This window comes from Paenibacillus xylanexedens, assembly GCF_007676705.1.
Classification (GTDB): Bacteria; Bacillota; Bacilli; order Paenibacillales; family Paenibacillaceae; genus Paenibacillus; species Paenibacillus xylanexedens_C.
Genome location: NZ_VEBF01000002.1, coordinates 1 through 57,671 on the forward strand (window position 1 = coordinate 1; position 57,671 = coordinate 57,671).

A 57,671-nucleotide genomic window follows, 5' to 3' on the forward strand; every position below is an offset into this window, starting at 1 on the left:
ACTCTAGGCGTGGAAATTGCCTAGACAATGCCTGTATCGAGTCTTTTTTCTCTCACTTAAAGACGGAGAAAATATACTTGAATAAAGCGGCAAATAAAGCAGAGGTTGAACTACAAGTGAGCGAATACATATTGTTTTACAACCAAAACCGATTTCAGAAAAAACTAAACGACCGTTCTCCGGTAGAATACCGGGAAACGGCCGCAGCTTAAATTTTGTCTTTTTTGTACTGTCTACTTGACAGGGTTATGACCATTTTAGCGGCTTTTTTAAGTTATCGGTACATGTTCTTGTCCCAATCTAAGGACAAAAAACATTGTGTCATTTCGGATTAGGTAATTATCTGATGGATGCGAATGCAAAAGGGTGCAGGTAATATTAGCTGGGCAACTGAACAATTAGTTAGCGAGCTGATTAAAAGAAAAGTAGGTAAGACGAAAGCTCCTGCATCAAAAGCTTGATCTTTGCAAAAATGAAGAGGCTGGCAATCACTGCTCCCTGTTTTGTAACCATTTAACCGTTCCAATGAGACCTAGGAGTCCGATTAAGAAAACCAGTAAATAACTAGTACCCAACAAGGGAAATAAAGATACTCCGCTTTCCTGCAAATGCAAAGCAGGTACAGACCAAGGCAGATAAGCTCCAATGGCGGTAGGACCGAACACCAATGCCAACATTAAAGTTGTAAATGCAAAGCTGATCGGTACCAGATAACCACGCGATATACAGGCCAATAGGGCAAGAGGAGCACTTAATAATAGGTGGAGAGCACCAATCATAAGGATTAAGAACAAATAATGTTGAACAATTGCAAACGAAAAGCCGGGAAGTCCGATTGAAAAACCAAGTATTAAGGCATAAGCAAAGCTGATCAACATCATTACAAAACACCAGTATATAATTGCGACATATTTGGCAATCGCGATTTTACCACGTGATACAGGCAAAACGAGCAAATCCTTGAGCGTTCGATCGGAATACTCTCGGCCAAATGTCCAACTTGTTACCAATCCAAACCCCAGCAGCCCAAACACAGATGCATACAAAAACGCAGCCCGTTCAAAAAAAGAAGACCAATTGGGCTGTCCTAAGAACAACGTGATGACAAACAATATAAACAGAAGCGTACCCCATAAAACAAAGGACCGACGCAATTTGTAAACTTCAACACTACAGGCTGTCAACAATGGTCTCAATCTGGTTTTTCCTCCTTAACTCCGATTACATTGAGAAAATAATGTTCCAAGTTCTCTTCTTCAATGTTAAGCATGGTGAGCAGTACTTCATGTTGAGCAAGCAATCTCGCAATATGTTCGGGATGCTTAACGGCATGATCATCCAGTAGCGCAAAGCCGTTATTCGAAGTCGAATGTACCGCATACCCGGAGTCTGAAAGAATAGCTTGAGCCTTCTGATCATCCTTCGTTCCGATCATCAACTGCTTTCGTCGGATAGTTTCAAAGTCTTTTGTTGTCAGTTCTTCAAGCAAAACGCCTTTGTGAATAATGCCGATTCGTGAAGCCATTTTGGACATTTCCTCAAGGATATGGCTCGATATAAATACGGTAACCCCTTGTTGAGAAGCTAGAGCTTTCAGCATCTCCCTTATCTCGACAATTCCGGCTGGATCAAGCGCATTGGTTGGCTCATCAAGAATCAGAACGTCTGGCTTATGAATTAACGCTTTGGCCAATCCAAGTTTCTGCGCGTTACCAAGTGACAAATCTCTTGCCTTACTATCCGCATATTGGGTCAAATTCAATTGCTCCATAATTTCGTCAACTGCCCTCGGAACCGGTAATCCTCGCAATCTGGCCATCAAACTCAAGTTTTCCCTAACCGTAAAGGTAGGGTAGGCATAGGGAACTTCCACCATATAACCTACTCGTCTTGACAAATCGGGATTCCCATTCGCCCAGCGCTGACCAAACAAATACACTTCTCCGGAAGAAGGCTTGCTCATTCCGAGAAGAGCTCGGATGGTTGTCGTTTTCCCCGCACCGTTCAACCCCAGGAATCCATAGATTTCTCCTCTCTTAACGGAAATCGAAACGCGATCTACAGTGACTTTATTCCCGTATTGCTTTGTCAAGTTAACGGTTCGAATAATATCTTCCATAGTAACAGTCCTTCCATAACCTAAATTAAACGAATATAAGAGCCGGCAGCCATATGAGATGTTGAAAAGAATTCCGCCGGCCTTGTCCAAATCACTTTGCGCGATAAATGGAATTCAAGTAATTCGAAATCGTTGCGGTATCATTAATGGAGGCCCGCAGTGCGATGTAACCGTCGGGACGAATCAATACGAATTCATTACTTGTTACATCGTAAATTCGATAGGCATTCCCTGCTGCGTCTATTATGCCTTCCACTCTTTCCACATGCGATGGAAGGATGCAATGCACATGAAGTTCGTCGTAGGTGAAGTTCTCCAAAGAAAGATGATCTGTGCGGTTTACAAAAGCCAAAAGAGTCCAGTGGGGACCACGCAACAGGTCAAATACACTTCCTGCAAAATCTGTACCTTGCAGACTCTCGGCATTAGGAGCACGATGCCCGGGCAATGAACGGGTAACATTCGTTCGAGCAGACGGGCGGGTAAGAGAACTTGACCGATAGGAAATGAGAAGCCCACTCGTCAGATCGTCGGATATGGTGCTCAAAGATTGGGACAACCCTCCGCCTTCAGTCGCCGTTCCTATGACCCCATCCATCTTCTTCGAGCTGTCCTCAAGCACGGCTTGAGCCACTGGGCGGCGCTCCTCATCGTACGTGTCGAGCAAGGCGGTGTCCGCTCCGCGTATGACAGTTGCCAGCTTCCAGCCGAGATTGTACGCGTCCTGCATCCCCGTATTCATGCCTTGACCGCCGGCCGGCGAATGAACATGAGCAGCATCGCCGGCAAGGAAGACCCGGCCATTGCGGTAGCATTCAACCATACGGACGTTGACCCGGTAGATGGAAAGCCAGGAAGCATCCGTGAGCCGAACAAGTCCTGCCCCGGCCCGGCGGTCAAACATGGCTTGATACGCCACTAGCGATGGCTGCTCTGGTTCTTCAATGTCTGCCGGAATTGTAGCCTGCAGCTGCCAAATATCGGATTTCGGTAGCGGTGTCACCCCGACCATCCCCTCCGAAGATGTCCAGATATGGATATGGTCACGATCTAACCCTTCCAATCGTACATCGCCAAGATACCATCGCTCATCATCATGTGTTTCTCCAACTAGCTGCAACTGAATAAACTTGCGGATATTGCTTTTGCCCCCGTCAGCGCCGACGACATAACGAGCGCGAATTTGCTCTTCTCCTTGCGGTGTATTCACGGTTACCGTCACACCATCCAAATCCTGTTCAAGCCCTACAGCTTCCACGCCCAACTCGACTTGACCGCCAAGCGCCGCATAGCGGTCGCGCAATGCTTTTTCCACATCATACTGAGCAATCCAGACCGGATCACGATAGGGTGTCTCCAGTTCGGCACTGGCTGCAACGGTAATAGCCGGCTTGTCCACATTCCTGCCATCTGCGGTATAGTAACGAACAGGCAAATCCACAACACCTGTGTCCATAATGTAACGAACGGCCTCCAAATCATCAACAACCTCAAGCGAGCGGGGCTGGATTGCTTTGGCGCGAGACGCTACGTTATATAAGGCGCTTCGTTCAATAATACGATGGTCGACGTTTCGACGGGCAAGGTCACAGGCAAGTGTAAGCCCTGTTGGTCCGGCCCCGACAATGAGAACATCAACAAAAGACTGCACGGTTTTCATGGATAAAATCCTCCTTAATCATTGATTGTGATATGTTGCATTGATTATACTACACCGTGCAGTGTAGTTTGTAAAGTGGAACTCATTTTTGATAGTATACCTATAGGGGGGAAACATAAGGATGGATAATACGGAAAACAAAAAAATCCGCAAAGGCTCTTCAGACAAACGAGCCAAAATTATTGCGGCAGCACGAGACCTGTTTCTTTCAGATGGGTTTGATCGTTCCAGCGTCGATGCAGTCGCAGCTAAAGCGGGAGTTTCCAAACGGACCGTTTATGATTATTATGGCGACAAACAGAACTTACTGCTTGCTGTTGTGGAAGAAACCAGTGAGGCGGTTCTGGACATGATCAAGAAAGGGATATCAGACTACCTCTGGGAATTCGAGGATCTGGAGCAGGCGCTCATCTTATTCTGCGAACAATTCGTAGCTTCTGCGAACGGTTCGTCCGATTACAGCGCTTTGATGCGTCTGGTTACAATGGAAGCCACCAACTTGCCAGGCTCATTTTTAGAAAAGCTGGATAACGCAACGGAAGAGGGGATTATCAGGAGGTTTACCGAGTTTGGACAAACCGGACTGCTCGACGTGCCAGATCCTGTAATGGCTACAAAGCACTTCGCTGCCTTAACGTTTTTGTTGGTATTTGATCAACCGATAAAAGCAGGCAATTTGGAGGAGGAACAAACCAAACGCATCATCTCAGAAGGCGTACGCGTCTTTCTTTGCGCTTATGGAAAACGCACTGTTTAAAACGAAAATCAGCCATCAAACTGATTGCGGTTTTGCTTAACGATAAAAGAATGGTATATATATATGTCGAGGGGCAAGAACATCGTCCCATTGAAGTCGCTATTTTAGCGGCTTTTTTATTTTATCGGTACAAGTTCTTGTCCCGAGCCAAGGACAAGAACTTGTACCGTTTGCCGACATGGACAAGAACATAGTCCGATTACCGATTAGATGATTATCTAAATAAAAAACGCTGTATAAGTAGCGTACTACAGGGCAGTTTTCACATTCTTATTGGAAACAAAGACTCGATAAGAGAAACACGGTCATTTTCGAGTTTGAAGTATAAATTTCCACCACGTTTAGAAAGCTGTCTTGCTGTTATCTCCTTTTTACCCAACCGTTTTGCCCAGTAGGGAATGAAGTTACAGTGCGCGGAACCGCATACTGGATCTTCATTTAACTTTGGAAAAAAGCTTCTAGATGCAAAATCGAATTTGTCGCTTTTCGCTGTAATGGAGACACCAAGATCGTCTGGTAACTCTTTCAGTTTAGAGAAATCAGGTGTAGCGGTTTGAACCGCTTCTGGCATCTTATATAAACAAAATCAACCGAGCCAAGCCCTCCTTTTACAAAGAGGGGCTTGGATTGTTTTGCATTCAGAGGTAAGTAACAAGAAAAAACCAACTGAGAGTGCAAACATTTTGGGGAGAAATGCACCCCTTTAGGGTGGACATTGGAAAAACCCCAGGTTTAACCTATGAAATTCTATGGCGATTAAAATTATTTTGACGAATTCAGGGGAGGGGCTCATTTTCATAGGCACGTCTTTCGGATTGATCCATAACGGCCAGAAGCTTAGAGGAAGCCCCATTTTGCAAACTCCTTCGGTGAAATTTGTAAACCATATAAAATGCAAAGTTCACTTGACACATAATGCAAAGTGAACTATGCTAAAAATGCAAAGTAAACATTGCAAGGACGTGATCACTTGAAGACAAGAATTGCAGAACTGCGGAAGCAGCATAAGCTGTCACAGGAAGAGCTGGGACGAATTGTTGGTGTTACCCGGCAAACCATTACCTCCCTTGAAAGGGAAAAGTATACGGCTTCCCTGATTCTTGCTTACAAAATTGCCAATTTTTTCGGACTCGCCATTGAAGATGTTTTTGATTTCAGCGAAGTGGAGGAAATGTAAATGGACAAGTACAAGATTAAAGTAAAAACTCGCAAAAACGTACTGTCATTGGTAGCTGCTGCTACGCTATTGATCTATGTAGGACTTATATTTTACCGAGGTGGACTACCCGATTTGCCTAGTTTTATAAAGGGATTTCACACAGGCGCTTTTATCGGGGTTGAAGTGGCCGTCGCTTTTTTCCTCGTCAGGTATATAAAAGCCAGCAATAATGAAGCCGAGCTGAAGAAGCAGTATATTGAGGAGAATGACGAGCGGAGTGTAATGATACTCCAGAGTGCCGGCACACTCAGCATTGCAATCATTCTCATTGGTCTGGGCATTGCCTCCGTGATCGCCGGTTTCTTTAATCCCTTGATATTCTACACCTTACTAGCTTGCTTATTATTTGTTTTAATCGTATTTTTTGCACTGTGGATGTATTATGCGAGAAAAATTTAAGGTTTAGATCAAAGCAGAGGAGAGAGGTGAATGTTTACCGGATATCAATATATTGGTTCATCTAGCGAAGATTCTTAATAAGACAGTTGATCGTTTCCTAACTCAAGAAGAGAATGATGCTCATACAATCAAAATGAATATACTTAATAACAAAGATGACATTTGGAATTAAGTTCTAGAAAGAATAAAAGATCAAACATCTCAGTCAAGTTTTGATAGATGGTTACAAGTACAGCAATTCAAATTGATAACGATCTCATAATTTCAGGTCAAGAACAGTTTACCAGTGAAAGTAGTGTCGGGGGACAAGAACATTGTGTCATTTCGGTTAGTAAATATCTAAATAGTATCATGATGGATCATGTTGCTAGGATTAGATTTTCTTTGAATATAGAAAAAGAGCCGCAAGCGCGGCTCAAATAAATTAAAAATTAAGATGTAATAAAGGTTTTATATGATCAGCAGCAACACTAAACTGATCTGAAAATCCCTTGGAACTCTGGTACTCTATCGGCAAGTCATTCAGGAATAATTTGACCTGTTTGGCCACTTTTAAACGTACTTCAGAATCTGCACGATTACCTTTTAATTGATCCTTTACAAGATAACCATATTCATCTCTAAATATTAAAAAGTCATTGATAAGAACATTTAGTTCAGAGAAATTTTTAGCATTTTCTTTTAGAAGAGTTAATCGGTCATTCACTAAAATAATGGAAGTATAAACATCAAACATTTGCTCAATTTCTCCATTAGACCCTACCTCACTGGTTTGAGAAAGTGTATCATCTAATTTCTGTACTCTCGAAACAAAACCAGTATAATAATTCGAATTAACCTCAACTTCTTTCGTGCTCATTGAGTTTTCAACTAAAATATATGTTGAAGCAATAAGCAACAAAACGACAACGACTATGGTGATTTTAGAATATTTTTTCGTCATCATTAATTCAACGTGTGGTTCACAAACGCATAATTTGACCACAACTTAATAGGGATTATGGTGTTGGTTGTATATAAACCGTACTGTACCCGAGCTTGAGGTGCAACGTTAATTTGATTTCCGTTTGCCACAGTGAAGTGAAACTCTGCAGCTGCCCCCGAATTTTTCTGGAACCAATAACTTGATTAGCATCTTTCCAACTAACATTGTTTGATAAACTAGCGTTATTAGGATTCAAAAAAGTTAAAGTACCATTTTTAGGGTTTGATAAATTTTGTTCTGTACCAGAAGTAAAGCCATTTGCATAGTTTTCAGCTAGCTTACCAACCAAACTCACGCCAGGAATTCTATAATCGATCAAATCGAATATAAATGAATCCACCGCATGTTTCTTGACGTTATTCCCCGGATTAGTTTGGATTAAATAAAAGTCTCTATCACTATTTGTTGTAGTTGTTTTCATCTTTGTCTCTATGGCAACAACTGTAGGGATATAATAGGGACTATATTGAGCATTTAGTGTATCAAGTCTTGCCCAGGCTTGTATCGATGTGTATTCAAGACTACCTTGACTAGCCATTCTTGATGAAGTAGCCATGACCACGGTACTCCAGCCATTTACTGCTTGATTTCCACTGTCGTATTAGCTGCTATAAGCGTTCCCTTTGTGGTAATATTCCCCCATATTTTGTGCATGTACAGGTACTGAAGAGATTCCAGTGAAAATCAGAATTGCTAGAACAAATACGATATTAAACTTGTTCTTAATTTTCATTAGAGAACGTCCTCCTCAATGTTGGCTTGCTCTCTGATAATGTCACGAATTTCTTGCGTCGCGAAATTATCATCGCCAAAAATAAGTACGACTGGACCCTCTTCAATGGTACCCATAGTTACGCTGTAGATCCCCTCACCAGTTTCAACAATACCTGTGAAACTAACCGTAGAAGGCACAGTAGTCTCATTATCTTGTTTGATTTCAGTTTCAAAACTACCAGTCAAAAGATGGTTACCATTTTTCAATTCATAATGAGAGACCAAAGAACTCAGAATGGATAAGTTATGTTTCTTTCCATCCATGCTAAGGTCTATACTCCCACCGTTACCAACAAGATAGTCTCCATCATTTCTAAGTTCTTGATTTACAGTTATTGAATCTTTACTGATAGCTGAACGTAGCTTCTTTCTTAAGGTAGAAGTTTCACTTTGTGCTGTTTTAACATTGATACCTAATTTTTTACCAGTCTCAACATTTTCTCTCTTATCAAAGCCTGGTGGAATTTTTTTAGCATTGTATTTTTCCTTTATATTAAAGGTAACCGGAGTTGAAGCATCAAATGATACTGGTTTTGAAACAGTCCCCACACCTGCAAATAAACTTAGGCTGGTGATGAGAACTAATAGTCCTCCCAATGAAATTAAAACTTTCTTTTTCTGCAATTAAGTAAACCCCTTAATGTTTTTTGCTATGTACACAACATTAGCGATGTTAGCACAAAAAAAGAGAATAGATCTATCTGTACAATTTTCCAATTGTAGAGAGTATGAAATACTAAATAGGATCAGTCCAGTATGGAGCATGGCATGTGTAATTGAAAACAACCCCAATCGTAATAAGTCGATTGGGGTTGTTTTTTCTACATGGATTATATACTTTCAGAAGCAATGGGATTTTTCATTGTCCGTTAATCTCGGATGAATATAAATATTTACCTCTTGCATAAAGAACGTGTGTTCGGCTTATAATATACAAACATACGTTCTTAAATGTACAGGAGTGATTTCAGTGTTGGCTAAGCAACGAACCATTATGCTCATCGATATGCAGTCGTTTTATGCTTCAGTCGAAAAGGTAAAAATGCCTCAATACAAAAATAGACCACTCGCCGTCGCGGGAGATCCAGCAAGGCGTTCTGGAATTATTCTTGCCGCTTGTCCATTAGCCAAAGCTAAAGGGGTATCTACCGCGGAACCACTCTGGCAGTCTCTTCAGAAGTGCCCTGAACTGATCATTGTGAGACCACACATGCAAGAATACATCGAAGTATCCACTCAAATCATGTCCATTATTGAGGAGTTCACCGATCTGGTCGAACCGTACAGCATAGACGAATTATTCGCTGATTTTACAGGGTCTATGCATCTATTCGGTAATGATCCAGTCGATTTGGCCAAGCAAATTCAAGACAAAATCTATAATGAAACAGGTGTTTACGCGAGAGCTGGTATTGGCGAAAACAAAATCATCAGTAAACTGTGCTGCGATATGATTGCTAAAAAAGCAGAGGGGGGCATTTTCCACTTAAAGAAAGAGGAACTACACCTTCACATTGGAGATAAGCCCATCCGCGATATGTGGGGGATTGGCTCAAGAATGGAAAAACATCTGTGGAAGATGGGCATCCGAACCATTAAAGACCTGGCAAATACGCCTCTTTCCAAATTAAGAAGTAAGTGGGGTGTTAATGGAGAAGTCATCTGGAGAGTCGCAAATGGACTCGACAATTCGCCAGTAACCGTCAACACGCACAGTACACAAAAGGATATCGGAAACGGAATGACCCTGCCTAGAGATTTCACAGAGGCATGGGAGATCGAAGTGGTTATCCTCGATATCTGCACAGAAGTGTGTAGAAGAGCCCGCAAAAAGGGGCTGATGGGTAGTGTTGTTTCCGTGAGTGTGTCTGGAGCGGATTTTGACCATCCAACGGGTTTTCACAGGCAGGTTAAACTGTCTGATCCTACAAACATAACTGTTGATGTGTGCAAGATAGCCAAGCGCATATTCCATCAACACTGGGATGGGCAACCTGTGCGCCGTGTAGGTGTATCCCTTTCTCAATTATCCAACGCGGATACATATCAACTATCTTTCTTTGATGATCAGGAGCAGAAACGGGCTATTGATCAGGTGATGGACGACATTAAGGATCGATTTGGCGACATTGCCATTCTACGAGCGAGCTCCATTACGGCTGCGGGTCAAGGGATCGATCGAGCATCTAAAATTGGGGGGCATTACAAATGAGCAAAAAACTGGAGGCCAATGGATTATGGGAATCGAGCCGCATGATGCTTCCACAACATAAAGAACGGATTATACAGCATCGTACTCAAATTCATTATCAAGCGAAACCGCTGATCCATGAAGATGAGTGGGAGATTATTGCTCAACATATAGATATGTCGCTCAATTATACGTTGCAAGCCACCTTTGAAGTGTTTCATGAGTGGGGCAATCGGTATATACATGGGATCGTCACTTCAGTCAGTACCTTTGGAAAGAAAATCAAAATTGAAATGGAGAATGGATTTGAATGGGTCGATTTTGATCAATTGGTCGCAGTAAAACTTGAAGAAGGAGGCGTGTAAAGTGCGACAGACTTCTGAGGAACTTTCACTCGTGAAGAGGGTGGTAGAACTCCCCTATCTTTTAGGTGCTCTGGAGGTAGATAAGCATAAAATATACGCTTCAAACTTCAAAATGAAATCTGTGTATGTTGACTACCTGGACGGGACCCAAAAGAAAATTGCTTTAGAGATGTACAAATCGAAACAAAGGCTAAAGGAACATCATATTAAAATCATCGATGAAAAGAGATCTGAGCTGAGTTTAACGGTAGATTATTCGGTAAGAGGGTACCTTCATAAAATGACACTATTGTGGAGCAAAGTAAAAGTGGATGTAACCTTAATGCTTACTGAACATATGAACGTTGATATTACTGAATTGCCAACATGAACATGGAGTTCAAGCAGAATAAGGTATATAACCACATCGGGTGGATATAATGCATTTAAAACCATTGTTTTCTTCTCCCAAATGGGTAAACCGACCTTTGAAGTTGAAGGGTCGGTATTTTTTGTTTAATTTGACATTCAATTATTATGGCAGAGTGTCATTTGAAAGCGGAAATATCATCATACCGTTGGCATATTAAACCATATGAAATGAAAGGAATTACGAGAATGGATCAATGAATATGAATCGCCTTGGTCTGTATTTGAAAAATTGGCTTTGGTAAACTAAACCTTACGGATCGGAACGAGATTTTACAAGTCTTTGGCAGTTTGCATAACAAACGTGGTTTCGAGGCAAGGAAGGGTTACGGTTACGAACACAGTGTTTTAAATATTACAAAAAACCATAAGACACAACATAGATACGATAATAATGGAAAAATAAGGTAAAAAATCATTAGGAGGAAATATGAATCAGAAAGAATTTGAATCAGTCATCAATCTCCCTGCAAATATTCGCTATGAATACTTCATCAAAAAAGTAGTAGATTCAGAAGAAGTGTGGGGCCTTTATGAGAATGGTTGGTCAGTTACTGAAGATGATAAAGGTAATAAATTACTTCCATTTTAGCCTAAGAAAGAATTCGCGGAATACTGTGCAACTGATGGTTGGGAAATTTACTCAAGTAAAAGTATGGATTTGTACGAGTTCATAGAAGAGTTTCTACCCAATTTAAAAAAAGAGGGTTTTAAACCTTCAATATTCTTAAATAATGCTGATTCTGCTGTATTAGAAGTCGATATACATTTAAAGACAGAATCGTTAATTCATTAAACTAACGGGCAGGTTAGTTGAATAAATTGAGGAGAGGGAAGGTCAACGTGTCGGATATACAAAAATGAGTTGAATAGTAACGAGCCCAAATATAAAACTTCTTTACATAATCATAAGTTCCGTCGGGAAAATATCCTTTTTTGCCTCCGCTCACTGCATTAGGACTTCTTAACTTAGAGATCATAGCATCATGAGGCAAGGTAATGGACCAATCAGCTTTCATTTTAGCAAGAGACTACAATCTGCCAATGCATGTGTTTAACTTCGATAAACCAGGCTCGATGAAAGAAATTTGTGAAGGTAAGAATAACGGTACGATAATTAGTGGCGAATCATTTTCAGAGTTGGAATGAAATATGTTAGAAATACCACTCTCCCTTGATTTAGCGGAACGATAGTTCCATAAAAGAAAAGTTATAAACACAAACCCACTCCACCAAAGGAGTGGGTTTGTGTTTATACTGATATGTATATCTTGTGGTCAAACTGTACTTTGTGCTTAGATACATCACGGTGAACCGTATCACAAGCAGTGGTAAGGCGAAGAATCGAGTTGAAGGTTGACGCTATAATGCTACGTTTGGAATTGGGTGCTTAAAATAAGCATTTAAACACTTATTGAAACGGCTGGCCATAGTTCGGTGAAAATACCGAACTATGGCCGTCTATGCTCGTATTTTATTTTTTAACTCCCCCTTGACATATCTACTCCAAAAATGGCCAAGTGTCCTATAGTGCCTAATGAATTAATTCGCAGTACCTCTGCCGCTTATACAGCAATCATCACCGTAAGAGAAAACACAAAAGCCCTGAACAGAACTAACCCTCGTTTATTCTTAACTTCTTGTTATAAGAACTATTTCTTGGTAATCTCTGCAAAGTAGAAAGAACTACTCCGCATACAATGAGGATGGAACCGCCAACTTGTGTGAAGGTGACTGGGGTACCGAGCATGAAATAACCAAGCAACATGGCCACAAATGGTTGGAGATTCAGAAATACCGATGCTTTGGCAGCGCCAACTTTACGAATTTGATTGTTCCAGATGATTGCACATAAGCCTTGAATGAGCAGAGCAAAACCGATTAAGAGTACCCACCATCCCAAGGAAAGGGTGCTCTGTTCATGAGGTTCGCGCCATGCTGCCACCGGAAATACGAGCATGCAGCCCAGCAATGTTGTATATGCAGTCGCTCCAAGTGCATCCATTTTTTCTGTGAGCTTTCTCATTAAAATGGTAGAACCAGAGAATGCGAGCATGCAAATAAACATGATTCCCATACCAGTTGTCAGTGATACATGTAATCCTCTACCTTGGCTGACTACAAAAAAGACACCGATAAGCGCAACCAGAGATCCTACCTTCATACGCAGAGTGAATGGTTCTTTTAAGAAGAGTCGCGCTAACAAAGCGGTAAATATAGGAGAGAGCGATAAAATAAGCGAAGCTGTCGTTGCATCTATCGTCTGCAAACCAGTAAAGAAAGATACCTGATGCAGCAACATCCCAATAAGAGCGAGCGGAATTAAGTAGATGATATCCCGTGAAGTCAATCGAATCATACGTCTGGACAAGATGAGATAGCCAATTAGGAACACGGAGGAGACGGCAAGGCGGTATGCGGAAAGATGCATTGCAGGAAACTCCTGCAGCAAGAGTGAGCCGAATATGAAATTGCTTCCATAAAGAGTCGCACAAAGTAAGAGAAGCTGGTAAGTTCGCAAGCCGATGAGCCTTCTTTCAAAATTTGACTAATCCAATAGCCTTATTGGTTAAGCTGTCGTTTGATGGCAACCAGTTCGATCTCGATTTCAGCGTTACGTGGTAGCTTAGCTACCTGTACGGTAGTTCTTGCGGGATGATGATTACCAAAATAGTGACTATAAACGTCATTCATTTGCCCGAAGTGATCTAGATTCGTCATAAAAACGGAGGTTTTCACAACGTCTTCTAGGGTGAAACCAGCTTCAGATAACACGTTCTGAAGGTTCATCAGGATCTGTTGGGTTTGTGCAATGATGCCTTCCTTTAATTGGCCTTCAGCATCTATCGGGAGCATTCCGGATGTATAAATAACATTTCCGGTAGCAATGGCTTGCGAATAAGGGCCTATTGCCGCCGGCGCTTGTGCGGATGTAATCATAGTATGATTCATGGTGATTTTCCTCCTTTAATGAATATAGAATGATTGTCGTTTTTGTTCGTTTAATAAAGAACCCGCAGTAATAAGCTGCGGGTTCGAGATTGTATTAAAATCCGCTAATCGCGTCGTTATTGACCCGCTGGTGTGTAATTCTCGTCTAGAAATGATTGAACAGCTTGGAACGCTTGAACTCTATTTTTTTCGAGCAGTACCATATGAGTACCTTCTCCGATTTCCACCCAACGGCGATAAGCAGCTCCAGTTAAGGAAGTAAAGAAGTTTTGTGCCAAATCTAATGGTACATCGATATCCCACTCCGCATGAATGAGGAGTACAGGTACGGTGATATCTTTAGGTTCATAGAAGGCTTTGCCAACCGTCCAATATTCACGTATGTCTAGAATCGGTCCGTTGGTAGCGCGAATATGCTCAGGGTGTACGGTCTTGTTATTAGGATCGGAGGCCAGCGTTGCTTCAACCCATTTTTCAAACCAACCCTCAGGGAGCAAGCTGTCACGTTTTCCTTCAGGAGCAGCACTTAACCAGCGTTCTTTAGTAGTACCTGCGGGCACAAGGCGATAAGAGCCAAGCGGGCCGCCTGTATCAATAGGGATTGGTTTGTTGCTCAGCCACTGAGGAGCGATAAGGGTTAACTTGTTCACTTTGTTATTATTACGGCTTGTATATGCCCCAGCCACCGTACCGCCCCAAGACATCCCAAGTACATTGACCTTCGATAGATTTCGATGCTTTAGGACGAAGTCTACGGCCGAGCCAAAGTCACGAACTCCGGTTTCTGTACGGACAAGCGGAGGATTCTGATCAGCAGGTTGCTCCATTTCTGGCGGTCTTGTGGATCCACCATAGCCACGAACATCTACTGCATAGACGTCATAACCGTGACTTGCGAGGTAATCAAGGAAGGTGAAACCGTCTAGCTCAACATCATATAGGCTGCCAATTGGATAAGTAGCACCGTGGACCATGACGATCGTTTTCTCATTAGAGAAGACATTCATAGATGCAGGACGTTTATTAAGGACCGATAGCTCAATACCAGGCGTATCGCTAGCTATGTTAAAGTTCTCAGATACGATGGAGATAGATTTGTTGAATGTGTTGTTAGACATTATATTTTTCGCCTCTCTTCAATGTATTAGATAAAGCGCCAGTTGAAGCCGTCTTCGCTTCGGGTGACGTATCCCGCTGAACTCTCTGGGAAGTGCGTACTGAAATAGATAATTGGACGGTCGGCAACATATTCCAAAGCCCAGCGGCGTGAAATTCGGGCCTGATCGCCAAATTCACAGTACATAGAATTCCAATCCGGTCGCATAACTTGGAATGGGTGATGCATGATATCGGCGCCGAACAAAGCTTCTTCACCACCCGATGAAAGACGAATAGACATTTGTCCGATACTGTGACCTGGAGTCGGAATGAATGTAAATATATCTAGAAACTTTCCGCCTTCTGGACCGATAGTTTCCGTCAAGCCTGCCTCAACGATCGGAAGTACACTCTCTTCATAAACATTGAAATTTGCTTCATTTTCTTTGTTATGGCTCGCTTCGCTGGAGTAATACTCTTGTTCTTTAATAGGGAATACGTACTTGGCATTGGGGAATGTAGGTACCCATTTGCCGTCAACTAGCCTCGTATTCCAACCGACATGATCCACATGCAAATGAGTTAGTAATACGTAATCGACTTCTTCAGGAGTAACGCCCGCCTCTTGAAGTCGCTCGAGATAAGGTAGCTGCAGATTGGCAAGATCCGGATTTAGTGGCAGGTTTTTATCGTTACCTGTAGCTGTATCAATAAGAATCATATGATGGGGTGTCTTCACGACCCAGGTGCCAATACTCACGATGAGTTGCGAATTTTCGTCAAGCAAGCCCTCAGGGAAGAATTGTTGATTCTCTTCTAATACAGAGGGATCCCACGTCCCTGGGAAATAAATTTCTGGTGGAACACCACTGATTACCATTTCGGTGACTCGGGTAACAGTAGTATCGCCTACGGTGTAAATCTTAGGTAGCTTAGTCATATAGCTCATCGCCTCCTTCAAAATTTCGCTGGAAATGAAATTCTATATTTAAAAAGAATTATGTGTACATGTCCCGGGAACGTATTTGCACATCAGTCTTGTTAAAATCTTAATCCAATAATGTTCTTAAATCAACGTTTTTACACCGAAATTGAACGACCGTAAGAAAGCTTGCTATTGCTAGATATTTTAATTATTATCAAATTATAAATTTCGCTGAGAGCGAAAAAAATCAAATGTGAAGGAGACATGAAAGATGAATTCTATAGGCGAGGTCATCAGAAATACCCGCAAAAAGCAGAAATTAACTCTTAAAGAAGTGGCAAAAGCAGGATCTATCTCAGTATCTTTTCTCAGCGAAATTGAACGGAACAAAGCGAATCCGTCGATAAGTGTCCTAAAAAGGATTGCCAATGCGTTAAACGTGAATTTTACTGATCTATTTGGAGAGAAAGAACAAAGCATCGTTGTGAGAAAAAACGAACGTAAACCGTTGGTACATTCTGAAGGCTCACGTATTACATGGTATTCCCTTAGCGAGGGAAGTAAAAATAAGATGGGACCAATCTGGGGGGTGCTTGAAGAAGGTGCGACTTCTGGTGATGTTGGCGTAGGACACAGCGAAGGAGAGGAGTTTCTGTATGTCCATTCTGGTTGCCTGGAGTTCATGCTTGGTAATGATAGATATACGTTAGAAGAGGGAGATAGTATATATTTCGATGCCAAGACACCGCATAGCTATAAGAATGTATATAAAGGTGAGACCTTGGTGATTGCCGTGTCGACGCCTCCAACTTTTTAAGTCCAAACCGAATTATACCTTCATATAAAGTGAGCTTATGTTTTGAAATAAGTAGTATTAAAAATGACTTGTTTCTTCTTTTCGCAACCCACTTTGACCTTAGCATTTAAAATATCAGTGCAACTAGATTACAGTTGACCACCAATTATTTACTTACGAGGAGGACTCAAAATGAAACTGCCATGAGCAGATGAAATCGAACAATGTCAAAATAGTAAGTCTGCTAAAAACACGTACATATTTTTACTTCAGCGTTGTTGGTTTTGTCATTAAATCAATTTATTCTCGCAAGGTAAAACGGGCTGGGAGGTTACTATTGTGTTGATAGGGAATGCACCTTTCTTTTGGTCAAGAGTCTTCTGCAAAAGGAAAATGAAATAAAAGAGTTGATCATTGCTAAGCTAACGGGAAACGATAGCATTGTAAAACAAAGTAAGCAACAGATCAACACGATGGGCTGCTTTTGTTCAACTAATGGGCAGGTTAACTAAATAATTGCAGAGGTGGAGGAGTTGTTATGAGTCTTGATTCGCTTCTATTTTAATACGATTCTTTACATAGTAAGCCAAACATCCGATAAATACTTATAGTTACGATTATATCCAAGAAGGATGGTACGATAATGATAAGTCTTAAACGTATGACCGCTTGCTTAGTTTTAGCCACATTACGTTGAAGCATCGGAAGTGCTTAGAGATTTCAAGAAATGTTATTTTCCTCTATCATTACAAAATCAGAAAAATTCTTATCGGAACTTTAAAAAATCTGTGAAGATCTTGTATTGTACAATAAAGAACTTGAAATTATAGCTCGAAGAAGAGACTGGGATGCGTACTTGTTGCTGAAGGTGGAGATTTCGGATTCCGAGAAGGCGCTGTTGCACAAGTCGGCCGAGAAGCTGAAAGGCCTTGTTCAATCGATAGAAGTCTAGTACGAAGAACAGCCAAGGAGGCATGCGCCTTCCTTGGCTGTTTTATTTCTTTCGAGACCCTTAGCGAGCCGTCCAAGAGCCGTCGACCGTGATCCTTGTCGCATAAAGTCGGGGTTACTTATGGGACAGCCTCTTGATGGAAAGCACCACAAATTAAGCTAATGGCTACGACTGAGCTCTTCGAATGCCAGACCTTATATGCTCAATCCTTGACTGAACGTCCGGTTAAAGGAACGTTAACAGGCCTAATCACTATTATGAACTGGTCATTCGTACGTGATGATATCTCACGGGAACAAGTTGCATATCAACTGGCCTATGGCTTAAGACAAGAGGTAGAAGCACTGGAGATTGCAGGAATGGGAGTGATCCATGTAAACGAGCACGCTGTCCGTGAAGGGTTGCTGCATATGATTTGCTTTATTTTTGGTTAAGCATCAGGAAAAGGCGTTTTCTAGAGAAGAATTACTCAGAGAAGTGTGGAAGTCGTCCCGCCAGCAAATTTATGATCAATGTACAGTCGATACACACAATTAAAAGATTACGTGAAAAACTGTTTTCCGATTATTCAAATGGGAACGAATTCACGGGTATTTTATAGTTTGGATTATTATTATGAACTTAGTGAATATAACGTTAATCTGAAAGATACGCAAATCTTATAAATATTATCGGCGCAAGTTGTTCAGGCTTGTTGTGACTTAGGCCTTCTCCAAACGCAGCGAGAGCATGTGATTGATACCAGATATGCGGGCCTGCCTGGGAGATAGGGACTTGCGTTTGTACTCCGTGAACCCCAGCTTCTCATACAATCGAATGGCCGGGACATTGGTATCGGCAACCTCTTCTATGAGATAGTTACGGTACGGCAAATGAACCAGCATATGTTTAATAACTGCCGAAGCCGCTCCTTGGCCGCGGAAGGATAAGGCAGTACCGATAAACTCGACCGATCCCGTTTCGGCCGGCGGGTCGACAAACGGCTTTTGGAACTCCCTCTTCAGAATGAGTGCCGCCATCGAACCCTTGAACCAACCCAGATGCCTACGGAGCGGTGCGCTCTGAAGTTCTAGGGAGAAGCTCTGACAGTCCGTGCATGCGCCGAAGGCCGCCACCCGATCGCCAGCGAGAGCCACATAAAATTGATCTAGCACGAACATATGGGCGAACGCCTTTGCGGTGACATCTCGGTCTTTAGAAAAATACGTGAGCCACTGCGAGAAGCCGTCGGCGAAAATCTCCGCCATCTGGTTTCTGACCTGTACACCCGCGTGGTCTGCGCGGACAACCTCAAATGCGCCCGAGTACTTCATAACGTTTCACCTTCCTTTTCGAATACTAAGGTCAAGAGCGATCTCGACGGCATCGTGAATTTTTCCTCCAGCATCACCTTCATCATCGCCAGCCCCTGAATGGAGGAAAAGAAATATTGTGCCATCTCAAAAGCGTTCCCTTCACGGAGCTGGCCCTGCCGCTGTCCTTGAACGATGAGCGTGGCAGTCGCTTGCAGTAGATCGGTATTAATCTGCTTGAGAGCCGCTTTCCGACCGTCCGTCTCCGTGGAGAAGAAGGATTGTGACATCAGCAATAAGAGGTGCCCCAAGTCATCGCCAGAAGACAGATCGAGATACACCTCGTTCGCGAATCGTGCCAGTTCCTCAGCAGGCTCATCACTGGTCTGAAATCTCGCGATCAGCGTCTCAAGTCCGGCCATGGCGAACTGCACCAGTTCCTCGAATAGCTGATCTTTTGTTTTGTAATGGCGGTACAGCAGACCGGTGCTAATGCCAGCCTGATCGGCAATATGCTGCACATTGGTGGAGCCGAATCCTTGACGAACGAACAGCCGCATCGCCGCTGTCTGAATTTTGGTGCGGGTTGCAAGGCGCATAGCCTCGTATTGCTCAGGTGTACGGGGCACTTTGGAAGCTCCTTTATTGAATGAATTTTAATTCATCATAAAATCATTGAAGCAAATTGTCAACGTGTAATGTGGAGTAAGAGCGATAGACGAGCCGGTAGACCCGCGAGCAAGTCGAAGGACTTCAGCCGCCTAAGGAACTCATTAAATAAAATGGGAACCTTAGTTAAATAGCCCCAGTCTAAAACATCTTATTTGAAGCAACTAGAATTAATTGCTCTTATAGGAGGTTTTATTATGAATTTAAGTGAACTTTGGAATCATTATGGGCAGATAAATGAGTTCAAAAAACATGGTCCCATTGAAAGTTCTTTTAAGTGCTGTTTTGTTATATCTGTATAATTATTGTCCGGATTGCCGATTCGATAAATGTCCAACTATATCTCACTGCTAATTCATTTAGTTATTTGGAAACGTAGTGAAATGCGCACCAATAACTTGTCTGATACATATGGATGAATGACCAATTTTCTAAAGAACACATGGGTAAAAGCTTATCATAATTTATGTATTAATGAGCGAAGAGAAGAATGCTATACTAACAAATGAATATGACAATGTGATGGATATTGCTAAATAGCGGTGAACGGAGAGTGAGCAGTGTTGAAAATAAAGGTCATTATTGCGGATGACAATCCCTTTATCCGGGAAGGCATGAGAATCATTCTGACCACTTTCGATGAGTTCGAAGTATTGGCGACGGTTCAGGATGGTCAAGAAGCGGTTGATTTCTGCCGGAAGAATGAAGTAGACGTAGCACTGCTCGATGTGCAGATGCCCAATATGAATGGTGTGGAAGCGACCAAGCTGATCTCCGAGCAGACAGGAACCAAAGCGCTAATCCTAACCACTTTCGATGACGAGGCGTTTATTATCGATGCGATCCGCAACGGGGCGAAGGGATATCTGCTCAAGAATAACGATCCGAAGCGGATTAGGGACGCCATCATATCTGTATACAACGGACATAATGTACTGCAGGATGCTGTGCTGGATAAGTTGAAATCTAGTTTGCTACCGGACAAGGATAAAGATAAGAAAGAAGATAGAGGGAGTAAGATCGACAGAAGCTTATTCACTGATAGAGAGCACGACATTATGTTCCTCATTGCGAAGGGGCTTTTCAATCGTGAAATTTCGAAGAAGCTGTTCATCTCAGAAGGCACCATAGCCAACCACATTACTTCTATTCTAGGCAAGAAGAGCTTTACACATCGTACACAAATCGCGATTTATTTTCTGACCGGGGAAGTGGATTAAATGACGGAGAGGGGAGCCCCTATAGAACTCTGGACAATGAGCATAAAAGCGATCCTCTTGAGCTATGTGGTTATTCAATCCTATGTATCTGTAGGTTCGATTTCACCATGGTATATGCTGTACATCCTCCTCTACCTGTGTTTGAATATTTCCATTCATATCACTAAAAAAGGTAGTGTCACGACGATCGTGCTTCTGCTGTCTATGCTGGTTACTGCACTGTCCTCGTCATACATCCAACCCTTATTGTTACTCCTGTTACCTCTGAACATATACGAACTATTTACTATATATCTGCGCAAACGCGGAATTATTCTATTTCTCATGATGGTTCCGCTCTTGTTACTGTCTCAAGAATTTCAAGCCATCTTGGTTACTTATGGTCTCGTTGCGATGCTAAGTTTCCTCTATTACCTCTTGCTTAACACCTACATAAACAAAAATGCAGACCTCAAAGAGGACATTGAAAAAAGAAACGAACATATCCAGCAGTTGACTCAAAGCCTAAATGAGAATAAAGAATATATCAGACAGTCCGATTATACGATTAAACTGGAGGAGCGTAACCGACTGTCCCAGGAAATTCATGATAAGATCGGACATTCTATGACGGGTGCATTGATCCAGATGGAAGCCTCGAAGCGTTTGTTCACCTCCGATCCGAACAAGTCGGCGGAACTGCTGCAAAATGCAATCCATATCTCCAAGGACGGAATCGAGAGTATTCGCCTTGTGCTTAAGAATATGAAGCCTCCGAAAGAGCAGCTCGGAATGAATCGGATGAAATTATTCGTTGATGAATTTTCAGCGAAGCATACGTTCAGGACCTCTCTCACTCATGAAGGTAATGTCGACATCATTACTCCGATCCAGTGGAAGGTCATTCAGGAGAACACCAAGGAAGCGTTGACCAATGCCATGAAATATTCAAACGCCACTTTCGTCTCCATCCATATCGAGGTACTGAGATCCTTGATCAAGGTCGATGTATCGGACAACGGCAAAGGAGAGCAGAAGGTGATAAAAGGCTTGGGATTAATCGGCATGGAAGAACGGGCAGCAAGCGTATCTGGTACGATTATCGTCGATGGCTCAAGAGGCTTCAGTGTCACTACATTAATTCCTCACGGATAAGATGAGATTTACGATGATTAGATAGGAATATTCTCAGGGGTAAAGGATGAACTTGTGCACTGTCACAGGAGCATCCTTTTTTATTACAATTACATTATCCTAAAGACGAAACGGGAGTGTTACGAATGAACGTCCTTGAAATTAAGCAGCTTACGAAGAAATTTGGAGATTTTATTGCCGTGGACAATATCACGATGTCTGTGAAGGAAGGCGAGATCTTCGGATTTCTGGGTGCGAATGGAGCAGGTAAGAGTACGGCTATTAACATGATTGCCTCTCTGCTCCGGGTAACCAAAGGTGAAATCGAAGTTCTTGGCAAGAGTATCGCTAAGCATGGTAAATTCGCGAAGATGAACATCGGGATCGTGCCGCAGGAAATGGCTATTTATGAGGATATGACTGCATACGAGAACGTTCATTTTTTCGCCGGATTATACGGACTCAGAGGAGCCGAGTTAAAGGAGCGGGTGATTGAAGCACTAGCATTCGTGGGACTTGGTGACAAGCACAAAAGCTATCCCAAAAATTTCTCAGGCGGTATGAAGCGAAGATTGAACATAGCCTGTGCAATCGCCCATCGGCCAAAGCTGCTCATCATGGATGAGCCAACGGTGGGGATTGATCCGCAATCTCGCAACTATATTCTTGGTTCCGTGAAGAAACTGAACGAATTGGGCAGCACGATCATCTACACCAGCCATTACATGGAAGAGGTCGAGGAGATCTGTACAAGAATCGCCATTATCGACCACGGCAAGATTATCGCGGAAGGAACGAAAGGTCAATTAAAGGCTATCATTACGAATCAGAAAAATATAGGTATCGAGGTCCGTTCAACCGAAAATCTGGATAAAAATAAGTTGGAGGGAATTGCTGGTGTAAACCGGGTTGAAGTGGAGGATCGAATTGTTAAGATCACCTCTGATTCCGAGGTCAATAACTTGAACCGGATCATCCAGCAGTTGATGGCGGATGATATTGAAATACGTTCATTGGAAGAGAATGAGCCTAGTTTGGAGACGGTGTTTCTGACATTGACAGGCAGAAGTCTGCGGGACTAATTAAGAAAGAAGTGAAAGGAGGCGAAGGGGAAATGAACGTTTTTAGAATAATGCTTAAAGAGTTAAAGGTTATCCGCGATCCCAAGATGCTTTTGTTCTTAGTGGTTTCGCCGCTATTAACCATGCTTATTTTGGGAACAGCGCTTACGAATGCTTTTGACGGCAGTTTAACGGTTGAAGAGATCAACGTACTTTATAGGAATAATAGCACATCGAGTGAGTTCTCTAAGTATTGGGACGACTTCACGGGGCAGATGCGTCAAGCTGGCATTAAACTCGAGAAGGCAGACGAAAAGTCGGATGGAAAAATGGAAGTGAAGAACAACCACTATGCGGGTTACGTCGAGATTTCGGACAGTGGGCTGAAGTTTTACAGCAGTAGTCAGAGCTTGATTGAAAGCGATATTGCTAAGAGTGTGCTTATAACTTTTGCAGATCGTTACCAATTGGCGGCAGAAGTAGCAGGTGCAGACTCGGAGCAAGCGGATGCTATCATGATCGGAGGCGGCACTGAAAGTTATGTGGTGGAGGAGTCGCTGAATGCGACAAGAAAGCCTGGTTCTATGGACTATTTCGCTATAGCGATTACGACAATGATTATTTTATATAGTGCCTTGACGGCCGCACAATTAATAGACGGTGAACGCAAAAGGAACACCGCTGTCCGATTGCTTGCTTCACCGGTAACGAAAATCGAAATTTTCGCAGGTAAATTAGCAGGGCTTGTCGTGCTGAATTTAATACTCACAATTGTCGTAGTACTCATCAGTAAATACATGTTTAATGCCTATTGGGGAGAAAATTTGAGTCTAGTGTTTCTAACGCTCTTTACTGAAATCATTTTCGCTGTGAGCATGGGCCTCGGGTTTAGTTATATCATCAAGGGTGATGCATCAGGCACTGTTGTTATGATTATTATCCAATTGGCTGCATTTCTCGGCGGTTCATACTTCCCGGTCGAGAAGGCTACAGGGATCATGGCAACCCTCTCTTCTCTTTCTCCGCTGCAATGGTCCAATGCTGCACTTCTCGAAATGATCTATGCAGACAGTCTTTCAGCAGCGGTTAGCGCCATGCTGTTAAATATCGGCTTCGCGGTCGTCTTGCTTGGTATCGCATTAACGATGATGCGCAGAAAGGAGGGCTTGTAAAAATGAGAGACACGTTATGGCTAATCCGGAAAACATTTATTTCTACCTTTAAAAATTATTTGAATCTATTTGTATACTTTGTCTTTCCTGTTATGGGAATTCTGCTCGCGACCCTAGTCCAAGGGGGCACGGGAGAAACCGAATTGAGAATAGGCATTGTTAATCATGATGGAGGTCAGACGATTACGAAGGGTGTTATAGATTCGGTGGGCAGACAGGATTCCATGATTGTAAGTGAGATTGAGGAGAATGAGATAAAAGAGCTGATTGCTGCTGGCGATCTTGATGCAGCGATTATCCTTCCCGCAGGTTTCGCACAGAGCTTGATTGTCGGCAAACCAGCAAAGATTAAGATCGTATCCATTAAGGGAGCGCAGGTTACCGGACATGTGAAAGCATCCTTGGATCAACAAATTAACAATATGGCTTCGATCGGCATGGTGGTTAAAGGCGATAAGGCTAAGTTTGAAACTCTTTATGAGGGATTTCAAACTACAGATTTCAGATTATCAGAAGAGAAAGTAGAGGATCAATCCGTAAATTACAACAAAACCAATCAATCAATAGGTTACTTGCTCGTCCTCATGCTGGTGTCCGCTTCGAATTTATCTGGAATTCTTATTAAGGAAAGAGAGAATAGAACCTATTATCGCCTTTTATCCTCACCAATCAATCCTAGAACCTATGTCTTATCTAATATCATCGTTAATTTGATTATGATGATGCTTCAGATTGCAATGACACTGTTGATCATGATAAATATTTTTCGTGTCGATCCGGGTATTTCTTATTGGAGCATGTTCCTAATTCTTGTGTTATTTGCTCTGGTGGCAATAGGTCTATCACTTGTAGTCGTGGCATTCTCAAGCAGCTCTTCAGCAGCCAGCGGCATGCAGAATATGATCCTTATACCTAGCAGCTTGCTGTCTGGGTGTATGTTCCCGCTTGAATTAATGCCGGCAACTATGCAGCAGCTCGCGCATTTTCTTCCCCAGTATTGGCTTCTGGATACCTTTAGCAACCTACAGCAAGGGGTATCCATGGGGCAACTATCCTTGAATCTGATCATTTTGATTGCTTTTTCCGTTGCCTTATCTTTAATAGCCGTCTATAAGTTTGGAAGGAACAATGATACTCGAAGCTATATTTAAGAAAATAAGCTAATCCCATATTCTAATCATCCACTTCCAATCTACTATATTGTAGGAGAGTAACGCAGTTTATAAGGGGGAGCCAATTCAGAGTTATTAAGACAATGTTGATTCTCCATATTGCCTTGCGGGAACGTATTGAAAAATTCAAAATATCGATCCAATCCGGACTCTGAAATTTCAGTCTTTAGTAGGAGGTGAACGATGATGAAGTCCGTATAATTAGGAATTGAAAGGAGAGTCATATCTTACTCAAACTGGGCATCTTTATAGACAAATTGGAGGTTGAAAAGATTGAATAGGGACGAAAAAAGCACCAATGCGCCAAGCCTGTTTCGCAATCGGTTCCTGCAGACGATTTTATTATCAAGCGTGCTCCTGCAGGTTGGCATCTGGGTACGTAATTTCGCTATTCTCCTGTACGTTGCGGATAGAACAAACAATGATCCATACGCCATTTCGCTAATCAGCGTAGCAGAATTCGCGCCAATTTTTGTTTTTTCGTTCATCGGAGGTACATTTGCCGACCGCTGGCGGCCGAAGCGAACGATGATCTGGTGCGATTTATTATCCGCGGTATCGGTATTCGTAGTACTTCTGACCATACATTACGGTTCTTGGCACTCCGTCTACCTTGTCGCATTTATCTCGGCTATTCTTTCGCAGTTCTCCCAACCTTCAAGCATGCGATTGTTTAAGTATCATGTGCCGGAAGAACAGCTGCAGCAAGGGATGGCTCTATTCCAATCGCTGATGGCCATCTTCATGGTGCTTGGTCCTATGCTCGGAACCATGGTTTACAGCACTTTTGGCCTTGAAATATCGATCGCTGTCATGGGCGTGGTTTTTCTGCTCTCCGCACTCGTTCTTATTCGTCTGCCAGAGGATAATATGCAAGCTCAAACCGTCGCTGTAAAAGGGCAGTTCCGTAAAGAATTCATTGAAGGCTTCCGCTATGTTTGGCAAAGCCAAGTACTGCGGATGCTCGGACTTGCGTTTATTCTCGCGGGACTCGCTGTTGGCGTAGCCCAAGCGCTCAACCTGTTTATCGTAACGGAGCGGCTGGGCAGGAGCGAGGAGTTCCTGCAATATCTGCTGATGGTAAATGGTGCAGCTATGCTGATTGGTGGCGGAATCGTAGCCGTCTTCGCCAAGCGGGTTCCGCCGCAGATTCTTCTAGCGATAGGTATGATCGCAGGCGCAGTCTGCACAGCCATTGTAGGGTATTCGACAAGCGTTCCGCTCACCCTGACCGTTCAATTTCTGAATGGACTTGTTTTCCCTTGCATTCATATTGGGATCAGCACAATGATTCTAAAATGGTCAGAGGCTTCGATTGTCGGCCGGGTGAATGGGGTTCTGAATCCGATGTTCGTTGGCATGATGGTCGTTTCCATGTCTTTCGCTGGCGCGTTAAAGGATGCCTTTTCACTGGGGACGATCTATGGCGGTGCAGGATTATTATTTCTTCTTGGCGCACTGGTCATGGTTCCGATCATGAACCAAAAAGCGCCGGATAACGCACATATTGCACAAGAGACATAATTTCGTGATACTTATAAAATTTTATGAAGAAGAGCCGACCATGAAGAAGTGATCGGTTCTTCTTCATTCCCTGGGGCAATCCTGGTTGCATCAACCATGTTGCGCAAGGAAGCGACCGTTTCTTCACTTCATGACGCAACGATTGCCGACCAAGCCAGCTTGTTGATCGAAACGAAATACTTCGAGTTTTTAGGAACGAGGAATTACAGACCGTAAAGCATAGCATTGGAGATAAGAAGAGGGAGCTTTTGGACTTAAATAGTTTTAATCACGGTTTGCTTCATCAAACATTGGATATTATACTCATCGAAAAAAATTGACAAAATCAAAATGTTTTTGTATAACTAAAACAGTTATAACCATAGTGGTTATAATTAGAAAACAAAAAATTGGAGGTTAACATGAAAATCTTAAATCATTTTATCCCCGTTTTTACCGAGCAACTTGAATCAACCGTTGCTTATTATGAATCTCTTGCTAACCGATCTATGGATCGGACGTGGGACATTCCTGAAGCTGGCTTATCTTTAGCCACAGTCTATCCTTACGTTATTGTATCTGGAAGTCCCGATGCCATGGAGCCTGCTAAATCACTCCGTGCCGTGGTGTATGTGGATTCCATGAACGAATTGAAGGAAGAATTAAAAAAACAAAATACCCTTATAATAAGGGATCAGTGTGGTCCTATTGGTCCAAGCATTTTTGTGCAGCATCCCGATGGCAGTTTTATTGAATATGTAGAGCCTGCGCAAGCTACTGTTTGATTGGTGAAAAATTAAAAAATGTAAAATAAAGCTACTCCATACACCGTAGGAGCAGCTTTATTTTACATTTGCCTCTGTTCGTATTTGCTCCACAATTTGAGCTAGGGTAACAGAAGCCAGTTCATGCTCCATGACCTTCTGCGCATTAGAGAGTTTCGGTAATAGTATCGATTCAATGTTCATACCTACAGAGCAATTGGGGTCAGTATTCTTGTGAAAATTGAAAAGCTGATTTCCTTCCACAGATTCGACCGCTTGAAAGATATGCAGCAGGGTTAATCTTTCGGGCGATACCAGAAGGGAGGCCCCTGCAACTCCTGGTTTTGTTTCAATATACCCTGCTTTTTTGAGCTGGGCCATAATCCTTCTAATTACAACAGGGTTACTATTGATGCTACGTGCAATTCGATCACCTGTACTATATATGGGATCCAACGTAATCATCGAGAGAATATGGACTGCCATCGAAAAGCGACTGCTTATTTGTTTCATCTACTCACCTTCTTTGCTACAAAGTATAGTTCCATTTATAGAACAGGTCAATCGACAGTTTTTCAGCAGGTAAACAAGAGGCTCAAAAGTCATTCCCAAGTACTTATGGTTCCATCAAATAAGAAGTTAGAACGAAGAATAAAGAACGCCAGACTTCATTAAGCTAACGGGAAACGATAACTCAATAAAACAATGAAAGCAGCTGACCCATGTGATCGGCTGCTTTTGTTCGTCTAACGAGCAGTTTAGTTCTGTTATAAAAGGTTTTTTTCTAAGTTTTATAGAAAAGTAAACTAAAGTAAATTAACAAGGAGGAATCAAAAAATGGTTAATAGTAAATCTAAGACACTTGGCCTGATTGGTTCAGTACTAATTGTAACAGTAGTTCTTGTTTGTTCTTATCAGATTTATCTCAATGTAGGATATGTTCATCATTATTTTTCGCCAAAATCAACATCTGTTATTGATACTGAAGATACCACAGACGAATGGAATCCTATAATATTTGATGGTAAAGACTCAATTGAATACGATACTGTTTTCTGGGACAAGGCCATCATTAATGATGCAAATAGTGACCGAAACGTGTTATTGAGAGTTAAAGATGCAAAAGGGGATATTGTTATTGAGGAATTCCAAGTATCTCCTGGGACCAGCAAGCATTTAGATGGCCTGATTAGAGATACAAAGTACTTCTTTGAAATTAAAGCTGAAGAAGGACAATTCATTCTTAATGCAACATAATAAGGACGTAATGATATACGAACCTTACCTTTTGATTATTCATTCAACTAACGGGAAATGATATCTCAATAAAACAAGGGGGCAGCCGATCTACATGATTTGTTGCCTTTGTTCATGTAATGGACAGTTTTGTTCAAAACCGTATTCAACTCCTCTTTTTGGGAAAAATAAAACATCCCAACTAAGAGGTGCTTGCATTTGAAAAAGTTAATTTTGACAATCGTTCTAGCGCTTGGGTTAACTTCGCTAATCAAAACTCCAGCTTCAGGCGAAGAAACCCTGTCATTAAAAAATACAATGAAATGCTCTTTAATCCAGCAGGCGCTGATAATTGAATTAAATCCTCAAATAATGAGTACTCTTCGTCAAAAGTACCACGACAACTTTTTGTACGCGAACGTCCGCGTGTTACCAATCCAAGGTATGGATAATCTGGAGGCTAATTTTATTTTGGAAATGACAGTGATGAAAGGAGAGCAGCCAGAAATAGTCCAAATGACGTTTCGACGAGATGGTCTTAATGGCTATAAGGTAGATGATATTAATGTGATTACTACTTAGAAACAAGATTAAGCTAACGGGAAATGATAGCTCAATAAAACAAAGGGGGCAGCCGGTCAACATGATCGGCTGTCTCTATTCAATTAGCGGGCAGGTTAGTTTAATGAATAACTTTCCAGTCATTGGGTAGACTACTCTCGCATTGGTGAGAAGTTATTTCTGCGAGTAGATTCTTCTCAAGGAGGATATTATGAGAGTTAAGACACTGTTTCTTCTAATGATAATAAGTTTGTTCTATTCACTGCTGTCGAGCACTGCTACAGCCCATAACATAGAACCATCCGAATTTGTGGCAGCCCCTACTGAGGGCGAAACTCGCCAGGGACCAGTAAATCGGTTTGCAAAAGCGATCCTTCGAAACGATCTTGATGAGGCACAAAAATATGTAGAAAAGGATTATGTCCAAATCCCCGAGATAAGGGGGAATTCCCAAATCAGCGGAGTACAGCTCGTTTCCTCACCAAAGTCAGATGTGAAATACCTACTAGCTCATTTTAATGATGAATTTTTAGAGGAAGAACGACTTGCTTTCATATGGGAACTAATCATAAAGGAAAATCGAATCACTAAAATTAGCATTCTGTTCGACGGAGCCAATCCGCTCGTCGATGAGGCCCGATTGATCAGGGAATACCAACTGAGGTTCAAAAGGGACGTACTGGTACCCTCTGAGTTTCCGTTCGAGATAACTCACTTCGACGGATACGTTGATGGTCATGAATCACTTGAACTAATCTATCGAAACAAAGCACTGAATGGCTTCTTCCGGGTCAAAGTATTCCCAGTCGTAGTAGAACTGGAGCGGTACAAAGGAAAGGACGATGTGTATTATCAACTAAAAGACGGAACGAAAGCAATATACCGGCCTAAATTCGAATTGGGATATGAACTTCGATTCCAGAAAAACGGGATGCAATATACGCTTGCGATTGGAAACAAGAAAATGTTGAAAGCGAAGTTTAAAGCAACAGACTTACTCAAACTTGCCAATTCTATGATATAGAGTAGCCATGAAGTCAATGTAGTTCAATGCATTAGATACTAGTAAAGTGTATTTCGTTATAACGATTGTTGCAAGGGAATCTCTGTATTTTGACATGGGCTATTTACCCGGAGCAGCAATGTGATTTACAAGACGATGAGAACGAATATATACTGAGTGGTTTCGGATATCTGGATACGAACAGGTTGATGGTCCTTAATTTGAAATGTATTATGGAATGCCATGGCACACATAGGGTGAGATCTGGATACCAGTAAGAAAAAGTAACGATTGTCCTAAGAACACGATAGTAGAATAAAGCGATAGGACCGTCCCACAAAGAATCCCTGAAGCATGGGCGTTGTACAGATATGTTTGGAACAAGAAAAGGAGATGTCTTGGACGTAAGAGAAGGAATTGTTTTTGTTTTTTTTGATGTTTTTTTATGATGGAGAGCTTGATTCTCCGCAATTTCTTAAACAAGGTAGCTCACCTTTTTCAAAAAAGTGTAATACATATTTTTGCATAAGTTGGCTTGAATTTATTATCCCAAGGTCATGAAATCGTTGAATAAGTATAGGTTTTTGTTGCTTGAATGAATTTCGAAGCGTGTCATGTTTACCTATAATAAGGTTAAAAGAGTTGATCAATCTGTGTAAGGAATAATTGATCTTGACTTTTTTAGAAAGCGATTACATCTACTAACACTATTCAAACCAAGGGGAGATATCAGATGAAGCAAGAAAAAAAGGTGGACGTAAGGCTTCTTATACTCATGCTGCTGGTGAGTCTACTTTTAAGTGCATGTAACAGTAATAATGGTAATGCCAATAATGAGTCATCAGGAGAAGCTAGTAACAAAACGGGTAAATCCGAAGAGGTCACGTTGAAGATGTTGCTAATCGGCAGCAAACCTGCGGATTATGACTTGGTGTTTAACGAGGTAAACCAACTACTTAAGGAAAAGATCAATACCACAATTGAAACAGAGTTCCTCGACTGGTCCGATTGGTCTTCTAAATATCCGCTGAAATTCGCCGCAAGAGACGACTTTGATTTGGTATTTACGGCAAATTGGGCCTTCTATCATAACCAGGCCATGAATGGCGGTTTTTATGAACTTACTGATGAAATGATACAGAGCCATGCACCGTTGACATGGGAAGCTATGCCGGAGGTTTCATGGGAACAAGCTAAGATCAAAGGTAAACAATACATGGTTCCGAACAATAACCAGGAAATTACGGATAAGGTTGTCATGATCCGTGAAGATTTACGTAAGAAACATAATCTTGAGCCGGTTACGAATGCCGAGACATTCGCTGCCTATACGAAGGGCATTGCTAAAAACGAGCCGGGCATGAGTGGTTTCGCAACAGCTGCCGGGGGTGGATACAAGTGGCATGAATTAGATAATATGCTGCTTGAGCAGCAGAACGAATGGAAGCTTGTGGACCCGAACATGCCTTTTGCTTTTAAGCTCGACGATCCGGCAGGAAAGGTCTTCAATGTCTACGATACACCTGAGTTTAAAGAGCTGCTTGTGTATTATAAAGATTTGGCGGATAGTCGAGTCTGGTCTAAGAACGTCGTTAACAGTAAAAATGAAGTGTGGCAGGATGTTAAAGCCGGAAAGGCAGCATCTCTTAAAGGAAATCTCGGATCACTGGGATTCCAGTTTGTTGAAGCGCAACGTGATCTGCCGGATGTGGAGATGTCGATCGTGGATCTTACGCCGGAACAGAAGAAGACGGCCTCCATCTCAACACAAAACGGTATGGCTGTCCATGCGACATCCGAGCATGTTGAACGTGCCCTGATGGTTATTGATTTATTGCAGAATGACAAACAAATCCATGACCTGACGATGTATGGTATCCCAGGTATCCACTACGAACCACTCGATGAAGACAAATACAAACCCGGCCCGGATAGAGACAAATACGCCGGCTTCTCGAACTGGGGATGGAATTCTCCTTTGAACCGCACAGAAGTTTCCTATCCTCAAGAAGCAATGGAAATAGAGAAGGCCTGGGAAGAAAAAATATTTAATTATCCGCTAGAAACATTTGTGTTCGATGATCAAAAAGTAAAGACTGAGCTGGCGAATATCGGAAATATCATGATACGTTATGGTGTACCATTAGAGTACGGCCTGGTTGCCGATCCACAGAAGGGGCAAGCCGAGTTGATAAGCCAACTCAATACTGCCGGGATTGACAGCGTGCAAGCAGAACTACAGCGCCAGATCGATGCCTTCCTAGAGAATAACTGATATTTATCTTCATTTCATTTGTTCTAAATGAAATCTTATGAGGACCGATCGAATTGAGATCGGTCTCTCCGTCGTCTAAGGAACGGTACAATATTGAACAAACTCTATTACCCTGGTACTGTCTGAGATATACTGCTTCATATACAGAATACACATCCGATGAAACGGGAGATATATATGATCCGAACAACACGAAAAGGCAAAATAATTCCTTATACCTATAAAATGATGATTACCTATTTGTTGCTTGTTCTAGTGACAGACGCCGTCATCGGTTATGTTTCCTTTATGATGCTCACCAATTCAAGGACAGAAATCGCCGAGACTAATATTCGGACGACAATGGCACAGACGAGTAATAATTTAAAATATCAACTGGATGAGATACAACGTATCTCGGATAATCTGTTTAGCAGCGCCCCCTTTCAGAGAGCATTACAGAAGAAAGGAGAGCCACACGACATCTATTTGACCATGATTGATGAGATCATACCCAAAATGCAATCTCCATTGCAGCTGTTCGGCAATCCTATACGAATTGTTCTATACGCCAATAATAACGACCTGAACATTGTAGAAGGGGATGACCTCACCAAGCCGCTGAAGGAGAGTGATTATTACATTCTGTCTTCCTCTGAAATTAAGGACAGCGGCTGGGCTCAGCATATCTTTGAGGGAAACGATAATCGGTGGATGCAGGTCCAGTCGGATCGTGACTTAAATCAAATATCTCATGTACGTCGCATGCTGTCCTTCAACGATTATCACAACAGCGGTATACTACGGATCACAGTAGGGTTTGCTGATCTGCTTGGAAACTATGTAACGTATCCAGAAAAAGATGGCATCTCCATGCGACTCGTTGACGGAATTACGGGGGCGGTTATGTACCAGCGTGGAGGCACAGATCCAGAAGCAGCCAATTCATCTTCATATTTGACACTCAAACAAGTTGTGCCGGGAACGGACTTTGTCATTGAAACCTGGGTGCCCCATGATTATTTACAAAAAGACGCTCAACGTCTCCAAAAAATCATCTTATCCGTATGTACAATTAGCTTTGTTGTCATGATGTTGATCGGATTCCTCGTGGCCAGACTCTCAGGGCGCAAAATGAGAAAAATCATTACGCTTGTCCGTGCTTTCGAGAATGGTAGTTTTGAGAAACGGCTTCGTTTCCGTGGCAATGATGAATTCAGTCAAATCGCCGATGCCTTTAACTCCATGGCCACCAATATTCAAGAGTTGATCAGTAACGTCTACGTTCAGGGTGTCCAACGTAAACAGGCCGAACTAGACGCATTACAGGCCCAGATTAATCCACACTTTCTATACAACACGCTCTCTACCATTAGCAGCCTTGCTAATTTGGGAGAAACGGCTCAAGTTACGGAGATGGTCAAAGGATTATCGAAATTCTACCGTCTAACATTGAACGAGGGGAATATCGTAATACCGCTTGTGAAAGAACTGGAGCAGGTTGAATCCTATATGAATATTCAACGAGTCAAGTATGTCGATGCATTTATTTTCAGTGTAGACGTGGATCCCAGCATATTAGACGTTCCGGTTATCAAGTTGATTCTTCAACCTATTGTTGAGAATGTTTTTAAACATGCGTGGTATGGTGACACAATCGCAATTCGTATTGAGGGCCGTAGGCTAGACAATCTGATTGAACTGAACGTAATCGACAACGGAGTCGGCATGAAGCCCGAAACGGCCCAGTCCATGCTTAATGTAACAGGTCAGGAAAGTGGTTACGGGTTAAAAAATGTGAATGAAAGAATCAAACTTCGGTACGGAGACAACTACGGTTTAGAAATCGGAAGTGTGTACGGCGGCGGAACGACCGTACGAATTCTACTGCCGGCAGAGCCAACTATCGATACAGACACATGGTAAGACGGAGGGGACAGAATGACTTTAAAGGTGATGCTCGTAGATGACGAGAGAATAGACTTGGAATGGCTCAGGCGCAGGGTAGTCGGCAGTGGTTTGCCACTCGAAGTCGTTGGAACAGCAAATAATGGATTTGTCGCACTCGAGTTATTGCAGAAGTTGGAGATCGATCTTCTCCTTTCAGATATTCGCATGCCGATTATGACAGGGATTGAATTCGCACGAAAGGCAAAAAAAATACATCCTCAACTGAAAATCATTTTTATTAGTGGGCATGAAGACTTCGACTATGCGAGGGAGGCATTGTCACTTCACGCTTCCGGTTATTTATTGAAGCCAGTTGATAATGACGAACTTCAAAATATTCTTGTTCAGCAATGTAGTGAGATCAGTCAGGAACAAGAGAGAATGAAAACCAATGATGAGGTCCTGTCTCTTGCCAGTCAAGCACTGCTTCTCCGCTGGCTAAGCTCTCGATCTGGCGAACAGATCGACAATCATATGCAGCAATTCATACAACCACTTGTCAGTAACGGGGCTGCTGTAGCAATCATTGAGATGGATGATGTGGAGTGGAAGATGCTTGATATGTCTGCAGATAATCGGCTGCGACTGTCCGGAGACATCATGAGTTATATTGAGACCTTAGCAACGGAGAGTGGATTAGGTACAATTATCGCAAGTCACTCGGATTATCAATTTATTATGTTGGCAAAAGGAACGGAAGAGGAAAATGTCATCCTGCTGGAAGAATTGATTCTGGCCGTAGCAACTGCATTTCCTCTGACCATTACTGTCGGATATGGCAAGTCTACCGATGATTGGCGAGGTCTGCCTGAATCTTACCAACAGGCGATAACAGCTCTAGATGCTAAATGGCTAATTGGCAAGAACCGACTCATCAGGGATGTAACCGAGCCTCCATCCAGTGTTAAGGCTTCTGAGAATCTGGAAGAGATGATCGAAATGATGATGAAGGCGATTCTATCATATGACCTGGTTGGCATTGATGACTGCCTGCTCCAAATTTTTGGACGTGACCGACCGTTGCACAAGATGAATGACGTCTATAATCTGATCATTCGGATCACATCCAAGCTACATGCAGATCTGCAACAATTGAACGAGAACCTATATGAATTGCTGCAATGGGAGTCTCATCAGCCACAAGTATTGTTCCACTTTGAGACGGTGAGTGATGTATTATCGTGGTTGCGGCGACGATTCTTTGAATTGTCCGAGAAGCTTTTTATGGAACGATCAAAGACTAATCGCAAGCTCATTAGGAACATCTTGAATTACGCCAAAGAAAGAATTGAATGTAAAGTAACACTGAAAGAGGTAGCGGCTCATTTCGCCTTTTCTCCAAACTATTTGGGTCATCTGTTCAAGGAAGAAACCGGAATGAATTTCAGTGATTTTCTGCTTGATCTTAGGATGAAACGCGTACGCGAGTTGCTTGGTGACCCTTCGCTCAAAATCTATGAGATTGCCGAAAGGGTTGGGTACAAAAACATTATTTATTTCAATCGTCAATTCAAACAGTCCACCGGGATGTCTCCAGGTGAATATCGGAAGAAACATAATATTTAGATCTCAACAAGCGCCGAGGCATTTATGCTCCGGCGTTTTCTTCATTAAATCGTGGATTGCATATTACTTTTAGTTGCTTAACTTAATGTTAGGTGATGATTCGAAAAGCCTATAATCAAAGTAACATAACGCTAACCGAAATACGGTTATAAAGAGAGGGTGACATCTATGAATCGAAACGGCTTTTGGGGGGATTTGGTGAAATACCGGACATTACTGCTGATGCTTCTTCCAGCTGTACTGTTTTTTATCGTGTTCGCTTATATTCCAATGGCTGGCATTGTTTTGGCCTTTAAACAGTTCACGTATGACGGTGGGATCTTTGGTAGCCCCTGGAATGGGCTGGATAACTTCCGCTTCTTTTTCGAGTCTGGACAGGCTTGGCAGGTAACTCGAAATACGGCATTGTACAACATTGCCTTCATTATCGTAAATAACCTGCTTCAGATTACAATGGCGATATTACTATTCGAAGTTGCGCATAAGTGGTCGCGCAAACTCTTCCAAACCATGTTGTTCCTACCTTATTTCATATCATGGGTCGTTGTCGGCGCAATCGCCTACAACTTGTTCAGCTATGACTTTGGTCTGATCAACGTTATTCTTAACACGTTCGGCATGGAACCGATCGATATTTACAACACAGCAGCTTATTGGCCATACATACTGGTTATCGTATCGGCATGGAAAGCCATTGGATACGGTTCAATTATGTATCTCGCTGCCATCACCAGCATCGACACTGAGATGTATGAAGCAGCAGAGATTGATGGAGCAAATGTGTTTCAACGCATATTCAGAATCACGATCCCTAACTTGTTCCCAACAGTAATTATTCTAGTGTTGTTATCTATCGGTAATATATTCCGCGGCGATTTCGGAATGTTCTACAATATGGTCGGCAACAATGGTCTGTTATTTGCTAACACGGATGTTATTGATACATTCGTATTCAGATCGTTGACTTCATCCAATGACATTGGAATGTCATCCGCTGCCGGATTCTATCAGTCGATCCTTGGTTTCGTCACCATCCTGATCGCTAACTATGTAGTACGTAGATACGACAAAGATCGCGCACTATTCTAAGATAAACCAATTCAAGAGCCAACAAAATTGAAAGGAGAGAAACCCTTTGAGTGCACAATTAACAACTAGCAAGACGCCTGGCCGGACAGGGCGGGATGAAAAGTTGCTACAGATCATCGGTTACCTCCTACTTACCGTAATCTCGCTCTTCTGTCTGGTTCCTTTTATACTTGTACTTTCGTCGTCACTGACAGAAGAGAGCAGCATCATTAAGGATGGATATCAACTCTTTCCTTCGGTGTTTTCATTGGGAGCATACAAGTTGCTCTTTGAATTCCCGGGACAATTAATCAGAGCTTATGCAGTAACCATCAGCGTTACGGTTGTCGGAACCGTTGTAGGTTTGTTCCTTACATCGATGACGGCATATGCATTGGCAAGAAAAGATTTTAAATGGCGGAACGGGTTCTCATTTTTCTTCTTCTTCACTACGTTGTTCAGTGGTGGTTTGGTTCCATGGTATCTCATGATCGTTAACTATCTGCAATTAAAAGATACGTTTCTGATCCTAGTGCTCCCTATGTTACTGAATGTATTTTATATTATTGTCATGAAATCGTTCATGAACAGCATTCCCGATGCAATTACGGAATCTGCCAAGATTGACGGGGCAGGAGATTTTCTAATTTATGTGAAACTCATTCTGCCTTTGACCAAACCTGCGCTGGCCACCATCGGTCTGTTCATCGCACTGGGCTACTGGAATGACTGGTATCACGCGATGCTGTTTATCACCAATGAAAATCTCATGCCGTTGCAATACTATCTGTATAAAATGTTGGGTAACATGGACGGGATGCGTAAAGCGATGGTCGCATCAGGCGCTGTTGTGAATCTGCAGATTCCAACGGAAAGTCTTAAAATGGCCATGACCATTGTCGCGATTGGACCGATCCTGCTCGTGTATCCGTTCATTCAGCGCTATTTTGTAAAAGGACTTACGATCGGTGCTGTCAAAGGATAATGTTAATGCATTCATATTTACTTAACAGGGGGATACAACGATGAAACACAAAAATAAAAAAGCTTTTTGGCTGCTTGCCCTAGTTCTTGTTCTATCCATGGCATTATCTGCTTGCTCCGGCAATGGAGGAAACCAGGATGCAGGAGGTTCAGACTCTGGTTCGGGTGGAACCACGGATGAAGTTACACTGAAGATGATTCTACTTGGCGGCAAACCAGTCGATTATGATCTGGTCTTCGGTGAGCTGAACAAAAAGCTGAAGGAGAAAATTAATACAACGCTTGAAGTCGAATTCCTGGACTGGTCCGATTGGAGTCAGAAGTATCCGTTGAAATTTGCGGCTAATGAAAATTTCGATCTCGTGTATACATCAAGCTGGGCGTATTATAACGATCAAGCTATTAAAGGTGGTTTCAAGGAAATCACAGAGGACATGTTACAGCAATATGCACCTCAGACGTGGGCCGAAATGCCAAAAGTATCGTGGGACCAGGCAAAAATTAACGACAAATTGTATATGGTGCCAAACAATAACCTGGAAGTGACGAACAAAGTCGTGCTATACCGCGAGGACCTTCGTCAGAAGCACAACCTTCCAGAGATCAACAGCTTGGAATCCTATGCAAACTATCTCAAGACTATTGCTGCAAATGAACAGGGCATCACACCATTTGGAGCTAAAGGCGCGGATGGTTGGAGATGGCATGAGCTTGATCAGATTGCTCTTGAGCAAAACAATGATTTCAAGGTTGTCGACTTGCGTATTCCATTAACGTACAAATTGGATGATGCTACAGGACAAGTGTTTAATGTCTATGAAACACCAGAGTTTAAGGAGTTGCTTGGTTTCTATAAAGATTTGTCTGATAACGGAGCATGGTCAAAAAATGTTGTAACCAACAAAAATGATATTTGGCAGGACATGAAAGCAGGTAAAGTTTCCTCCTATGCACATAATCTCGGAACAACAGGATTCAATCTGGCGGAAGCCCGTCGAGATACTCCTGATATGGAGTTCGCCATTGCTGATATAACACCAGAAAACAAAAAACTCGGAGCCATCTCGACCCAGAACGGAATTGCCATCCATTCCACTTCCAAGCATGCAGAACGGGCGTTGATGGTAATCGACCTTTTGCAGAATGATCAGGAGATTCATGATCTAAGCATGTATGGAATCACGGGCACACACTATAATCCTGAAGGGGAGGACAAGTTTACGCCTGCACCAAGCTCTGGTAATTACACTGGCTTCTCCAACTGGGGCTGGAACTCATATCTGAATCGACAGGACGCTTCTTATCCGAAAGAAGCCGACGACATTTTTAACAATTGGCAGGAAGATGTATATCATTACCCATTAGAAACATTTGTGTTTGATGACTCAAAGGTTAAAACGGAAGTAGCCAATATCAGCAACATTATGGTGCGTTATGGAATTCCGTTGGAGTATGGACTTGTACAGGATACAGAGAAAGGCTTGGCTGATTTGAATGCTCAGCTCAAGGCTGCGGGCATAGATAAAGTCCAGCAAGAAATGCAGTCGCAGATTGACGCCTTCCTTGCGAAGCAATAAAACGGAAGGTTTAACTTGAGGGGAGAATTTCCCCTCTTTCTTTTTGAAGGTTTTTCAAAACCGTACTTTTTGAATACGCATTTTATAGAATAAACAACAAAGGAGATACAATAAGATGGCAAATAAATTTCCTCCCATTAGCAGCAAGCTGCCAGCATTTATGCATGGCGCCGACTACAATCCAGATCAATGGTTACACGATCCCAAGGTATTTGAAGAAGATATCAGGCTTATGAAACTGGCCAATTGCAACGTCATGGCTATCGGGATCTTCGCATGGTCGGCTTTGGAACCGGAGGAAGGTCATTTTAATTTTGAATGGATGGATCATGTACTTGATACGTTCGCAGCGAATGGCATATACGCATGGTTGGCTACACCAAGTGGCGCCAGACCCGCATGGATGGCCCAGAAGTATCCTGAAGTCCTTCGGGTTGAGGCGAACCGAGTTCGCAATCTGTTTGGTGTGCGTCACAATCATTGCTATACGTCACCCGTATATCGTAAGAAAACAACGATTATGAATACAAAACTTGCTGAACGATACGGAAATCATCCTGCAATACTCGGTTGGCATATTTCCAACGAATTAGGAGGCGAATGCCACTGTGATTACTGTCAATCTGCGTTTCGAGACTGGCTGAAAGCCAAATACGGATCAATTGACAAGTTGAATCGCGCATGGTGGACAGCGTTTTGGAGTCATACCTATACGGATTGGTCCCAAGTAGAATCTCCAGCACCCCATGGAGAGAATGCGGTACACGGACAAAACCTGGATTGGCGGCGTTTTGTATCCGATCAAACGTTGGATTTCTATAAACATGAGGTAAATGCCTTAAAAGTTGCTAACCCGGAACTGCCATGTACAACGAATATGATGGATTGGTTCTACGGTTTGGATTATCGTACGTTCGCTGATGAACTCGACATAATCTCGTGGGATGCATATCCTAAATGGCACGAAGCTCCTTCTGATCGAAATGTAGCATCTTGGTTTGCCTTTAATCACGACCTGTTTCGTAGCTTAAAGAAAAAACCGTTTATGCTTATGGAAAGCACACCAAGTTTGACCAACTGGCAAGCAGTAAGTAAATTAAAGCGTCCAGGGATGCATCGCCTTTCTTCATTACAGGCTGTAGCTCACGGAGCAGATACAGTGCAATACTTCCAGTGGCGCAAGAGTCGTGGCTCCAGCGCGAAATTCCATGGCGCTGTTGTGGATCATGTTGGTCACGAGCATACACGCGTATTCCAGGATGTTGCTGACCTAGGAAGGACCCTTGCAGGACTGTCTGATGTAATTGGTACTCCTGTTCCGGCCGAAGCAGCCATTTTGTGTGATTGGGATAATCGCTGGGCCATTAATGATGCACAAGGTCCGCGTAATGGTGGATTGCATTATGAACAGACCGTGGCTCAGCATCACCGTGCATTATGGGAAATGGGCGTACCTGTCGATATTATCGGGTCAAATGATCACTTCTCCAACTACAAATTAATCGTATTACCAATGGCATACCTTCTCCGTCAAGAGACAGGGGAGAAGATTGAACAGTTCGTGCGAAATGGAGGTACCGTAGCTGTCACCTATTGGAGCGGAATCGTTGATGAGAATGATCTGTGTCATCTGGGAGGTTTCCCTGGTCCGTTGCGCACAACAGTCGGCATATGGTCTGAAGAGCTCGAAGGGCTACATGATAACGACCGTAATTCTATTGTGTTAAACATTGACAATGCACTGGGCCTGGAAGGTTCCTTTGAAGTGCATGAGCTGTGCGATCTGATTCACGCGGAGACAGCAGAAGTACTTGCTGTTTATGGTGACGACTTCTACGCAGGACGTCCGGCACTCACCGTGAATCGTCTAGGTGACGGAAAAGCATATTATCTTGCAGCGCGAGTTAGCGAGGATACGTTCTATCAGGCGTTCTACGGCAAGCTAGTAGAGGAAGCAGGTGTTCGGCGTTCGATCGATTGTAAGCTTCCCGAGGGAGTCACCGCTCAACTACGAACAGATGGAGATACGGATTATGTGTTTTTACTTAACTTCTCAGGAACTGAAGCAGGGATTGATCTGCATCAAGACGGATACGTGGATGCTGAAACGGGTGAAGCCAGATCTGGCCGGATCGATTTGCCTGTTAACGGTTCCTACATTTTACGACGGAATAAGGGTTAGATTCTGTATTTAAGCTCAAAGGGGGGCCGAACGCCATTAACATGACGTTTGGGCCCCCTTTGAATCATTACAATTATTGTTTCAGAAGAGCAGCGATTGCCTGCTCAGATTCAGTACGGCTGACAAAGGCTTGCGGCATAAAGCTTTTGCTCGTTACGCCATCAAGTAATCCAAGCGATACAGCAGTGGCTACATCATCCTTAGCCCATCCGCTAATCAGTTTGGCATCGGAGAAGGAAACAGAAGAACCCGCTGGTGCTGTGTTTCCCGTCTTCACCGCATAAGCTTTCACCAGAATGGCTGCCAGCTCTTGCCGGGTAATTCTCGCTTCAGGTACGAAGCTGGTTGCGCCGTAGCCCTGCACAAGACCGGCGTTAAATGCGGCGGCCACATCACCAGCATACCATTGTGTGGATTTAACGTCCGCGAACGGGTTAGAAGTGGATGATTCTACGCCAAGTGCACGAACGAGCAGGGATGCAAATTCGGCGCGGGTGATATCTTCGCTGGCGCGTATAAAGGTAATATCATCCAGATAGCCAAAATGCTCGTCCGAGCTTGTTTTTACAGTAAAGCCCACTTCAGCAATGCCTTCGTCGCCTACGTGAACATGCTTCAGGCTTAACGTAGCCGGTTTCTCCCAGGTGCTTCCTCTATAGGTAAGCGGAAGGGAGTAGGTCTGTCCTTCGGATACGGCGTACATAACAGATCCTTGATCAGGCTCGCCTTTATCGCCAAATACTTTGGCTTCCATTGTATATGTTCCTGGTGCAAGACCAGAAATTTCATGGAGCAGTGTAAAGTCGATCGGCTGCTCATCGCCAAAGTCGAATGCCTTGGAGCCGACGCTATCCCCGAACGATGTCGGTTGCTCTCCGCTCAAGTACCATGAAGCGGTATTGCCGTTTACGGTCAGGTTCTTCGTTTGAATGGCTTCCGCTTTCTTCACAAGCTTGAAGTCATCGATATTTCCCCATTGTCCGCCGGAATACTTCAGATTGGCACCAATATTCAAGGTTCCATCTGTAACTTCAATCATTTCAATTGTGGGGTTAGACCATTGCGTCCAGCCCGTATTACTAAAGCTCTGCTTCTGTTCACCGGCAAATATCTCAGCGATTTCTTCCTCGCCCCCACCCGAAACCCAGGCAGACAGCTCATACGTTCCGTTTTCGAGTCCTGTAAGCTTCTGCGAAACAGTGAATTCCGTAGCTGGTGCGCTCCAGTAATGTAGTGCCGATGAACCGGAATACATATCGGTTCCTGCGCTTACAGCGTCATTATCCGTCACGTCCCAACCGCTTAATCCGTTCTCGAAGCCAGGATTTTCAATGGCATTGGAGCTTGGGATGACAACAACCTCGGCGCTGTCGGTGAATTTCCCTTCATAGGCGGTGACTGTAATCGTTGATTTCCCTTGGGCAAGCCCGGACACAGTTCCATTATAACGATCTACCTTTACAGCGTCAGGGTTAGAGCTGGTATAGGTAACCCCTTGATAGGTAGCATCTTTAGGAGCAATAGTGGCCCGCAAGCGATCGGTATCACCTACTTCAACCGTCGTTGTACTCTTGTCTAGCTTCACGCCAGTTACCTTTTGACGATTCACTTCTTCAGCATCGTCCAGGAAGGCATCCATGGCGAGGGAAGGGGAACCATCCGAATTCCAGGCCGAAAGCGGATAACCGAAGAAGACACCTTCAGGAGCCCAATAGAAAATACCGGATCCCAGATTGCTCGGCACCTCTTTCAACTTCTGCTGCGTGGCTACGAGCATGTTATACACGTTATCTTCATTTTTGCTGACATTGCCACCGATTTCAACAATCATCACCTCCTTGCCGAATTTCTCAGCAAGCGTATTCATGTTTTCAGACAGTTCATCAATAGAAGTGGTATAGACCGAATCCGGATAATAGGAGAGACCGATAATATCGTAGTCGCTCTCCTTAAGGCCAGCCTCTACTAAACCATCGTAATAGTCGATCACACCTTTATCTGCTCCGTTAGCGCGGTGGATAATAACTTTAATTTCGGGAAAAACTTCTTTAGCCGCATGCGACCCTGACTGAAGTAGCTCTACCAAGTTAGTAGTATTGCTATAAGCGCCGATTGGATGCAGCATACCATTGTTAATTTCGTTACCAATCTGAATCCATTCCGGTGTTACGCTGGCTTCCTTCAGACCTTCCATAACTTCGGTCGTATATTCGGAGACATGGGCCTTCAACTTCTCCAGATCCGAACCTTCCCATGCCTTTGGCGTATGCTGCTTGCCGGGATCAGCCCACGAATCACTGTAATGCAGGTCAATCATGACCCTGAATCCCAAATCGTTTACACGAGAAGCCATCTCAATTACTTCTTCAGTGCTGTTGTGACCATTGGAAGGGTCGTCCGAAGGATTAACGAAGGCGCGCAGACGGATCGAATCAATCCCGTGACTCTTTATAATTTGGAGAAGATCTTCTTCTTTTCCTTTGTCATTATAAAATTTCTGCCCTAAAGCCTCCAGTTGCGGCAGCCAGCTTACATCTGCACCCTTAGCGAAGGTAGGGGCTGATTCAGCAGTTGTGGAATTCGCCTTTGCCGGCGTGTTTAAGAGGGTAAATGATAAAAGTAATGCAAGTGTAGCAGACATGATCCGTTTTCTTATGTTCACTGTGTGACCTCCTTAAGTTCATCCAAGTATGGTGTGAATAGCTTTCATAGCTGCGAAAACAGTGAATGTACCGAACGGGCAGTGTACATTCACTATTTTGTGGTGAGTTGCTTATAACTCTCCTTTCTCAATTCTGCTATCATTACCCAGTGTAGTATATTTGAATACGCTTTCAAACTGTGCTATGCAACGAAAAATGATACTTTTACAATTACAAGTCTTGATTATTCCAATAAATTGTAAGCGTGGTCGAGGTTACGGTTTCAAAGGGGCCGCTGTAACAATTTATTGAGGCTAAAAGAATTCTTGAGAGAAATATACGTATTATTAGGGTATTCAACAGTATACGGACAATGATGTTCGTTATTGCCGATTTGATGAATGTTTAATCATAGAGGAATAGGGTGTGAGTATTTATTTGCTGCCTCATTCAATTGTATTTTCTCGGTCTTTAAATGAGAGAAGAAAGACTAGGGTACAGGCATTTGTCCAGGCAATTCCCGCGCCTGTATTGACTTCCTAGTATGCCGAGTTGTTTCAGTTAATGGTTTCCCAAAGAATCGACCGCTTTTTTCCAATGACAAAACAAATCCCTAGTTGTTTGATTAATCAAGATACTCCTTTTTGTGGTTAACTCTCAGGCCTTCTCTCCGTAAAGTCACTGTCATTCGAAGGTAACCAAGTAGAGATGAACACATGAAGGGCAAGCAGATGCGATTCCAATTCATGTTCTTTTTGTCTACGTTCACTTGTCGCCTGTCTACTTTTTCCCACTTATAATAGTCCGAACGGTAAACCGTAGCTAACTTCAAGTGCCAAGCAAGTTATGACGCACTCGTAATCTAATGCATCCAAGAGCCTTATTCTCAACACTCACACTGAAAGAAGGATTCGAAGGAGAGCACCATATTGCAACTCTTGCAGCTATGCCTGAAAGCAGAGGCATGGGAATAGGCTCCCAACTCATTCAACATGCAGAAGAGCAGGCGATTAAACAGGGGTATATCCTAAGTTCCCTTACAGTCAAAAAAGAGAATCGTCTCGCTGCCAAACTATACGCCAAACTGGGCTATGAAATTACATCCGAAGTAGTAAAATCTACTGTATCTTTGTATCGAATGGTCAAAAAACTTAACTGAAAGCCCTAATACGTGTTGGTTCCATCAATGTAACCAATAATTGAAGAACATTTCAAATCTAAAGTCGCTAATGTAGCGGCTTTTTTTGCATTTAGGTTAACGATTGTCCTTGTCTAGAGTTGAGAGATTCCTTTTATACCTCTTCGAGAGGGTTGACACAATTCAACTTCAAACGTATAATTCAATTAATCGATTGAATAATTGATAAATTAAATGAGGGGGATTATATTATGGGAGCAGTATCATTAACAAAACAAAATTTTGAATCGAACGTTAACACGGGAGTGACTTTAGTCGATTTCTGGGCACCATGGTGTCCACCTTGTCAAGTGCAACTTCCAATCGTAAATGATCTAGCTGATGATTTGGCTGGGCAAGCGACCATTGCCAAAGTCAATGTTGATGAGGAACTCGAATTGGCACAGCAATTCGGAGTTAGAAGTATTCCAACGCTTCTCTTATTTAAAGATGGCAAATTAGCTGAGACCATGATTGGTGTGAATCAAAAACAAGCTCTTAAAGAAAAAATTCAAGGATTGCTCAATTCAAAATAAGTAAGTTGTTAATATTGTTCTTGAACCTATGTGAAGAGAACGACGGATCAGGATTTATCTGAACTGTCGTTCTTTTCAACATAAGAATTGACAGGATGATAAGTCCAAACCAAAGAAAGGAGTGTTTAAAATGGAAGTTACATGTTCTAAATCAGATATTAAAGAACGTTTATATCAACAATTTGCTCGAATTGGGAAATGTTTATCGAGTGATAAAAGACTTGAGATTATGGATATCTTGTCAAACGGACCGAAATCTGTTGATAGTTTAGCTACTCAAACAGGTATGAGCGTGGCGAATGTATCCCGTCACTTACAGATTTTGCTGGAAGCTAAGCTCGTTAAATTTCATAAAAAAGGTACGTTTGTTATATATAACATCAGTGACTCATCTGTAACACAGTTTTTGTCCTCATTGTGGAATATATGCGAGGACAGACTCGCTGACATTAAGCTGATTAAAGATGAACTGGAAGTACAATATGAAGGAGTTCGCAATATGAGTAAAAACGACCTAATGCTTAAAATGAAGCAAGATAGCCTCGTTCTCATAGATCTTCGTCCCGTTGAGGAGTATGAAACATCTCACATTCCAGGTGCTATTTCTGTACCCTTAGAACAGTTAGAAGTATTTCTACAAACATTAAATAAAGATGTAGAACTTGCTGCCTATTGCCGAGGACCTTTTTGTTCTATTGCATCTCAAGCTGTGAATTATATCCAAGAACAGGGTTTTAGAGCATACCGAATAGAAGAAGGCGTTCACGAGTGGAATGCTTACGGAAGTCCGGTTTCAGCCAAGGCAACCATATGATATATGTCCTTATAATCGTTCTTATACTGATTTACTGGATATATAAATATCTCCGCTTCATACGTAACGTAACGGTTTTATCGTTAAAATCAAACCTAATCTTGGTGCCTGATCATACTAAATGCCTCGACATAAGAGATAGTTCTGATTTTGAAAAAGAGTACGTTCCAAATTCCATTAATATCTCTATAGGACGATTGCCTTATGTTTGGGGAAAAGAAAATTTGACCCCCGAAGATAGCGTAATTATACTGACCAATAACTATTTTAAAGGAATAAAAGCTATACGTATTTTACGAAAACAGGGATTTTATGATTTGTATTTATTAGTAGGCACGATAACTCAATTCATTGAATGGAGTCAAAATCAGCAGAGAAATTCAGAACAATTTTGTAATGAATATGATTGGAGCAGTACCCATATATGTTCCGAATAACATACAGTAAGGCGTGATTTTATGACAAATGTCCAAGAAATAACTTCAGTGAATGAAATAGATACGTTTATTCAGAATAATCGACTAAGTATGCTATATGTGTCTCAAGATAATTGTAGCGTATGTCATGCAATTTATCCCAAACTGAAAGAATTGCTTAACCATTATCCAGAAATAAAGCTTGCTCATATCGATGCTAGTCAAGTAGAAGCAGTGGCCGGCAAATTGTTAACTTTTACTGTCCCCACGATTATCTTGTTTTATGACCAAAGGGAGTATCTTCGTGACGGTCGGTTTGTCCAATTTGAGCAATTAAAAGCAAGATTAGATGAGGTTTATAACGCTATATAAAAAGTTCCATCATTCTAAAACTTTGGGGGTATATTTATGAAGAAGATGAAAGCCATGCAAATTCCAGCTGCAGGAGAAAAAATGCAGTTAGTTGAAGTACCAGTTCCGCAGCCTGCAGAAGGGCAAGTGTTACTCCGCGTTGAAGCTTGCGGCGTATGCAATGGAGACTCAATGGCGATGGGTGGTGCGGCGTCAGCCTATCCTCGTATCCCTGGACATGAAGTGATAGGAATCGTTGATGAGCTTGGAGCAGGCGCATCAAAATGGAAAATTGGAGCACGTGTTGGCATTGGATGGCATGCGGGACATAGCCATGTTACCGGATTAACGATGGACGGTGGATATGCGGAGTACATGGTTGCATATGAAGACAGTTTGTCTAGTATCCCAAATGAAATTTCGGTGATGGAAGCTGCTCCACTAATGTGTGCTGGTGAAACAACGTTTAGTGCCATCAAAAATAGTAAAGCTCGTCCTGGTGATCTGGTAGCAATTCAGGGAATTGGTGGGCTAGGACATCTGGCCGTTCAGTTTGCAAGCAAGGCAGGATTCCGCACCGTGGCTATTTCACGAGGAAATGACAAAGAAGCTCTTGCACGTGAACTTGGAGCTCATCACTACATTGATTCGGCCGAAGAAGATCCAGCTGAGGCATTGCAAGCATTAGGCGGTGCCAAAGTTATCCTGGCAACTGCACCTAACGCAAAGGCTGTTTCCTCTTTGATCAACGGTTTGGGTCAAGACGGCGAGCTTATCATTGTGACAACTTCCACTGATCCACTAGAATTATCAGCAATGGACTTTTTGAAGGGACCTGGCACAGTCAAAGGTACGTTAACAGGTGGAGCGGAAGAAATCCAAGCAACGATTAATTTCAGTGTACTGACAGATACACGTCCCATGATTGAGTCATATCCATTAGATCGTGCTAGCGAAGCTTATGATAGAATGATGTCAGCATCCACTCGTTTTCGTGCTGTACTGAATATTTCTGAATAAAGGTGTATCTCCAGTAGAGATAGCACGATTTGCAGAAAAATCGCAATGTATGCCTAAAACCACTTGTTCAAGTTGAACAAGTGGTTTTTCTTATAAGTTAAGATAGGTCCTAAGCTTTAATACAGATACAGTGTTATGTCGAGCGACGTTCAACTAACTTATATGATAAAGGGTTTAGCTTATTGCTCGTGTTATTCCACCCATTTTGCAAAATGAGAAACGCATTCTCAGCTTGCTGAACAACTGGATAGTCAATCGTTGTCAAATCAAGCAAGTGAGCGACTTCCGTATTATCAAAACCCATAATCCCCAAATCTCCCGGAATGGAAAAACCTAACCGACGCAAAGCTGTCACAAGACCAGCTGCCACTTCATCATTAGCACAAAAAATAGCATCAGGTCTATTTTCCTGCAATACCCACCACTCAGCTATTTCCTCACCATCTCGAACAACAGTTTTATCTTCGAAATGAGGAAAGGGATACGACATGATATTATGTTTTTTTATGAATTCAGTATGGGCACGAATCCGTTCCTTTGTATTCAATCCTTTAGACATTGGATATATGTTAAGTATTTTTCGGTAACCTTTGGAATGAAGATGTTCAAGACCTGTCCAATAGGCATGGAATTGATCCATAAAGACAGATGGAAGATTCTCGTTTTGAAGACGTTGCCAAGTCACAATGGGACCATATCTGGCATAGGATTCAATCACATTCCAATCATTGGACCGTATCATACATACAATAGCATCCAATTGCTTTCGTTTCAGCATTTCCAGGGCTACAAGTTCCTTTTCAGCATCTTCGTTCGTGATAAAAAGAGTGATGTTAAATCCGTTCTTCTCAGCTATTAGAGTGAATGCACGAACAAAATTAATAATAATGGGACTAAAAGAGACCGTTATTATTCCAATCTGACGAGTTTTCCCTTTTTTTAGAGAGATCGCATTAGCATTGGGAACATAATCAAGCTCCTGGATGATTCCTAAAACTCTTTGTTTAGTTAAATCACTTACGTAGCCGCGATTGTTAATTACTCTTGATACAGTTGCTGTGGATACTCCTGCTAAGCGAGCAATATCGTGAATATTCGCCACCTCTAACCACCTCTTAGGAGCAAGCATATCATGTTTCCTAAGCAGCCACAAAGTTGAAAAGGAAGACAGTCAGTACATGATTATTTGTAATGCTTGACATGTAATGCATTACATAAAATACAGTACAAGTATAGTTTGAATTTAGTTTTTTAGGAGGAGTTCAATATGAAAAAAGGTCTGAAAATTGCAACTATTGGCGGGGGTTCAAGTTACACACCGGAATTGGTGGAAGGATTTATCAAACGATATCATGAACTTCCCATCAAAGAGTTATGGCTAGTAGACATTGAAGCAGGCAAGGAAAAACTTGAGATTGTCGGCGCTATGGCTCAACGTATGGTGAAAGCTGCAGGGATTGATTGTGAGGTTCATTTAACACTCGATAGACAGGAAGCTTTGAGGGATGCAGATTTTGTAACCACTCAACTGCGAGTAGGACATATGGATGCACGGATCAAAGATGAGACGATACCCATTAAATACGGACTAATTGGTCAAGAAACGAATGGGGCAGGGGGAATGCTAAAAGCATTTCGAACCATTCCAGTTATTCTAGATATCGTTGAGGATATGAAAGTGCTTTGTCCAAATGCATGGCTGATTAACTTCACGAATCCAGCTGGCATGGTTACTGAAGCAGTTCTTCGTTACGGAATGTGGGAGAAGGTTATTGGATTGTGTAATGTACCCATTGTGGCTGTGAAAAATGAATCCGCAGTGCTTGAAAAGAGTGAAGATGAATTATTTTTCAAATTTGCGGGGATTAATCATTTACACTGGCACAAGATTTATGGACACAATGGCCAAGATCTTACCCGTCAAGCGATCGATAAATTGTATGGTCCCGAAGCAAAATCAGAGAAAATCGTTGAAAACATTAAAAACATGAGATTCCTTCATGAACAACTTGTACAACTAGAGATGCTTCCATGTCCTTATCATCGTTACTATTACATGACTGATGCGATGATCCAAGAAGAACTTGAAGAATCGAAGGGAGAAGGAACTCGCGGACAAGTAGTGAAACGCTTAGAAGAAAGTCTGTTCGAACTTTACAAAGACCCAGGATTGGATCATAAGCCAGAAGAACTTGGAAAACGAGGTGGAGCTTATTATAGTGATGCTGCCTGTGAGATTATTAACTCCATTTATAACAACAAAGGCACCCAGATGGTTGTAAGTACACGCAATAATGGAGCGATTAATGACCTACCAGTGGAAAGTGCCATTGAAATCACCAGTGTGATTACTTCCCATGGTGCTGAGCCTATTCATTTCGGTTCTTTTCCTCCCGCACAACGAGGATTATTACAGCTAATGAAGTCCATGGAGGAATTAACGATTGAAGCTGCGGTAACAGGAAGCTATGCAACGGCCCTGCAAGCATTTACATCTAATCCACTGGTTCAAAGCGGAGACTCGGCCAAAGCTTTGTTGGATGAATTGCTTGAGGCACATAAACAGTATTTGCCTCAGTTTCACCCGAAAGAGTCCCTTCTTGTATAATAGGGCTCATTAAAACTCTAAATCATTTCCCGTTTCTTACAACTGAAAAGGACTTCAAAGCCTAGTACAGGCCTTGAAGTCCTTTTTTTACTCTGTATTGAAATCGGTTGTTCTTCATGTGACCCTAGAATTCGGCTTAGTGTAATTGGAAGTGCTCTTGCCACTCATTCAAGCCCTCTTCCATACGATAAGCTGTAAAGCCTTCAGATTGTAATTTCTGTGCTGCTAATGCAGAGTAGACACACAATGGGCCTCTACAATATGCGATAATCTCTGTGTTTTTTGGAATGTCTCTTATGAATACTTCTAACTCTTCCATCGGCATCGAGATTGCTCCCGCAATATGATCCATTTCATATTCTTCTTTAGGACGTAAATCCACCAGAATGATTGAATCATTTTTTATTCTCTCCCTGACCTCGTCCATAGTAAGTGTTTGAATGTCGTCAAGATTGTTTATAAAGTCATCTTTCATTCTACTGATGTCAGGAATCTGTTTCTCACTAATTCGCCATAAAGAGGACAGAAAATTGATGATCTCCGGATCAGCTAAAGAGTAGATCACAAAAGTTCCTTTTTTCGTGAATTTAACCAGCTTGGCATCGAGTAGAACTTGAAGGTGTCTGGATACATTCGCAACATTCATATCTGTAGATGCAGCTATTTTTTCTACTGTTCTAGAGCCATTGGACAACAGGTTCAAAATCTCCAGACGCTTATCACTGGATAAACATTTTCCTATTCTGGCCAATTGTTTATATAAATCTTCTTTAAAAAGCTTCGCTGAATTCAATAATTCTTCCATTATCGTCAACCTCTATTCTTATTTTAATATCAACGGGAGTTCCCCAACTTCAATTCAAACTATAATCTTCATTTTTAGAAATCGCTTTTAAATGGAACCCTTTATTGATTCAATTGAATATTAAAATTTTAACATGAACAACCAGAGTGAAGTCAAGTTATTAGGTTAAAATGCATCTAAGTAAGAACTCTAACTCCAAATATTCATTTCAATCTATGGATATCCCGCCTGCAGTCAATTGATGAGGAACAGTTGACGAAGAGATCCTACAATGCTATAATTCAATTAATCAATTGAATATTAAAGGTTATTCGTATATGTAATTGTCATACACACTCAAATTTGGAGGGATAACATATGTACAAATCTGTAATTGTCGGAACAGGGCCAGCGGGATTAACCGCAGCAATATACTTGGCTCGTGCGAATATGAATCCACTCGTCATTGAAGGACTCGAACCAGGAGGGCAGCTTACAACCACAACCGAAATTGAGAATTATCCTGGGTTTCCAGAAGGAATTATGGGACCAGAGTTAATGGATAATATGCGTAAACAAGCTGAGCGGTTCGGGGCTACGTTTGTTAACGGTTGGGTAAAGGCCGTAGATTTGAATAACCGACCGTTTAAACTGGACGTGGAGGGCAAAGGTGAAATTATTACTGAAACTTTGATCATTTCAACCGGTGCCAGTGCGAAATATTTAGGAATACCAGGTGAAACAGAAAATGTAGGTCGTGGAGTGAGCACTTGTGCCACTTGTGATGGGTTCTTCTTTAGAAATAAAGAACTCATCGTAGTCGGTGGTGGCGATACTGCCTTAGAAGAGGCAAACTTTCTGACACGATTCGCTTCCAAAGTGACTTTGGTGCATCGTCGCGAAGAACTACGAGCCTCCAAAATTATGCAAGATCGCGCTCGTTCAAACCCTAAAATTGCGTGGGCTTTAAGTAAAACCCCACTTGAAGTAGTGGCTGGTGAACGTGGAGTGACCGGATTGAAAGTCCAGAACAATGTCTCAGGCGAAGAAGAAATTCTAGACGCACACGGTGTATTTGTAGCTATTGGTCATCATCCGAATACAGAATTTTTAAATGGTCAAATTGAGACGGATGAGAATGGCTACATTGTCACAGTTCCCGGTACATCTATGACAAATATTCCAGGTGTGTTTGCTTGTGGAGATGTACAGGATACTCGTTATCGTCAAGCTATTACTGCAGCAGGATCTGGAGCTATGGCAGCCATGGATAGTGAAAAGTTTATCGACTCTTTAGAAAATAATTAAAGACGTGGGGAAAGGAGCATATTAAAATGCCGGATCAAAAAATGGTTATGAATACGGTTTGGTTCAAAGACGCAAAAGGATTTGGTCGCATTAAAAGCGACAATTTGCTAACCCAAGTTGCTATCCCTATTCCTAAAGGAGGAAGCGGAGAAGGTGCTAATCCACAACAACTTCTGATGTCCTCAGCCATTGCTTGTTACGCTCTGACTCTAGCTTATATGTTAGATCGCAAGAAAGTACCCGTTGCTGGATTCTTTATGGATACAGAAGGGAACACAGCACAAGGAAACCAACTGAGCATTACACATCGTCCGCATGTTGTTTTATCCTCAGATGCCTCCAAGGAAGATATTGCTGTAGTCGAAGCACTATTCCTACAAGCAGAAGAAAAATGCCACATTGGTCAGCTACTTGTTAAAGCAGGTGTGCCGGTAGGTACCGAGGGTAAAGTATCCATCGATGCTGGAGATGATCTGACAAGTAACTATATTGAACAACATCAAATGGAATGGTAAACCATTCATTATAAAAGGAGACTATACAAATGAAAAAAATTACCTCGAAGTTAGAATTTGATACAGCTATCCGTTCCCCAAAAATCACTGTTGCTGTCTTTAAAGCAGATTGGTGCCCGGACTGCAAATTTATTGATCCATTCATGCCTGAAGTTGAAGAAAAATTTGCGAATGATCTGGATCTTATCGAAGTTGATGTAGATCAAGTAGGTACTGTAAGTGAAGAACAAAATATTATGGGTATTCCAAGTTTTGTAGCCTATGTCGATGGTAAAGAGCTTACTCGATATGTCAATAAGCTTCGTAAATCACGCGAAGAGATAGAACATTTTTTGCAAAGTGCGGTTGAAGGTACAAGATAATGAAAAAGAACGACCTGTACGAATGTTAGTGCATCAGGGATTCGATTTCAAATAAACATTTATTAATAAATATATTAAGTAAGTAAACCTGGAGGTTATTATGAACAATTCACAATCTGTGGAAGCTCTTTTTAAACCATTCGAAATGGGAAATCTCAAACTATCTAACCGTATTATTATGGCACCAATGACTCGAAACTTTTCTCCGAATGGCGTACCCGGGGAGGATGTCGCCGCGTATTATCGTCGTAGAGCTGAAAATGGTGTTGGACTTATTCTGACAGAGGGTACATTTATTAACCATCCTGATGTTGCTTCTAATGTGCCCGCATGGCAGGAGGATGTACCACACCTATACGGAGAAGAGGCGCTAAACGGATGGTCAAAAGTAGTTGATGGTGTCCACGAAGTCGGCGGTAAAATTTTCTCACAACTATGGCACATGGGTGCACGTGGTAACGTCAATGATTACACTAAACAAGAGATTTCCGAATTGGTTGAAGCCTTCAAACAGGCGGCAGTCAATGCTAAAAAAGTTGGTTTTGATGGCATCGAGATTATGGCATCACATGGATTTTTAATCGATCAATTTTTCTGGAAAAAAACCAACTCGCGTAGCGATGAATATGGTGGCGATATACTCAATCGTACCCGATTTGCCAGTGAGGTTATTGCAGCTTGTCGAAGTATTGTTGGACCAGACTTCCCCATTACGCTACGAATCTCACAGTGGAAATATGATGACTATACAGCAAAACTAGTCGACACTCCAGAAGAATTAGCACAATTCTTAGCACCACTGGTCGATGCAGGTGTAGACATCTTTCATGCCTCTATTCGCCGCTTCTGGGAACCAGCTTTTAAAGAATCTGACTTGAATCTCTCAGGATGGATCAAAAAATTGACGGGCAAACCAACCATTACAGTTGGATCTGTTGGACTCGACGCTGACTTCTTGGATTTCTTTGATAATGGGGAAGATGCAAATGGCAAAGCAACCCAAATCGGTGCTTTAGTTGAGAGATTAGAGCGCGAAGAATTTGATTTGATCGCAGTTGGTCGTGCATTGTTAGCCGACCCTGAATGGGTGAATAAAATACGCGAAGGAAAAACAGAAGATTTACTTCCGTTTACGCGCGAGGCACTGAGCACTTTATATTAAAAGGGAACTACACTACAGATTACTCATGCTTATGCTTGACTTACGTATCAACACGTCTTATAATTCAATTATTCAATTGAATATTAATTTTAATATATAATCATATATCACTAACAAATCATATGAATTGAGGAATTTACTATGAGTCATACAGACAGTTTATTTAAAAAATCAAATTTCAAACGTATTGGAGAATTCAATTCGGTTTCTCCAGAGATCTTCAAGGCATTTATCAATTTTGAAAAATTAGCATTAGCTGAAGGTAAGTTAACTGCTAAATTTAAAGAGATCATTGCAATCGCTATAGCTCATACCACAGGATGCCCTTACTGTATTGAAGCTCATGTGAAACAAGCTAAGAAAAATGGTGTTTCAAAAGAGGAAATGGCTGAATCAATCATGGTTGCAACAGCACTCAAAGCAGGTTCGGCAATGGCTCATGGTGTTAATGCTTTGAACGCGTATGATGGAAATGATGACGATGAGTTGTATCGTGCATCATATATTAATCGGCTGAGAGAGTTCACCCAACTAAGTGATTCCTTTAAAGCCTTTGGTTCTTTTGATCAGCAAGCGTTAAAAGCCGGCACACTCAGTACCAAGGAGAAAGAATTGATTGCAGTTGCGGTAGCCCATACGACGGGGTGTCCATATTGCATAGATATTCATACCAAAGCCGCTAAAAAAGCCGGTGCGACTAAAGAAGAGTTGGCTGAATCAATCATGGTTGCTACAGCATTAAAAGCAGGTTCAGCTCTTGCACATGGCGTAAATGCTCTAGTTGCGTTTGACGAATAACTTTAACTGAAACGGGAGGATACACATGAATATTGAAATCTGGTCTGACATCGCATGTCCATTCTGCTATATAGGTAAACAAAATCTGGAGAAAGCTCTAGAAGGATTGCCTTATAAAGATAAAATTAATATTGAATACAAGAGCTTTGAACTTGATCCGTCCGCTTCCTCATATGATGGAACAAGTTTTGCAGATAAATTAGCCCCTAAGTTCGGTGGAAGAGAACAAGCGAAAGAATTCATGAGTCACTTGACTCAACAAGCCAATAGCGTAGGATTATCTTTTCAATTAGACACTCTAAAACCTACCAATACACTGGATTCCCATCGTTTATTAAAATGGGCAAAAACGAAAGGCAAAGAAACAATGCTAAATGAAAAATTACTTGTCGCACATTTCACTGAATCAAGAGATGTAGGAGATTATAATACCTTGGCCGATATTGCAGAAGTAGTTGGATTAGATAGAGAAGAAGCACTTGGTGTCTTGAGAACGAAGGATCTCTATGCAGATGAAGTACGAAAAGATCAGGATGAGGCTCGTCGAGTTGGAATTAGCGGGGTACCGTTCTTTATATTCAATCAAAAATACGCAGTTTCAGGGGCACAACCGACAGAATCGTTTTCTCAAGTGTTGGAGAAAGTGTGGGAAGAAGAGCATCCGGCAGCTAAGTTTGAAATGCTTTCTGATGAAACCTCTAGTGAAGGATTATGTACGGATGAAGGGTGTGCGATCCCGCCTAAGAAGTCATAAAGAACAAGCAAAGACTTAATTAGATTAGAATAATATAAAAATATATAATAGAGGAGCTTAAACATGAGTAAATTGAATGGTGTAAATGTGAGTATGCTTGGAAGCTTGGCGGAAAATTATAAGAAACATCCTGAAGAGGCGATTACAAGTTTTGCTTCTACAGTAAAATGGAAAGATGGCTTTTACTCTGAAGCCGAGGTTGGGGACTATAAACCGGTACCTATGGATGAACCAGAATGGCTATCCGGAACGGGAAAAGGGCCAAATCCAGTTGAGCTTCTGTTAAGTGCACTTGGCGGTTGTGTAGGTGTTGGATTCATTGCAACAGCTAGTGGTATGGGGATTAAAGTACAATCTCTGGAAGTTGATGTTACTGGAGAAATCGATCTAAATGTTTTCTTCGGCTTAAAAGAAGGAAATCCTGGCTTTGATGAAATAAATGTTCGTTTCAATGTAGACAGTGACGCAGACGAAGCA

Annotated in this window: 58 protein-coding genes and 4 pseudogenes (1 of these 62 running past the window's edge); 45 read left to right on the forward strand and 17 right to left on the reverse strand. The window is 42.2% G+C overall.

The genetic code is table 11. The features are described 5' to 3' along the window. Window positions 1-212 (forward strand): IS3 family transposase (locus FS628_RS09935; protein ID WP_145321523.1); only part of this gene is annotated, 212 nt, incomplete at its 5' end. Window positions 213-488: 276 nt separating this feature from the next. On the opposite strand, the gene FS628_RS09940 is transcribed toward FS628_RS09935, so the two are convergent. From FS628_RS09940 to FS628_RS09950, 3 genes are all read right to left on the reverse strand, one after another. Further along, entirely contained in the window at window positions 489-1,196 is a 708-nt protein-coding gene (locus FS628_RS09940) for an ABC transporter permease (protein ID WP_145321525.1), read from the reverse strand. Continuing rightward, the gene (locus FS628_RS09945) at window positions 1,193-2,119 is read right to left on the reverse strand and encodes an ABC transporter ATP-binding protein (protein ID WP_186327781.1); all 927 of its coding nucleotides are present in this window, start codon (window positions 2,117-2,119) and stop codon (window positions 1,193-1,195) included. The genes FS628_RS09940 and FS628_RS09945 overlap by 4 nt, the downstream gene beginning before the upstream one ends. A gap of 91 nt (window positions 2,120-2,210) precedes the next feature. Further along, a complete protein-coding gene (locus tag FS628_RS09950; protein WP_145321527.1) occupies window positions 2,211-3,779 on the reverse strand; it encodes an FAD-dependent monooxygenase in 1,569 nt (522 codons plus the stop codon). Window positions 3,780-3,900: 121 nt separating this feature from the next. Between FS628_RS09950 and FS628_RS09955 the strand changes: the two genes are divergently transcribed. Further along, window positions 3,901-4,536: a TetR/AcrR family transcriptional regulator gene (locus tag FS628_RS09955; protein ID WP_145321529.1), complete on the forward strand. Its 636-nt coding sequence runs from the start codon at window positions 3,901-3,903 to the stop codon at window positions 4,534-4,536. A 262-nt stretch (window positions 4,537-4,798) separates the two neighbouring features. On the opposite strand, the pseudogene FS628_RS09960 reads toward FS628_RS09955, so the two are convergent. Then, window positions 4,799-5,101 (reverse strand): annotated as a pseudogene (locus FS628_RS09960) (PhzF family phenazine biosynthesis protein); the annotation flags it as partial. 405 nt (window positions 5,102-5,506) lie between these two features. Between FS628_RS09960 and FS628_RS09965 the strand changes: the two are divergent. Together FS628_RS09965 and FS628_RS09970 are read left to right on the forward strand one after the other, a co-directional pair. Next, window positions 5,507-5,713 (forward strand): helix-turn-helix transcriptional regulator, encoded by a 207-nt coding sequence (locus FS628_RS09965; protein WP_145321533.1) that lies wholly within the window; start codon window positions 5,507-5,509, stop codon window positions 5,711-5,713. Then, window positions 5,714-6,154 (forward strand): hypothetical protein, encoded by a 441-nt coding sequence (locus FS628_RS09970; protein WP_145321535.1) that lies wholly within the window; start codon window positions 5,714-5,716, stop codon window positions 6,152-6,154. A gap of 424 nt (window positions 6,155-6,578) precedes the next feature. Here the strand turns inward: FS628_RS09970 and FS628_RS09975 are convergent, their stop codons facing one another. The 3 genes from FS628_RS09975 to FS628_RS09985 all read right to left on the reverse strand — a co-directional run bounded on the left by FS628_RS09975 (window position 6,579) and on the right by FS628_RS09985 (window position 8,537). After that, entirely contained in the window at window positions 6,579-7,097 is a 519-nt protein-coding gene (locus tag FS628_RS09975; protein WP_145321537.1) for a hypothetical protein, read from the reverse strand. 55 nt (window positions 7,098-7,152) lie between these two features. After that, window positions 7,153-7,695, reverse strand: coding sequence for a hypothetical protein (locus tag FS628_RS09980; protein ID WP_145321539.1), 543 nt, complete (start codon window positions 7,693-7,695; stop codon window positions 7,153-7,155). A 176-nt stretch (window positions 7,696-7,871) separates the two neighbouring features. Beyond that, complete coding sequence (locus tag FS628_RS09985; RefSeq protein ID WP_145321540.1) at window positions 7,872-8,537, reverse strand: hypothetical protein; 666 nt, start codon at window positions 8,535-8,537, stop codon at window positions 7,872-7,874. Between the two features lie 370 nt (window positions 8,538-8,907). Here FS628_RS09985 and FS628_RS09990 point away from each other — a divergent pair, with 370 nt between their 5' ends. The 6 genes and pseudogenes from FS628_RS09990 to pyrH form a co-directional block, all read left to right on the forward strand. Beyond that, window positions 8,908-10,125, forward strand: a complete 1,218-nt coding sequence (locus FS628_RS09990) for a DNA polymerase IV (RefSeq protein WP_186327853.1) — start codon at window positions 8,908-8,910, stop codon at window positions 10,123-10,125. Beyond that, the gene (locus FS628_RS09995) at window positions 10,122-10,469 is read left to right on the forward strand and encodes a YolD-like family protein (protein ID WP_145321544.1); all 348 of its coding nucleotides are present in this window, start codon (window positions 10,122-10,124) and stop codon (window positions 10,467-10,469) included. Before FS628_RS09990 ends, FS628_RS09995 begins: the two co-directional genes overlap by 4 nt. Before the next feature lies 1 nt (window position 10,470). Further along, window positions 10,471-10,839, forward strand: a complete 369-nt coding sequence (locus FS628_RS10000; protein WP_145321545.1) for a hypothetical protein — start codon at window positions 10,471-10,473, stop codon at window positions 10,837-10,839. A gap of 329 nt (window positions 10,840-11,168) precedes the next feature. Continuing rightward, on the forward strand, window positions 11,169-11,288 hold the full coding sequence (locus tag FS628_RS33105) for a polymorphic toxin type 8 domain-containing protein (protein ID WP_186327782.1): 120 nt from the start codon (window positions 11,169-11,171) through the stop codon (window positions 11,286-11,288). 19 nt (window positions 11,289-11,307) lie between these two features. Then, window positions 11,308-11,673: pseudogene (locus FS628_RS10010) on the forward strand (DUF2750 domain-containing protein). Window positions 11,674-11,870: 197 nt separating this feature from the next. Then, window positions 11,871-12,026, forward strand: a pseudogene (gene pyrH, locus FS628_RS10015) (UMP kinase); the annotation flags it as partial. A 466-nt stretch (window positions 12,027-12,492) separates the two neighbouring features. Here pyrH and FS628_RS10020 read toward each other — a convergent pair. From FS628_RS10020 to FS628_RS10035, 4 genes are all read right to left on the reverse strand, one after another. Further along, complete coding sequence (locus FS628_RS10020; RefSeq protein WP_145321547.1) at window positions 12,493-13,398, reverse strand: DMT family transporter; 906 nt, start codon at window positions 13,396-13,398, stop codon at window positions 12,493-12,495. Between the two features lie 41 nt (window positions 13,399-13,439). Next, window positions 13,440-13,829 carry a Rid family detoxifying hydrolase gene (locus FS628_RS10025; protein ID WP_145321549.1) on the reverse strand — a complete coding sequence of 130 codons (390 nt, stop codon included), beginning with the start codon at window positions 13,827-13,829 and terminating at the stop codon, window positions 13,440-13,442. A 116-nt stretch (window positions 13,830-13,945) separates the two neighbouring features. Then, window positions 13,946-14,947: an alpha/beta hydrolase gene (locus FS628_RS10030; RefSeq protein WP_145321551.1), complete on the reverse strand. Its 1,002-nt coding sequence runs from the start codon at window positions 14,945-14,947 to the stop codon at window positions 13,946-13,948. Between the two features lie 26 nt (window positions 14,948-14,973). Further along, a complete protein-coding gene (locus tag FS628_RS10035; RefSeq protein ID WP_145321553.1) occupies window positions 14,974-15,867 on the reverse strand; it encodes an MBL fold metallo-hydrolase in 894 nt (297 codons plus the stop codon). A 256-nt stretch (window positions 15,868-16,123) separates the two neighbouring features. On the opposite strand from FS628_RS10035, the gene FS628_RS10040 reads away from it, so the two are divergent. The 3 genes and pseudogenes from FS628_RS10040 to FS628_RS10050 form a co-directional block, all read left to right on the forward strand. Continuing rightward, window positions 16,124-16,669, forward strand: coding sequence for a helix-turn-helix domain-containing protein (locus FS628_RS10040; RefSeq protein WP_145321555.1), 546 nt, complete (start codon window positions 16,124-16,126; stop codon window positions 16,667-16,669). 781 nt (window positions 16,670-17,450) lie between these two features. Then, window positions 17,451-17,600, forward strand: a complete 150-nt coding sequence (locus FS628_RS31330; RefSeq protein ID WP_186327783.1) for a hypothetical protein — start codon at window positions 17,451-17,453, stop codon at window positions 17,598-17,600. A 188-nt stretch (window positions 17,601-17,788) separates the two neighbouring features. Further along, window positions 17,789-18,004, forward strand: a pseudogene (locus FS628_RS10050) (hypothetical protein); the annotation flags it as partial. Window positions 18,005-18,301: 297 nt separating this feature from the next. Here the strand turns inward: FS628_RS10050 and FS628_RS10060 are convergent. Both FS628_RS10060 and FS628_RS10065 read right to left on the reverse strand, forming a co-directional pair. Then, a complete protein-coding gene (locus tag FS628_RS10060) occupies window positions 18,302-18,913 on the reverse strand; it encodes a GNAT family N-acetyltransferase (protein ID WP_145321560.1) in 612 nt (203 codons plus the stop codon). Beyond that, window positions 18,910-19,521 carry a TetR/AcrR family transcriptional regulator gene (locus FS628_RS10065; RefSeq protein WP_145321562.1) on the reverse strand — a complete coding sequence of 204 codons (612 nt, stop codon included), beginning with the start codon at window positions 19,519-19,521 and terminating at the stop codon, window positions 18,910-18,912. Before FS628_RS10065 ends, FS628_RS10060 begins: the two co-directional genes overlap by 4 nt. 603 nt (window positions 19,522-20,124) lie before the next feature. Here FS628_RS10065 and FS628_RS10070 point away from each other — a divergent pair. From FS628_RS10070 to FS628_RS10100, 8 genes are all read left to right on the forward strand, one after another. Continuing rightward, window positions 20,125-20,781: a response regulator transcription factor gene (locus FS628_RS10070; RefSeq protein ID WP_145324053.1), complete on the forward strand. Its 657-nt coding sequence runs from the start codon at window positions 20,125-20,127 to the stop codon at window positions 20,779-20,781. Between the two features lie 21 nt (window positions 20,782-20,802). Beyond that, window positions 20,803-21,915 (forward strand): sensor histidine kinase, encoded by a 1,113-nt coding sequence (locus FS628_RS10075; protein WP_186327854.1) that lies wholly within the window; start codon window positions 20,803-20,805, stop codon window positions 21,913-21,915. Window positions 21,916-22,040: 125 nt separating this feature from the next. Further along, window positions 22,041-22,976: an ABC transporter ATP-binding protein gene (locus FS628_RS10080; protein ID WP_145321565.1), complete on the forward strand. Its 936-nt coding sequence runs from the start codon at window positions 22,041-22,043 to the stop codon at window positions 22,974-22,976. A gap of 32 nt (window positions 22,977-23,008) precedes the next feature. Next, entirely contained in the window at window positions 23,009-24,127 is a 1,119-nt protein-coding gene (locus tag FS628_RS10085) for an ABC transporter permease (RefSeq protein ID WP_145321567.1), read from the forward strand. 2 nt (window positions 24,128-24,129) lie between these two features. Beyond that, window positions 24,130-25,278, forward strand: coding sequence for an ABC transporter permease (locus tag FS628_RS10090; RefSeq protein WP_145321568.1), 1,149 nt, complete (start codon window positions 24,130-24,132; stop codon window positions 25,276-25,278). Between the two features lie 294 nt (window positions 25,279-25,572). Next, on the forward strand, window positions 25,573-26,823 hold the full coding sequence (locus FS628_RS10095) for an MFS transporter (protein WP_145321570.1): 1,251 nt from the start codon (window positions 25,573-25,575) through the stop codon (window positions 26,821-26,823). A 48-nt stretch (window positions 26,824-26,871) separates the two neighbouring features. Next, on the forward strand, window positions 26,872-27,039 hold the full coding sequence (locus FS628_RS31955; protein WP_222125213.1) for a hypothetical protein: 168 nt from the start codon (window positions 26,872-26,874) through the stop codon (window positions 27,037-27,039). Between the two features lie 185 nt (window positions 27,040-27,224). Further along, window positions 27,225-27,587 carry a VOC family protein gene (locus FS628_RS10100; RefSeq protein ID WP_145321572.1) on the forward strand — a complete coding sequence of 121 codons (363 nt, stop codon included), beginning with the start codon at window positions 27,225-27,227 and terminating at the stop codon, window positions 27,585-27,587. A 57-nt stretch (window positions 27,588-27,644) separates the two neighbouring features. Here FS628_RS10100 and FS628_RS10105 read toward each other — a convergent pair whose 3' ends face one another. After that, window positions 27,645-28,079: an Rrf2 family transcriptional regulator gene (locus tag FS628_RS10105; protein WP_145321574.1), complete on the reverse strand. Its 435-nt coding sequence runs from the start codon at window positions 28,077-28,079 to the stop codon at window positions 27,645-27,647. Between the two features lie 324 nt (window positions 28,080-28,403). Here FS628_RS10105 and FS628_RS10110 point away from each other — a divergent pair, with 324 nt between their 5' ends. The 10 genes from FS628_RS10110 (at window position 28,404) to FS628_RS10160 (ending at window position 41,947) form a co-directional block, all read left to right on the forward strand. Continuing rightward, entirely contained in the window at window positions 28,404-28,823 is a 420-nt protein-coding gene (locus FS628_RS10110; RefSeq protein WP_145321576.1) for a hypothetical protein, read from the forward strand. Between the two features lie 198 nt (window positions 28,824-29,021). Further along, a complete protein-coding gene (locus FS628_RS10115; RefSeq protein WP_145321578.1) occupies window positions 29,022-29,384 on the forward strand; it encodes a hypothetical protein in 363 nt (120 codons plus the stop codon). A gap of 190 nt (window positions 29,385-29,574) precedes the next feature. Continuing rightward, complete coding sequence (locus FS628_RS10120; RefSeq protein ID WP_145321580.1) at window positions 29,575-30,387, forward strand: hypothetical protein; 813 nt, start codon at window positions 29,575-29,577, stop codon at window positions 30,385-30,387. Window positions 30,388-31,141: 754 nt separating this feature from the next. Further along, complete coding sequence (locus FS628_RS10130; protein ID WP_260871080.1) at window positions 31,142-32,641, forward strand: ABC transporter substrate-binding protein; 1,500 nt, start codon at window positions 31,142-31,144, stop codon at window positions 32,639-32,641. 177 nt (window positions 32,642-32,818) lie between these two features. Beyond that, complete coding sequence (locus FS628_RS10135) at window positions 32,819-34,546, forward strand: sensor histidine kinase (RefSeq protein WP_145321584.1); 1,728 nt, start codon at window positions 32,819-32,821, stop codon at window positions 34,544-34,546. A gap of 15 nt (window positions 34,547-34,561) precedes the next feature. Next, on the forward strand, window positions 34,562-36,136 hold the full coding sequence (locus FS628_RS10140; RefSeq protein WP_145321586.1) for a response regulator: 1,575 nt from the start codon (window positions 34,562-34,564) through the stop codon (window positions 36,134-36,136). 168 nt (window positions 36,137-36,304) lie between these two features. After that, a complete protein-coding gene (locus FS628_RS10145) occupies window positions 36,305-37,225 on the forward strand; it encodes an ABC transporter permease (protein WP_145321588.1) in 921 nt (306 codons plus the stop codon). Between the two features lie 46 nt (window positions 37,226-37,271). Continuing rightward, complete coding sequence (locus FS628_RS10150; protein WP_145321590.1) at window positions 37,272-38,189, forward strand: carbohydrate ABC transporter permease; 918 nt, start codon at window positions 37,272-37,274, stop codon at window positions 38,187-38,189. Window positions 38,190-38,229: 40 nt separating this feature from the next. Continuing rightward, on the forward strand, window positions 38,230-39,765 hold the full coding sequence (locus tag FS628_RS10155) for an ABC transporter substrate-binding protein (RefSeq protein ID WP_145321592.1): 1,536 nt from the start codon (window positions 38,230-38,232) through the stop codon (window positions 39,763-39,765). 115 nt (window positions 39,766-39,880) lie between these two features. Further along, complete coding sequence (locus tag FS628_RS10160; protein WP_145321594.1) at window positions 39,881-41,947, forward strand: beta-galactosidase; 2,067 nt, start codon at window positions 39,881-39,883, stop codon at window positions 41,945-41,947. Between the two features lie 73 nt (window positions 41,948-42,020). Here the strand turns inward: FS628_RS10160 and FS628_RS10165 are convergent, their stop codons facing one another. Further along, the gene (locus FS628_RS10165; RefSeq protein ID WP_145321596.1) at window positions 42,021-44,609 is read right to left on the reverse strand and encodes a glycosyl hydrolase 53 family protein; all 2,589 of its coding nucleotides are present in this window, start codon (window positions 44,607-44,609) and stop codon (window positions 42,021-42,023) included. A gap of 845 nt (window positions 44,610-45,454) precedes the next feature. Between FS628_RS10165 and FS628_RS10170 the strand changes: the two genes are divergently transcribed. The 6 genes from FS628_RS10170 (at window position 45,455) to FS628_RS10195 (ending at window position 48,903) form a co-directional block, all read left to right on the forward strand. Continuing rightward, window positions 45,455-45,748, forward strand: a complete 294-nt coding sequence (locus FS628_RS10170) for a GNAT family N-acetyltransferase (protein ID WP_145321598.1) — start codon at window positions 45,455-45,457, stop codon at window positions 45,746-45,748. Between the two features lie 230 nt (window positions 45,749-45,978). Beyond that, window positions 45,979-46,302: a thioredoxin gene (gene trxA, locus FS628_RS10175; RefSeq protein ID WP_076334302.1), complete on the forward strand. Its 324-nt coding sequence runs from the start codon at window positions 45,979-45,981 to the stop codon at window positions 46,300-46,302. A 130-nt stretch (window positions 46,303-46,432) separates the two neighbouring features. Then, entirely contained in the window at window positions 46,433-47,116 is a 684-nt protein-coding gene (locus tag FS628_RS10180) for an ArsR/SmtB family transcription factor (RefSeq protein WP_145321600.1), read from the forward strand. Window positions 47,117-47,220: 104 nt separating this feature from the next. Further along, the gene (locus FS628_RS10185) at window positions 47,221-47,553 is read left to right on the forward strand and encodes a rhodanese-like domain-containing protein (protein WP_222125214.1); all 333 of its coding nucleotides are present in this window, start codon (window positions 47,221-47,223) and stop codon (window positions 47,551-47,553) included. Between the two features lie 21 nt (window positions 47,554-47,574). After that, complete coding sequence (locus FS628_RS10190) at window positions 47,575-47,904, forward strand: thioredoxin family protein (protein WP_145321604.1); 330 nt, start codon at window positions 47,575-47,577, stop codon at window positions 47,902-47,904. Window positions 47,905-47,940: 36 nt separating this feature from the next. After that, a complete protein-coding gene (locus FS628_RS10195) occupies window positions 47,941-48,903 on the forward strand; it encodes a zinc-binding dehydrogenase (protein WP_145321606.1) in 963 nt (320 codons plus the stop codon). 133 nt (window positions 48,904-49,036) lie between these two features. On the opposite strand, the gene FS628_RS10200 is transcribed toward FS628_RS10195, so the two are convergent. Next, window positions 49,037-50,005: a LacI family DNA-binding transcriptional regulator gene (locus FS628_RS10200; RefSeq protein WP_145321608.1), complete on the reverse strand. Its 969-nt coding sequence runs from the start codon at window positions 50,003-50,005 to the stop codon at window positions 49,037-49,039. A gap of 165 nt (window positions 50,006-50,170) precedes the next feature. Here FS628_RS10200 and FS628_RS10205 point away from each other — a divergent pair, with 165 nt between their 5' ends. Beyond that, window positions 50,171-51,511, forward strand: a complete 1,341-nt coding sequence (locus tag FS628_RS10205; RefSeq protein WP_145321610.1) for a 6-phospho-beta-glucosidase — start codon at window positions 50,171-50,173, stop codon at window positions 51,509-51,511. Between the two features lie 136 nt (window positions 51,512-51,647). Here the strand turns inward: FS628_RS10205 and FS628_RS10210 are convergent, their stop codons facing one another. Beyond that, entirely contained in the window at window positions 51,648-52,316 is a 669-nt protein-coding gene (locus FS628_RS10210; RefSeq protein WP_145321612.1) for an ArsR/SmtB family transcription factor, read from the reverse strand. 357 nt (window positions 52,317-52,673) lie between these two features. Here FS628_RS10210 and trxB point away from each other — a divergent pair, with 357 nt between their 5' ends. The 7 genes from trxB to FS628_RS10245 all read left to right on the forward strand — a co-directional run. Further along, window positions 52,674-53,603 (forward strand): thioredoxin-disulfide reductase, encoded by a 930-nt coding sequence (trxB, locus tag FS628_RS10215; protein ID WP_145321614.1) that lies wholly within the window; start codon window positions 52,674-52,676, stop codon window positions 53,601-53,603. Window positions 53,604-53,629: 26 nt separating this feature from the next. Continuing rightward, window positions 53,630-54,118: an OsmC family protein gene (locus FS628_RS10220; protein WP_145321616.1), complete on the forward strand. Its 489-nt coding sequence runs from the start codon at window positions 53,630-53,632 to the stop codon at window positions 54,116-54,118. 29 nt (window positions 54,119-54,147) lie between these two features. After that, on the forward strand, window positions 54,148-54,480 hold the full coding sequence (locus tag FS628_RS10225) for a thioredoxin family protein (RefSeq protein ID WP_145321618.1): 333 nt from the start codon (window positions 54,148-54,150) through the stop codon (window positions 54,478-54,480). Between the two features lie 100 nt (window positions 54,481-54,580). Next, window positions 54,581-55,642, forward strand: coding sequence for an NADH:flavin oxidoreductase (locus FS628_RS10230; protein ID WP_145321620.1), 1,062 nt, complete (start codon window positions 54,581-54,583; stop codon window positions 55,640-55,642). A gap of 141 nt (window positions 55,643-55,783) precedes the next feature. Next, window positions 55,784-56,440 (forward strand): carboxymuconolactone decarboxylase family protein, encoded by a 657-nt coding sequence (locus tag FS628_RS10235; RefSeq protein ID WP_145321622.1) that lies wholly within the window; start codon window positions 55,784-55,786, stop codon window positions 56,438-56,440. Window positions 56,441-56,465: 25 nt separating this feature from the next. Then, window positions 56,466-57,194, forward strand: coding sequence for a DsbA family oxidoreductase (locus FS628_RS10240; protein WP_145321624.1), 729 nt, complete (start codon window positions 56,466-56,468; stop codon window positions 57,192-57,194). Between the two features lie 63 nt (window positions 57,195-57,257). Next, a protein-coding gene (locus FS628_RS10245; RefSeq protein WP_145321625.1) for an OsmC family protein crosses the window boundary here: on the forward strand, window positions 57,258-57,671 show its 5' portion. 102 nt of this gene lie beyond the right edge of the window; only the first 414 of its 516 coding nucleotides appear in the window; it begins with the start codon at window positions 57,258-57,260; its stop codon lies beyond the right edge, outside the window.

Excerpts from the sequence above, each read along its gene's own strand:
- FS628_RS09945 (WP_186327781.1), bottom strand. The coding sequence starts at position 2,119 with ATGGAAGATATTATTCGAACCGTTAACTTGACAAAGCAATACGGGAAT.
- FS628_RS09950 (WP_145321527.1), bottom strand. The coding sequence starts at position 3,779 with ATGAAAACCGTGCAGTCTTTTGTTGATGTTCTCATTGTCGGGGCCGGA.
- FS628_RS09955 (WP_145321529.1), top strand. The coding sequence starts at position 3,901 with ATGGATAATACGGAAAACAAAAAAATCCGCAAAGGCTCTTCAGACAAA.
- FS628_RS09970 (WP_145321535.1), top strand. The coding sequence starts at position 5,714 with ATGGACAAGTACAAGATTAAAGTAAAAACTCGCAAAAACGTACTGTCA.
- FS628_RS09975 (WP_145321537.1), bottom strand. The coding sequence starts at position 7,097 with ATGACGAAAAAATATTCTAAAATCACCATAGTCGTTGTCGTTTTGTTG.
- FS628_RS09980 (WP_145321539.1), bottom strand. The coding sequence starts at position 7,695 with ATGGCTACTTCATCAAGAATGGCTAGTCAAGGTAGTCTTGAATACACA.
- FS628_RS09990 (WP_186327853.1), top strand. The coding sequence starts at position 8,908 with ATGCTCATCGATATGCAGTCGTTTTATGCTTCAGTCGAAAAGGTAAAA.
- FS628_RS09995 (WP_145321544.1), top strand. The coding sequence starts at position 10,122 with ATGAGCAAAAAACTGGAGGCCAATGGATTATGGGAATCGAGCCGCATG.
- FS628_RS10025 (WP_145321549.1), bottom strand. The coding sequence starts at position 13,829 with ATGAATCATACTATGATTACATCCGCACAAGCGCCGGCGGCAATAGGC.
- FS628_RS10030 (WP_145321551.1), bottom strand. The coding sequence starts at position 14,947 with ATGTCTAACAACACATTCAACAAATCTATCTCCATCGTATCTGAGAAC.
- FS628_RS10035 (WP_145321553.1), bottom strand. The coding sequence starts at position 15,867 with ATGACTAAGCTACCTAAGATTTACACCGTAGGCGATACTACTGTTACC.
- FS628_RS10040 (WP_145321555.1), top strand. The coding sequence starts at position 16,124 with ATGAATTCTATAGGCGAGGTCATCAGAAATACCCGCAAAAAGCAGAAA.
- FS628_RS10060 (WP_145321560.1), bottom strand. The coding sequence starts at position 18,913 with ATGAAGTACTCGGGCGCATTTGAGGTTGTCCGCGCAGACCACGCGGGT.
- FS628_RS10080 (WP_145321565.1), top strand. The coding sequence starts at position 22,041 with ATGAACGTCCTTGAAATTAAGCAGCTTACGAAGAAATTTGGAGATTTT.
- FS628_RS10085 (WP_145321567.1), top strand. The coding sequence starts at position 23,009 with ATGAACGTTTTTAGAATAATGCTTAAAGAGTTAAAGGTTATCCGCGAT.
- FS628_RS10090 (WP_145321568.1), top strand. The coding sequence starts at position 24,130 with ATGAGAGACACGTTATGGCTAATCCGGAAAACATTTATTTCTACCTTT.
- FS628_RS10100 (WP_145321572.1), top strand. The coding sequence starts at position 27,225 with ATGAAAATCTTAAATCATTTTATCCCCGTTTTTACCGAGCAACTTGAA.
- FS628_RS10105 (WP_145321574.1), bottom strand. The coding sequence starts at position 28,079 with ATGAAACAAATAAGCAGTCGCTTTTCGATGGCAGTCCATATTCTCTCG.
- FS628_RS10110 (WP_145321576.1), top strand. The coding sequence starts at position 28,404 with ATGGTTAATAGTAAATCTAAGACACTTGGCCTGATTGGTTCAGTACTA.
- FS628_RS10120 (WP_145321580.1), top strand. The coding sequence starts at position 29,575 with ATGAGAGTTAAGACACTGTTTCTTCTAATGATAATAAGTTTGTTCTAT.
- FS628_RS10130 (WP_260871080.1), top strand. The coding sequence starts at position 31,142 with ATGCTGCTGGTGAGTCTACTTTTAAGTGCATGTAACAGTAATAATGGT.
- FS628_RS10135 (WP_145321584.1), top strand. The coding sequence starts at position 32,819 with ATGATCCGAACAACACGAAAAGGCAAAATAATTCCTTATACCTATAAA.
- FS628_RS10140 (WP_145321586.1), top strand. The coding sequence starts at position 34,562 with ATGACTTTAAAGGTGATGCTCGTAGATGACGAGAGAATAGACTTGGAA.
- FS628_RS10145 (WP_145321588.1), top strand. The coding sequence starts at position 36,305 with ATGAATCGAAACGGCTTTTGGGGGGATTTGGTGAAATACCGGACATTA.
- FS628_RS10155 (WP_145321592.1), top strand. The coding sequence starts at position 38,230 with ATGAAACACAAAAATAAAAAAGCTTTTTGGCTGCTTGCCCTAGTTCTT.
- FS628_RS10160 (WP_145321594.1), top strand. The coding sequence starts at position 39,881 with ATGGCAAATAAATTTCCTCCCATTAGCAGCAAGCTGCCAGCATTTATG.
- FS628_RS10170 (WP_145321598.1), top strand. The coding sequence starts at position 45,455 with ATGCATCCAAGAGCCTTATTCTCAACACTCACACTGAAAGAAGGATTC.
- trxA (WP_076334302.1), top strand. The coding sequence starts at position 45,979 with ATGGGAGCAGTATCATTAACAAAACAAAATTTTGAATCGAACGTTAAC.
- FS628_RS10180 (WP_145321600.1), top strand. The coding sequence starts at position 46,433 with ATGGAAGTTACATGTTCTAAATCAGATATTAAAGAACGTTTATATCAA.
- FS628_RS10190 (WP_145321604.1), top strand. The coding sequence starts at position 47,575 with ATGACAAATGTCCAAGAAATAACTTCAGTGAATGAAATAGATACGTTT.
- FS628_RS10195 (WP_145321606.1), top strand. The coding sequence starts at position 47,941 with ATGAAGAAGATGAAAGCCATGCAAATTCCAGCTGCAGGAGAAAAAATG.
- FS628_RS10205 (WP_145321610.1), top strand. The coding sequence starts at position 50,171 with ATGAAAAAAGGTCTGAAAATTGCAACTATTGGCGGGGGTTCAAGTTAC.
- FS628_RS10210 (WP_145321612.1), bottom strand. The coding sequence starts at position 52,316 with ATGGAAGAATTATTGAATTCAGCGAAGCTTTTTAAAGAAGATTTATAT.
- trxB (WP_145321614.1), top strand. The coding sequence starts at position 52,674 with ATGTACAAATCTGTAATTGTCGGAACAGGGCCAGCGGGATTAACCGCA.
- FS628_RS10220 (WP_145321616.1), top strand. The coding sequence starts at position 53,630 with ATGCCGGATCAAAAAATGGTTATGAATACGGTTTGGTTCAAAGACGCA.
- FS628_RS10225 (WP_145321618.1), top strand. The coding sequence starts at position 54,148 with ATGAAAAAAATTACCTCGAAGTTAGAATTTGATACAGCTATCCGTTCC.
- FS628_RS10230 (WP_145321620.1), top strand. The coding sequence starts at position 54,581 with ATGAACAATTCACAATCTGTGGAAGCTCTTTTTAAACCATTCGAAATG.
- FS628_RS10235 (WP_145321622.1), top strand. The coding sequence starts at position 55,784 with ATGAGTCATACAGACAGTTTATTTAAAAAATCAAATTTCAAACGTATT.
- FS628_RS10240 (WP_145321624.1), top strand. The coding sequence starts at position 56,466 with ATGAATATTGAAATCTGGTCTGACATCGCATGTCCATTCTGCTATATA.